At 45.6% G+C, this 57,671-nt stretch carries 51 protein-coding genes, 2 tRNA genes and 1 other RNA gene (2 of these 54 cut by a window edge); 24 read left to right on the plus strand and 30 right to left on the minus strand.

Annotated features, from left to right (window positions below; translation table 11 throughout):
• The 3 genes from A2621_03080 to A2621_03090 all read left to right on the plus strand — a co-directional run.
• Window positions 1-488, plus strand: the 3' portion of a protein-coding gene (locus A2621_03080) for a 3-oxoacyl-ACP synthase (GenBank protein OFW89851.1). It extends 472 nt beyond the left edge of the window; 488 of the gene's 960 nt are visible here — the last part of the coding sequence; its start codon lies beyond the left edge, outside the window; its stop codon occupies window positions 486-488.
• A gap of 87 nt (window positions 489-575) precedes the next feature.
• The gene (locus tag A2621_03085; protein ID OFW89852.1) at window positions 576-1,331 is read left to right on the plus strand and encodes a hypothetical protein; all 756 of its coding nucleotides are present in this window, start codon (window positions 576-578) and stop codon (window positions 1,329-1,331) included.
• A gap of 38 nt (window positions 1,332-1,369) precedes the next feature.
• A complete protein-coding gene (locus tag A2621_03090) occupies window positions 1,370-2,245 on the plus strand; it encodes a hypothetical protein (GenBank protein ID OFW89853.1) in 876 nt (291 codons plus the stop codon).
• Window positions 2,246-2,340: 95 nt separating this feature from the next.
• On the opposite strand, the gene A2621_03095 is transcribed toward A2621_03090, so the two are convergent.
• Complete coding sequence (locus A2621_03095; GenBank protein ID OFW89854.1) at window positions 2,341-2,754, minus strand: hypothetical protein; 414 nt, start codon at window positions 2,752-2,754, stop codon at window positions 2,341-2,343.
• 250 nt (window positions 2,755-3,004) lie between these two features.
• Complete coding sequence (locus tag A2621_03100) at window positions 3,005-6,655, minus strand: ribonucleoside-diphosphate reductase, adenosylcobalamin-dependent (protein ID OFW89855.1); 3,651 nt, start codon at window positions 6,653-6,655, stop codon at window positions 3,005-3,007.
• A 282-nt stretch (window positions 6,656-6,937) separates the two neighbouring features.
• Between A2621_03100 and A2621_03105 the strand changes: the two genes are divergently transcribed.
• The 4 genes from A2621_03105 (at window position 6,938) to A2621_03120 (ending at window position 10,632) form a co-directional block, all read left to right on the plus strand.
• Window positions 6,938-8,098: a hypothetical protein gene (locus tag A2621_03105; protein OFW89856.1), complete on the plus strand. Its 1,161-nt coding sequence runs from the start codon at window positions 6,938-6,940 to the stop codon at window positions 8,096-8,098.
• Between the two features lie 70 nt (window positions 8,099-8,168).
• Window positions 8,169-8,654 carry an outer membrane lipid asymmetry maintenance protein MlaD gene (locus A2621_03110; protein OFW89857.1) on the plus strand — a complete coding sequence of 162 codons (486 nt, stop codon included), beginning with the start codon at window positions 8,169-8,171 and terminating at the stop codon, window positions 8,652-8,654.
• A 125-nt stretch (window positions 8,655-8,779) separates the two neighbouring features.
• Complete coding sequence (locus A2621_03115; GenBank protein OFW89858.1) at window positions 8,780-10,009, plus strand: hypothetical protein; 1,230 nt, start codon at window positions 8,780-8,782, stop codon at window positions 10,007-10,009.
• Complete coding sequence (locus A2621_03120) at window positions 10,000-10,632, plus strand: ribonuclease HII (protein ID OFW89859.1); 633 nt, start codon at window positions 10,000-10,002, stop codon at window positions 10,630-10,632. The genes A2621_03115 and A2621_03120 overlap by 10 nt, the downstream gene beginning before the upstream one ends.
• On the opposite strand, the gene A2621_03125 is transcribed toward A2621_03120, so the two are convergent.
• Window positions 10,601-11,635, minus strand: coding sequence for an A/G-specific adenine glycosylase (locus A2621_03125; protein OFW89860.1), 1,035 nt, complete (start codon window positions 11,633-11,635; stop codon window positions 10,601-10,603). The two genes, A2621_03120 and A2621_03125, sit on opposite strands and share 32 nt — an antisense overlap.
• Before the next feature lie 106 nt (window positions 11,636-11,741).
• Between A2621_03125 and A2621_03130 the strand changes: the two genes are divergently transcribed.
• Window positions 11,742-11,832, plus strand: a tRNA-Ser gene (locus A2621_03130).
• Between the two features lie 351 nt (window positions 11,833-12,183).
• Window positions 12,184-12,498 (plus strand): hypothetical protein, encoded by a 315-nt coding sequence (locus A2621_03135; protein ID OFW89861.1) that lies wholly within the window; start codon window positions 12,184-12,186, stop codon window positions 12,496-12,498.
• A gap of 133 nt (window positions 12,499-12,631) precedes the next feature.
• On the opposite strand, the gene A2621_03140 is transcribed toward A2621_03135, so the two are convergent.
• From A2621_03140 to A2621_03180, 9 genes are all read right to left on the minus strand, one after another.
• Window positions 12,632-12,841, minus strand: a complete 210-nt coding sequence (locus A2621_03140; protein OFW89862.1) for a hypothetical protein — start codon at window positions 12,839-12,841, stop codon at window positions 12,632-12,634.
• A gap of 128 nt (window positions 12,842-12,969) precedes the next feature.
• Window positions 12,970-14,172 (minus strand): hypothetical protein, encoded by a 1,203-nt coding sequence (locus A2621_03145; protein OFW89863.1) that lies wholly within the window; start codon window positions 14,170-14,172, stop codon window positions 12,970-12,972.
• Window positions 14,169-15,542: an acetyl-CoA carboxylase biotin carboxylase subunit gene (locus A2621_03150; GenBank protein ID OFW89864.1), complete on the minus strand. Its 1,374-nt coding sequence runs from the start codon at window positions 15,540-15,542 to the stop codon at window positions 14,169-14,171. Before A2621_03150 ends, A2621_03145 begins: the two co-directional genes overlap by 4 nt.
• A 17-nt stretch (window positions 15,543-15,559) precedes the next feature.
• Window positions 15,560-16,009 (minus strand): acetyl-CoA carboxylase, biotin carboxyl carrier protein, encoded by a 450-nt coding sequence (locus A2621_03155; protein ID OFW90129.1) that lies wholly within the window; start codon window positions 16,007-16,009, stop codon window positions 15,560-15,562.
• Window positions 16,010-16,136: 127 nt separating this feature from the next.
• Entirely contained in the window at window positions 16,137-16,532 is a 396-nt protein-coding gene (locus tag A2621_03160) for a hypothetical protein (protein ID OFW89865.1), read from the minus strand.
• Between the two features lie 91 nt (window positions 16,533-16,623).
• The gene (locus A2621_03165) at window positions 16,624-17,634 is read right to left on the minus strand and encodes a hypothetical protein (protein OFW89866.1); all 1,011 of its coding nucleotides are present in this window, start codon (window positions 17,632-17,634) and stop codon (window positions 16,624-16,626) included.
• Window positions 17,627-18,412 (minus strand): 5'/3'-nucleotidase SurE, encoded by a 786-nt coding sequence (locus tag A2621_03170; GenBank protein ID OFW89867.1) that lies wholly within the window; start codon window positions 18,410-18,412, stop codon window positions 17,627-17,629. The genes A2621_03165 and A2621_03170 overlap by 8 nt, the downstream gene beginning before the upstream one ends.
• On the minus strand, window positions 18,409-19,680 hold the full coding sequence (locus A2621_03175; GenBank protein OFW89868.1) for a serine--tRNA ligase: 1,272 nt from the start codon (window positions 19,678-19,680) through the stop codon (window positions 18,409-18,411). The genes A2621_03170 and A2621_03175 overlap by 4 nt, the downstream gene beginning before the upstream one ends.
• A gap of 68 nt (window positions 19,681-19,748) precedes the next feature.
• On the minus strand, window positions 19,749-21,890 hold the full coding sequence (locus A2621_03180) for a hypothetical protein (GenBank protein OFW89869.1): 2,142 nt from the start codon (window positions 21,888-21,890) through the stop codon (window positions 19,749-19,751).
• Between the two features lie 145 nt (window positions 21,891-22,035).
• Here A2621_03180 and A2621_03185 point away from each other — a divergent pair, with 145 nt between their 5' ends.
• The 4 genes from A2621_03185 to A2621_03200 are packed head-to-tail and all read left to right on the plus strand — an operon-like array spanning window position 22,036 to window position 27,392.
• Complete coding sequence (locus A2621_03185) at window positions 22,036-22,857, plus strand: hypothetical protein (protein ID OFW90130.1); 822 nt, start codon at window positions 22,036-22,038, stop codon at window positions 22,855-22,857.
• A complete protein-coding gene (locus A2621_03190) occupies window positions 22,832-24,481 on the plus strand; it encodes a DNA repair protein RecN (protein ID OFW89870.1) in 1,650 nt (549 codons plus the stop codon). Before A2621_03185 ends, A2621_03190 begins: the two co-directional genes overlap by 26 nt.
• A complete protein-coding gene (locus tag A2621_03195) occupies window positions 24,478-26,580 on the plus strand; it encodes a DNA ligase (NAD(+)) LigA (GenBank protein ID OFW89871.1) in 2,103 nt (700 codons plus the stop codon). Before A2621_03190 ends, A2621_03195 begins: the two co-directional genes overlap by 4 nt.
• A complete protein-coding gene (locus A2621_03200; GenBank protein ID OFW89872.1) occupies window positions 26,547-27,392 on the plus strand; it encodes a hypothetical protein in 846 nt (281 codons plus the stop codon). The genes A2621_03195 and A2621_03200 overlap by 34 nt, the downstream gene beginning before the upstream one ends.
• A 17-nt stretch (window positions 27,393-27,409) precedes the next feature.
• On the opposite strand, the gene A2621_03205 is transcribed toward A2621_03200, so the two are convergent.
• The 5 genes from A2621_03205 to A2621_03225 are packed head-to-tail and all read right to left on the minus strand — an operon-like array spanning window position 27,410 to window position 32,763.
• Window positions 27,410-28,555 carry a hypothetical protein gene (locus tag A2621_03205; protein ID OFW90131.1) on the minus strand — a complete coding sequence of 382 codons (1,146 nt, stop codon included), beginning with the start codon at window positions 28,553-28,555 and terminating at the stop codon, window positions 27,410-27,412.
• Window positions 28,556-28,575: 20 nt separating this feature from the next.
• Window positions 28,576-29,703 (minus strand): hypothetical protein, encoded by a 1,128-nt coding sequence (locus A2621_03210; protein ID OFW89873.1) that lies wholly within the window; start codon window positions 29,701-29,703, stop codon window positions 28,576-28,578.
• A 22-nt stretch (window positions 29,704-29,725) separates the two neighbouring features.
• Window positions 29,726-30,553 carry a sugar ABC transporter permease gene (locus A2621_03215; GenBank protein ID OFW89874.1) on the minus strand — a complete coding sequence of 276 codons (828 nt, stop codon included), beginning with the start codon at window positions 30,551-30,553 and terminating at the stop codon, window positions 29,726-29,728.
• Complete coding sequence (locus A2621_03220) at window positions 30,553-31,461, minus strand: ABC transporter permease (GenBank protein ID OFW89875.1); 909 nt, start codon at window positions 31,459-31,461, stop codon at window positions 30,553-30,555. The genes A2621_03215 and A2621_03220 overlap by 1 nt, the downstream gene beginning before the upstream one ends.
• Before the next feature lie 18 nt (window positions 31,462-31,479).
• Window positions 31,480-32,763 (minus strand): hypothetical protein, encoded by a 1,284-nt coding sequence (locus A2621_03225; GenBank protein OFW90132.1) that lies wholly within the window; start codon window positions 32,761-32,763, stop codon window positions 31,480-31,482.
• A 144-nt stretch (window positions 32,764-32,907) separates the two neighbouring features.
• Here A2621_03225 and rnpB point away from each other — a divergent pair.
• Both rnpB and A2621_03235 read left to right on the plus strand, forming a co-directional pair.
• Window positions 32,908-33,259, plus strand: an RNA gene (gene rnpB, locus A2621_03230) — RNase P RNA component class A.
• Between the two features lie 29 nt (window positions 33,260-33,288).
• A complete protein-coding gene (locus tag A2621_03235) occupies window positions 33,289-33,912 on the plus strand; it encodes a hypothetical protein (protein OFW89876.1) in 624 nt (207 codons plus the stop codon).
• Window positions 33,913-33,915: 3 nt separating this feature from the next.
• Here the strand turns inward: A2621_03235 and A2621_03240 are convergent, their stop codons facing one another.
• The 4 genes from A2621_03240 to A2621_03255 all read right to left on the minus strand — a co-directional run bounded on the left by A2621_03240 (window position 33,916) and on the right by A2621_03255 (window position 37,936).
• Window positions 33,916-35,160, minus strand: coding sequence for a hypothetical protein (locus A2621_03240; GenBank protein OFW89877.1), 1,245 nt, complete (start codon window positions 35,158-35,160; stop codon window positions 33,916-33,918).
• A 126-nt stretch (window positions 35,161-35,286) separates the two neighbouring features.
• Window positions 35,287-35,763: a hypothetical protein gene (locus tag A2621_03245; GenBank protein ID OFW89878.1), complete on the minus strand. Its 477-nt coding sequence runs from the start codon at window positions 35,761-35,763 to the stop codon at window positions 35,287-35,289.
• The gene (locus A2621_03250) at window positions 35,744-36,400 is read right to left on the minus strand and encodes a hypothetical protein (GenBank protein ID OFW89879.1); all 657 of its coding nucleotides are present in this window, start codon (window positions 36,398-36,400) and stop codon (window positions 35,744-35,746) included. The genes A2621_03245 and A2621_03250 overlap by 20 nt, the downstream gene beginning before the upstream one ends.
• Window positions 36,401-36,601: 201 nt before the next feature.
• Window positions 36,602-37,936 (minus strand): sodium:proton antiporter, encoded by a 1,335-nt coding sequence (locus tag A2621_03255; GenBank protein ID OFW89880.1) that lies wholly within the window; start codon window positions 37,934-37,936, stop codon window positions 36,602-36,604.
• Between the two features lie 91 nt (window positions 37,937-38,027).
• Between A2621_03255 and A2621_03260 the strand changes: the two genes are divergently transcribed.
• Window positions 38,028-38,477, plus strand: a complete 450-nt coding sequence (locus A2621_03260) for a hypothetical protein (protein OFW89881.1) — start codon at window positions 38,028-38,030, stop codon at window positions 38,475-38,477.
• A gap of 41 nt (window positions 38,478-38,518) precedes the next feature.
• Here A2621_03260 and A2621_03265 read toward each other — a convergent pair whose 3' ends face one another.
• Entirely contained in the window at window positions 38,519-40,180 is a 1,662-nt protein-coding gene (locus A2621_03265) for a sodium-independent anion transporter (protein OFW89882.1), read from the minus strand.
• A gap of 187 nt (window positions 40,181-40,367) precedes the next feature.
• Between A2621_03265 and A2621_03270 the strand changes: the two genes are divergently transcribed.
• Window positions 40,368-41,687, plus strand: a complete 1,320-nt coding sequence (locus tag A2621_03270; protein ID OFW89883.1) for a hypothetical protein — start codon at window positions 40,368-40,370, stop codon at window positions 41,685-41,687.
• A 133-nt stretch (window positions 41,688-41,820) separates the two neighbouring features.
• On the plus strand, window positions 41,821-42,756 hold the full coding sequence (locus A2621_03275; GenBank protein ID OFW89884.1) for a thioredoxin-disulfide reductase: 936 nt from the start codon (window positions 41,821-41,823) through the stop codon (window positions 42,754-42,756).
• Here A2621_03275 and A2621_03280 read toward each other — a convergent pair whose 3' ends face one another.
• Complete coding sequence (locus A2621_03280; protein ID OFW89885.1) at window positions 42,757-44,169, minus strand: hypothetical protein; 1,413 nt, start codon at window positions 44,167-44,169, stop codon at window positions 42,757-42,759.
• Between the two features lie 52 nt (window positions 44,170-44,221).
• On the opposite strand from A2621_03280, the gene A2621_03285 reads away from it, so the two are divergent.
• The 3 genes from A2621_03285 to A2621_03295 all read left to right on the plus strand — a co-directional run bounded on the left by A2621_03285 (window position 44,222) and on the right by A2621_03295 (window position 48,950).
• Window positions 44,222-45,487 carry a nucleoside:proton symporter gene (locus A2621_03285; GenBank protein OFW89886.1) on the plus strand — a complete coding sequence of 422 codons (1,266 nt, stop codon included), beginning with the start codon at window positions 44,222-44,224 and terminating at the stop codon, window positions 45,485-45,487.
• 67 nt (window positions 45,488-45,554) lie between these two features.
• Window positions 45,555-47,528, plus strand: coding sequence for an excinuclease ABC subunit B (locus A2621_03290; GenBank protein ID OFW89887.1), 1,974 nt, complete (start codon window positions 45,555-45,557; stop codon window positions 47,526-47,528).
• Window positions 47,529-47,624: 96 nt separating this feature from the next.
• Window positions 47,625-48,950: a hypothetical protein gene (locus A2621_03295; protein ID OFW89888.1), complete on the plus strand. Its 1,326-nt coding sequence runs from the start codon at window positions 47,625-47,627 to the stop codon at window positions 48,948-48,950.
• A gap of 8 nt (window positions 48,951-48,958) precedes the next feature.
• Here the strand turns inward: A2621_03295 and A2621_03300 are convergent, their stop codons facing one another.
• Complete coding sequence (locus tag A2621_03300) at window positions 48,959-49,261, minus strand: hypothetical protein (protein OFW89889.1); 303 nt, start codon at window positions 49,259-49,261, stop codon at window positions 48,959-48,961.
• A gap of 213 nt (window positions 49,262-49,474) precedes the next feature.
• Here A2621_03300 and A2621_03305 point away from each other — a divergent pair.
• Window positions 49,475-49,561 (plus strand) — tRNA-Leu (locus tag A2621_03305).
• Between the two features lie 30 nt (window positions 49,562-49,591).
• Window positions 49,592-50,095: a hypothetical protein gene (locus A2621_03310; GenBank protein ID OFW89890.1), complete on the plus strand. Its 504-nt coding sequence runs from the start codon at window positions 49,592-49,594 to the stop codon at window positions 50,093-50,095.
• 156 nt (window positions 50,096-50,251) lie between these two features.
• Here the strand turns inward: A2621_03310 and A2621_03315 are convergent, their stop codons facing one another.
• The 5 genes from A2621_03315 to A2621_03335 form a co-directional block, all read right to left on the minus strand.
• Window positions 50,252-51,175, minus strand: a complete 924-nt coding sequence (locus A2621_03315) for a hypothetical protein (protein OFW89891.1) — start codon at window positions 51,173-51,175, stop codon at window positions 50,252-50,254.
• 78 nt (window positions 51,176-51,253) lie between these two features.
• Complete coding sequence (locus A2621_03320; protein ID OFW89892.1) at window positions 51,254-52,642, minus strand: phosphomannomutase; 1,389 nt, start codon at window positions 52,640-52,642, stop codon at window positions 51,254-51,256.
• On the minus strand, window positions 52,639-53,967 hold the full coding sequence (locus A2621_03325) for a UDP-glucose 6-dehydrogenase (GenBank protein ID OFW89893.1): 1,329 nt from the start codon (window positions 53,965-53,967) through the stop codon (window positions 52,639-52,641). The genes A2621_03320 and A2621_03325 overlap by 4 nt, the downstream gene beginning before the upstream one ends.
• Entirely contained in the window at window positions 53,964-54,857 is an 894-nt protein-coding gene (locus A2621_03330; GenBank protein ID OFW89894.1) for a UTP--glucose-1-phosphate uridylyltransferase, read from the minus strand. The genes A2621_03325 and A2621_03330 overlap by 4 nt, the downstream gene beginning before the upstream one ends.
• Window positions 54,858-54,930: 73 nt before the next feature.
• Window positions 54,931-56,253, minus strand: a complete 1,323-nt coding sequence (locus A2621_03335; GenBank protein ID OFW90133.1) for a hypothetical protein — start codon at window positions 56,251-56,253, stop codon at window positions 54,931-54,933.
• Between the two features lie 122 nt (window positions 56,254-56,375).
• Between A2621_03335 and A2621_03340 the strand changes: the two genes are divergently transcribed.
• Window positions 56,376-57,359 carry an ADP-glyceromanno-heptose 6-epimerase gene (locus tag A2621_03340; protein ID OFW89895.1) on the plus strand — a complete coding sequence of 328 codons (984 nt, stop codon included), beginning with the start codon at window positions 56,376-56,378 and terminating at the stop codon, window positions 57,357-57,359.
• 34 nt (window positions 57,360-57,393) lie between these two features.
• On the opposite strand, the gene A2621_03345 is transcribed toward A2621_03340, so the two are convergent.
• Window positions 57,394-57,671, minus strand: the end of a protein-coding gene (locus A2621_03345; protein OFW89896.1) for a hypothetical protein. It continues 1,036 nt past the right edge of the window; only the last 278 of its 1,314 coding nucleotides appear in the window; the start codon falls outside the window, past its right edge; the stop codon is at window positions 57,394-57,396.

Genomic DNA, 57,671 nt, shown 5'->3' on the forward strand with positions numbered 1-57,671 from the left:
TCGGTGATGGGGCAGGGGCCGTGGTGGTGGAACATACGGATGACCCGACGCGCGGCATTCTCAGTACTCATTTGCATTCGGATGGAAGCCTGTGCGACATTTTGTATACCGATGGGGGTGCGGCCACCTCTGATCAGGTGGGGAAGGTGCGCATGGTGGGGCGAGAAGTGTTCAAACATGCTGTCCTTAAATTAGTTCATGCTATGTCAGAGGCCTTGGAATCTAATCATTTATCCAGCTCGGATGTGGATTGGTTTGTGCCCCACCAAGCCAACGAACGCATTATCGATGCGGTGGCAGAGCGCTTGAATTTCCCCGAGAATAAGATCATCAAAACGGTGAGAGATCACGCAAACACGTCAGCTGCCTCCATTCCCTTAGCGCTCGACTGGGGCGTGCGGCAGGGGAAAATTAAAGAGGGCGATCTGGTTCTGACCGATGCGTTGGGGGCGGGGCTCAGCTGGGGTTCTGCTCTTATTCGGTGGTAGGTTTTTTTAGAAATGAACGCTAGATTCGCGACCGTTTTTCTTTTATGTTGGGGTGCCTTAACCTCTACCCACAGTGAGATCATCAGAATGAACAGCCCGCAGGAAATACAAAACCAGATCGAATCTCTTTTAGTCTCTCATCCAGCATCAGAGATGTGGGTTGTTTTTGATATTTATCACACCCTTGTGCATCCTCGGCACCCAGCGACTCATTTCCACAATATGAGAGAAAAATATAAAGATATTTTTAAATCAATTTTTAAGCCGCTGACGCTTCGTCAATCAGAAGTAGCCCTGAATATGGCCTTAGAACACGAAAAAGGGCTGATCCTCATCAACCCCGCGTTTCCTAAGTTGATCCATGTCCTTCAAGAAAAAAAGATTGTGACTTTCTGTCTCACCACGGCCTTCGCCCGTTCTATAAGCAAGATTCAGAACCCTAACCAATGGACGTACACCTATTTCAAAAACACCTTAAAAATGGACTTCAATAAGAGGCCCCCCTTTGCTGAAGATCAGAAAAAACTTGTCTTAGACTCCAAAGACCCCGTCTTTTATGATAGAGGCATTCTCTTTACTAATGGCGAGCATGGACTGACGAAGGGAGAAACCATTGTTTTGGCCCTAAAAGAATCTCCTTTCAAGCCAAAGGTTTTGGTGATGGTGGACGACACGGAAAAAAACCTTTTATCCATTCAAGAAGAACTTAAAAAGCATGATTCCACCCTTACATTTGTGGGCATTCTCTTTACAGGAGCCATTGAGGTCTCGTCCTCCTGCACAGAAACAGAGTTTAAAACATTTTGGCAGGGAAAAGTTGATCACTCCAAGATTTTTTCATAAAAAAATTAGTTCACAACAAATTTTTAACACGGGAGGTTATGATGCGTTTTTTTCTTTATCTTATTTTAGGGCTATCCATTGTATTTTGGGGTCAGGCAGCCGGCCGCGCCGCGTGTTTATTTCCTTCTTTTAGTGAAGAGGCTGGTCTTCTTTCTAAACGATTTTTTCCAGGGAGACATGCTTCATCCTCGAAAAAGGCTATCCCTTCTCCTGTTTGGAGAGAAACACAAACTCCTTTCTCTGGGTTACTTAAAACAGTAGAAAATAAGGAAAAACAAAGAACTACTGGAATAGGAGTTCTTATCAATTCCACGACTGTTTTAACAGCAAGTGGAGCTATTGTTGGGTGTACAGCAGGGGGGCAGATACCTGCGAGAACACTATTTTTCCCTGGGTCTCATCCTATAAATGGAGTAGAAGGGACACGATTTGTATGTGATCATCCAGAAAAGAGAAATACTGATTTGAGCAGAATTTCGAGTCAGAATCAACGCCCGAATGCCTCTGATTTTGGGGGTATGATTTTAGAAAACTCATATGGAAGTATTAAACGACCTTACTTTATCCCTATTCTTGATCCAAGCGAACTTCTTTTTTTGAACAAGCTTTGGTTAACCATCCATGATGGTGACATCTTGGTTGATCTTTCAGCAGAATTAATAAGAGCCAAAGGGCCATCTATTTGGTATCAAACGAATCGTGGAATCAACAGTACGTGGATCAGCACAGGGGCCCCTCTTTGGGGGCAGATTGATGAGAGTTCTGCTCCTTTGCTCGTAGGGTTTCATCGTCAATCTGAAAGTACCTATTGTCATGAAGGTATTAGTGCTATGGGAAAAAATGTTGTTTCCTTTATTCGACAAATGCTCTTTACTTTTCATTTGAAAAATTTACAAACAATGCCTTTGTCTTAAAGACAAAGCAAGAGGAGCGTTGTGTAAATTTTCTATGCAAGAAGAAGTCATGATGAAGCTATCATTTCTCTCCTAACTTAAGGAAAGAATACTTTTTAGACAAAATCTTCCCAATAATGTTTTTCTTCTCTTGCCTGACTAGAGGCAGAAAAAAGAGGGCCAGAAGCGAACATCATGTGCCCGTGAACCCCAAGATTATCAAAAGTCCCAGGATTTTTCCACCAGGTTTGTTGAAAGGCCATTTGATCCGCGTACCATCTTTTCTGTTCCTCGGGAGTCATTTTTTTGTCATCCCACGAGACAGCCTGGCTATTTTGGATAAGAACAGGGGTAGGAAGAGGAGTAGGAGGAAGGGAAAGTTTCTCTGATGGGTTAGAAATCATCATAAAAGTCGTTTGTTTTTCTAAAATAAAGTTTAGGTGTTCTTTCAACTCAAGGTTCTGTGTTTTTAGGAGGAGGGAAGTATCTGCCCTATTTTCTTTATTTTCTCTCTCCCCTGTATCTTCCATCATTGAAGCTAGAGTGTGAGAGCAGCGCAGAAAAGACGAAAAAGATAAAATAAAAACTCATGACAATCCCCTTTATTTAGGGAGAACGTAAAGTTTCTAGCTTCTTAAATACAGGTGAAAGATAAAAAAATTTCTCTTTATCTTATTTTCTTATTCAGACTTTCATTGGTTATATTGGATAAGTCTTGCTTCCTAGAAGGAGATGCACAACCTTAACCAGAAACAAAAAATTTTTGGTTCTTATTTAAAGTTAGGAACACCCGCTGGTGCTGCCACAGGTGTTGCATTTCATGCATGTCCCGTTTCGCACGAGGGTAAAGTTACCACACTCTTTGCAGGGATCTCCTTCAAAGCCCTTCATTTTGGCTTCCCGTGCTTTTTCTAAGCGCAGCGATCCAACCGAAGAATTCGTCGCCAGACCTGAAGAAGAACCATCCACTCCAATAGCCATGGAGACGGTCTCCAAAATGGATTCATCTTCCAGATTTTCTTCCAGAGATTGGCCGTTCAACACATAAATATTCTTGCGGATATATCCGTTACTGGCACTGCGTTGCAAGTGGTCTTTGGTGGCCTTTTTATCGCCTAACACAGATCCTGTGATGCCAAGGCTGCTGGGCATAAAGTCGTTGATGTCCACATGGGCCAGATCGGTACGGCCCAGATAAGAGATGGCCAGCTCGCGGAAGATATAGTCCGTAATGGATGTAGCCATTTTGATGGCCTCATTTCCAATGACGGTTCCAGCGGGCTCAAAGCGGGTGAAGGTGTAGGCCTCCACAAATTCTTCAAGGGGCACGCCATATTGCAGACCGAGCGAGATGGCAATGGCAAAGTTGTTCATGAGGCTGCGGAATCCTGCGCCCTCTTTATGCATATCGATGAAAATCTCCCCCAGCTTGCCATCCTCAAACTCGCCGGTACGCAAAAACACTTTGTGTCCCCCCACAGCCGCTTTTTGAGTGTATCCCTTACGGCGACCAGGAAGGCGCCGTCTTTCGGCTCTTTGAACGATTTTTTCCACAAGCCGCTCAACAATCTTCGTGGTTTGAAGAGCTTTGGGGAGAGACACAATTTCCTCCACCACTTCTTCCACATCCTCATCATCAGCCACAAAGCTAGTTGAATTCAGGGGTTGGGATAGTTTGGAGCCGTCTCGGTAAAGAGCGTTCGCTTTGAGCCCCAATTCCCAAGACAATAAGTACGCCTTTTTACAATCTTCTATGGTGGCATTGTTGGGCATATTGATGGTTTTTGAAATCGCCCCTGAAATAAAGGGCTGAGCTGCCGCCATCATCCGAATGTGGCTTTCGGCAGAGAGAAAACGTTTTCCAGTACGCCCACATGGATTAGCGCAATCAAACACAGACAAATGCTCGTCTTTAAGTCCGGGAGCCCCTTCGAGTGTCATGGTGCCGCAACAATAAGTGTTTGCCTGATCAATATGGCTCGCACTAAATCCTAAAGCGAGTAGCATGTTAAAGGTAGGATCATTCAACTGATCCACACTAAAGTTAAGAGTCTTAACGCAGAACTCCTCACCAAACGTCCATTTATTGAAGGCAAATTTAACATCAAAAGAACTTTTAAGCGCGCCCTCCAAAGCTTTGAGCTGAGGCTCCCTAAATCCCTTTTTTCTGAGCGCTTCAAAGGTTATGCCCTCTTCTTTTGGCAATGTGCCATACCCCGTGGCATAGTTGATCATTTCTGAGATTTCATCTTTAGAATACCCGAGGGTCGCGAGCGCTTTGGGCACCATCTGATTGATGATTCTAAAATATCCCCCTCCGGCTAGTTTTTTAAATTTTACCAAGGCAAAGTCTGGTTCTATCCCCGTTGTATCACAATCCATCACCAAGGCGATGGTACCCGTGGGGGCAATAGCCGTGGTCTGGGCATTCCGATACCCATATTTTTCTCCCAGCTTTAGGGCTGCATCCCACACGCCCTTAGCCTGTTCTGTCAGCTCGGGAAAAGGGCAATTCTTTTGATCAAGAGGTACGGGCAAAATTTCCAACCCTTCGTATCCTTTTTTCTCTCCATAGGCCGCCCGACGATGGTTGCGCATCACTTTTAGCATGGGGTCTTTATTATCTTCATATCCGGGGAAGGAGCCATGTTCTTTCGCCATTTCTGCAGAAGTCGCATACGCTATGCCGGCCATAATGGCCGACAAAGCGCCCGTTAAAGCACGTGCTTTATCACTGTCGTAGGGAATGCCATAGGCCATCAAAAGGCCGCCGATGTTTGAGTATCCCAATCCAAGAGTCCGATATTTATAGGTACCAAGCGCAATTTCTTTAGAGGGCAGCTGAGACATTTCCACGGCCAGATCCAAAGCAATGGTCCAAAGACGAAGAGCATGGATATACCCATCAAAGTCAAAATCAGACTTACCCTCTGTGGACTTGTAAAACTTCATCAGATTTAAGGAAGCTAGGTTACAGGCTGTGTCATCCAAGAACATATATTCCGAGCAGGGATTCGACGCATGGATGCGGCCGTGATTCGGGCAGGTATGCCAATCATTAATGGTGGTATCATACTGAAGTCCTGGGTCTGCCGACGCCCACGCGGCATAAGAAATCTTCTCCCAGAGGGCTCCCGCATTAATGGTTTTATGAACAGAACCATCTGTCCGACGAATAAGGTCCCACTCTTGATTTTTTAAAGCCTTATGGATGAACGCATTGGTCACACGCACCGAATTATTGGAATTTTGTCCCGACACTGTGGAATAAGCTTCCGAATCCCAATCTGTATCATACTCGGGGAAAGCAATGGTTTTCTCCCCCTGGTCTGCCAATTGTAAAATGCGCTGGATATAACTATCCGGTACTGCAGATTTTCGCGCTTCTTTAATGGCCTTCTTTAAGTCTGGATTTTTATGAGGATCTGTTTCGGCTTGATCTTCATCAAGAATGTAACAAGCGTTGAGAATAGCATTCAGATGTTTTTTCCCCAGTTTTGACCCGGCAACGAGTGCCACGACTTTCTGCTCTTCCACTACTTTCCAGTTGATGTAAGCTTCAATATCGGGGTGATCCACATTGACTGTCACCATTTTTGCCGCCCGACGGGTGGTGCCTCCTGACTTGATAGCGCCAGCTGCTCTGTCTCCGATACGCAAAAAGCTCATCATGCCAGAAGACTTGCCGCCGCCTGACAATGGCTCTCCATTACCACGCAGAGAGGAAAAATTCGAACCTGTTCCGGATCCATACTTAAAAAGGCGGGCTTCCCGAACCCATAAATCCATAATGCCGCCTTCGTTTACCAAGTCATCAGAAACACTTTGAATAAAGCAAGCATGCGGTTGAGGGCGCTCATAAGCGCTGGTTGAAAGCTTGACCTCCCCTGTGAGAGGATCTACGAAAGAATGGCCTTGGGCCGGTCCATTAATGCCATATGCCCAATGTAAACCCGTATTAAACCATTGAGGAGAGTTAGGCGCGGCAAATTGTTGGCACAACATATAACACATTTCATCATAGTAAGTGCGAGCGTCTTCTTCGCTTGAGAAATAGTTGCTTTTCCATCCCCAGTAAGTCCAGGTTCCAGCAAGCCTCTCAAAAACTTGGATCGCTGAGCTTTCAGGGCCATATCGCTTCTCTTTTGGCAATTTTGCCAGAGATTCTTCATCCGCCTCAGAGCGCAACAACCAAGAAGGGACACCTTTTTCTTTTACTTTTATTAAATGGGCGGGAACGCCTGCTTTTCTAAAATACTTTTGGGCCAAGACATCTGCGGCCACTTGAGACCAAGACTCTGGAACAGTTATGTCTGCGAGCTTAAAAACCACCGTTCCATCCGGGTTGCGGATCTCACACGAGGTTTTTTTAAAGGTAATATTTTCATAAGGGGATTTTCCTTGACTTGTAAACCTACGCTGTATTTTCATCGATGATCTCCGACCTACTAACCTACTATATGTTGTCTTTATGTTCTTATTTTTTATCTACATCTTGTATCAGCATACCGATTTCATTTTTCTCTATCAAGGAGTAATTCTTTAAAATTTATAGTTTTTTTTGTTGATTTTTTCAAAGCTATAGGAATGGTGCATTTCTTTGATAAATGCCTCTCTAAATTTATCAGAAGGAATTAATAATATTGAATTTAGGAGTCATAAATCCTATAATCCTACTGTATAAAATAATATGGTAAAAATATGGGGTTAAGTATGTCAAAATTTATTTTCTTTATCCTGTTAGGGTTCTTTGAAATATCCCATAGCTATGGGCCTTACTTTCAGTACGATTTTAACCATCTTGATCAGGCAAAAGAAAGAGTTTCCCAACTTAGAGAAACAGCTCAACAACACAGTAACCGGCAGCTTCGTGACTTATGTGATCACTTCTTGCGTCATTATGATTCTGCCAAACGACCTACTGTAAAAGCGGTTAGTGAAAATTTACCACTTTCCATCTACAAGAAACAATATCAAAAGCGATATGTGCGCGCTTGGGAGAAGAGTCCGAACTTTTCCTCAGTTGAAGCTATTATAGACCAAGTTCCTCCTGATAATAGAGAGAGTTTTAGGAAAGAAGCAGACACAGATATAGAGCGGGCCAAAAAACTACTCCCTCTTTACGGAGCCTATAGAGATTTTTATGGGCCATGGAGAGAGTATTTATTCAGAGATTTTATCCCCCTTTCTGATGATACTCCGAAAAATTTAGCAGACAAAAAAACCCTTTTTACTCACCTTATTAAGGCAGGATTTATTGTAAATTCTCAAGTAGATCTAGACCGAGGAATAAATTTACGTGATTTTAAACCCCTCCTTGAGGTGTTTTTAGCAGACCATCCTGAAATTAACACATTACGATTGGGAGATGAAAAAATGCTAAACCATAGGGTTTACGAACTTTTAGGTGTAACCCCTGATGGAATGTACGGCTATCGCCCTTTTACTAAAGATGATCTGAATCCTTTTAGTATGTATATTTCAAATCTTTTGGGTGAGAATAACGATATTGTGGCTGATGCGCATGATCCCCAATTTTGGAAAGATCTTCTTGAAATAAAAGGAGAAGGTTTTTTCGAGAGCATTCGAGATTTAAGTTGGTATATATTTCAGGCTCTTCCCCATCAGAAAGAAAGTAAAGAAGGGCAACAAGCTATGGCAACTTTGCGTTATATCTTTAGAGCACTGAAGCCGAAAGGAGAATTTTCTATTTGGAATACATCCTTTGAAATGCTCACCCCAGAAGGCGAACCAACAGGAAATCTCAAGAGAGATGATGAAATACGAGATCTCGTCAAGTGTATAAGAGACGTTGGTTTTAGATTTGATTCACAGAAAAGCCAGAAAGATACTTTGGTTTTTATTAAACCATAGAAAAACTGAGATCCCCTCTTGGAGCTTCCCTTAATTGTGTGTAGAATATAGGGTATTCGAAAGGGTATAAATGAGAATTAATATTGTAGAGACAATCACTGGCGGCATTGTTGTTGTTCTATCTGCAATTCTTTTGCTTTATGCTTATGTCTCAACCCAATACAAGGGCCAGGAAGGTTATAAAATAACAGCCCGCTTTAACAAGGCCGATGGTCTAGTGGATGGCAGCGACGTTAAAATTGGCGGTATCCGTGTGGGCACTGTTTCTAAAATGACCCTAGACCCCCTGACTTATGCGGCTATTATTGAGCTTGCGATTAACCCAAAAATTAAACTTCCAACAGACACCTCTGCTTCTGTTATTAGTGAGAACCTCCTTGGTGGAAAATATCTTGACCTTCAACCAGGTGGGGATGAAACGATGATGAAAGAGGGCGATGAAATTCAGCAAACTCAATCTTCTGTGATCCTTGAATCTCTCATCGGTCAGTTCATTTTTGGTAACAAAGATAAAGATAAAAACAAAGACGACGAGAAATCTAGCTCTCAGAAATAAAATCTCTTTTACGTTTGGCTCCTGGTCATTTATCGGTCCTGAGTATTTTTATTTTTTTTCTACGCCCTTGAATATTAAGAAAGTTTTTTTTATAGTCGGACTACTTTTGGAGAATAATAGAGTCAATGCATATCACCGTCCCCTTAACTGAAATCGCTCTTGTTATCGTAAGCGCTTTGGTGTGTGGACTTATCTTTATGCGATTAAAACAGCCTGCCATCTTGGGATATATGTTTGCCGGCCTTGTCATTGCACCCTATATGGTGATTGATTCTGATATGGAACACATCATCAAATCGTTATCAGAACTTGGTGTTTTTATGCTGTTGTTCATTCTAGGAATGGAAATGAATCTGCGGTTTTTTCGAGAAAACTGGCTCACAACCTTGGGGTGCGTCCTTGCCCAATTCATCATTAGCTTAGGGGCAGCGTATGTCATCTCTTTATTCTTTAATTGGTCTTTTGGCCTAACCTTCGTTTTAGGATGTATTATTACCCTCAGTAGCACGGCTGTTGCTATCAAAATGCTGGATAGCATGGGGAAATTGAAGACAGACACAGGGCATCTCACCATCGGTATTCTGATTGCGCAAGACCTTGCCTTCGTTCCCATGATTTTAGCTGTCCAAGGGTTTGGTGGAGAGGCTTTTGAGATAGGCATTATTGCCGCCAAAGTGTTGGGATCTATGGGATTGCTTGCCCTCCTAGTCTGGACACTCAGTAGAGCTGAGCGTCTTCATATTCCGTACTTGGAAGATATTTCGAGGGATGGAGAACTACTTCCCCTCCTTGCCCTTACTTTTTGTTTTGGTCTCGCGTCTTTAACAGGCACCATGGGTTTGTCCGCGGCTTATGGAGCCTTCTTGGCAGGGCTTATTCTGGGGAACACAGCTGAACGCCACCAGGTTTTGGAGGTAACCCATCCTCTCCAAAGCTTACTGCTTATGGTTTTCTTTTTATCTGTTGGACTTCTCGTGGATATAGATTTCCTTGTAGAACATATTGTGAAGATTTCCATTCTGCTGTTTGTGGTTCTCTTTGGAAAAACCATTCTCAATACCACCATCCTCCACATGTTTAAGCAACCCTGGCGCATCTCCTTTGTGAGTAGTCTTGTATTGGCCCAACTGGGAGAATTTGCGTTTGTTTTGTCCGATATGGCCGCTAGCAAGGGATTACTAAAGCCAGATGAACAAAAATTGGTTATCTCTTTGACCATCATGTCGCTTGCCGTCAGCCCTCTTTGGTTAACATTGGCCAAAAAATTTCAAACAGAAGATGGATCTTTTTCCTTAGAACATTTAAAGTCAAACTCCTTTTGGTCTAAGATCAAGTATCAACGCCCATGGAAATAAATCTTCTTCACCCAAGTTTCGAAATTGAAAATTTGTTTGAGGGGATTGTGGCTGGGGTAGATGAGGTAGGATATGGCTCTTGGGCTGGGCCCGTTATGGCTGCTGCTGTGGTGTTACCGAGAGATTGCCCCCTTTCTCTTTTAGACTTACTGGACGATTCAAAAAAATTATCTCTTCTACAAAGAGAAAAAATTTATACTCTTTTATTAGATACCCCAGAGGTTTGTGTTGGGATTGGAGAGTCGTCTGTTGAGGAAATAGATCAAATGAATATTCGCCAAGCCACTTTATTGGCCATGACCCGGGCTCTTGAAACTCTTCATCTTCCTTTAAATGCTGTGATTATTGATGGAACAGCTCGACCTCAGTGCCTTTATCCTTGTTATGCTTATGTGAAGGGAGATCAAAGAAGCTATTCCATTGCGGCAGCTTCCATTATCGCAAAAGTCACCCGGGACCGTCTGATGCAGCAACTCTCCCTTGACTATCCTCATTTTGGATGGGAAAAGAATGTGGGATATGGCACAAAAACTCATTCTGAGGTCCTTCTAAAACATGGCCCCACTCTTTGGCACCGCAAGAGCTATCGGCCTATTGCGGCTCTTCTAGAACCAACTGTTTAACTTTTTTCATCAACGTTGGCAGAGCATATAGCCCGAGATCTGAGGGCTGCACCCAAATACCTGGCCTCTCCGAAGTCTCTGCCTTTGCTTTCACAATCGTGCCAATCAGATGGAAATGTGTAAAGGTATGCTTCACCTTCTTCCTGAGCGGAAGAAGGGAGAGAAAGGAGGGAGGAAGGGGCTGATCTTTCTCGACTTTCCATTCTGATGTGGGAAACCCCATTAAACTTGCTAGTAATCCTTTGTCAGGGCGTTTTTCTAATAAGACTTCCCCTTTGTTATTTTCGACCCAGAAAAATGTTCCATATCGGGTGGGTTTTTCTGTTTTAGGAAGACGTTTGGGAAAGTCTTCCGGATTTTGTCCAAAGGATTGGCAAAAAGAAGCGAGCGGGCAAAGGCTGCACTTAGGATTTTTTGGGGTACAGAGAGAGGACCCTAAGTCCATCAAGGCTTGAGCATAGTCTCCTGGTCGTTCTTTAGAGATTAACGGGCGCGCTTTTCCGTGGATTTCTTTTTTGACAGCAGGAAGAGGGGTTTCCAGGCGAAAAAGACGGGTTATAATGCGCTCTATGTTCCCATCTACCACGGTGGACGGTTTATCAAAGGCAATGGATAAAAGAGCCGCCGCGGTATAGGGCCCTATACCAGGCAATGTCAAAAGTATTTTTTCATCAGATGGAAACTTTCCTCCATGCTGCTGTTGTACCACCTGGGCACATCTATGCAAATTTCTGGCTCGGCTGTAGTATCCCAATCCTTGCCACACATGTAAGACATCGTCCAAGGAGGCCTCGGCCAAATCTTTTACTCTCGGCCATTTCTCTAAAAACTGCACATAATACTCTTTGACGGTAGGAACAGTGGTTTGCTGCAACATAATTTCACTGATCCATACGGCATAAGGATCAGGCCGCTGTCCGGCAAGAGAACGCCAAGGAAGCTGGCGCCGGTAAACGTCATACCATCTTAATAAAGAGCGATGATAGTGAGGAATAGAAATCATTTTTCTACTCTATAAGGAAATATCGTCGATGGCGAAAGAATTTTTTTAAAAATTCTAATAGAGAATGGTTGTTATTTTTGAGTCGATACAGTAGGTTCACCATGTTGGAGAGGTGCCAGAGTGGTTGAACGGGGCGGTCTCGAAAACCGTTGTACGTGTTTTGCGTACCGTGGGTTCGAATCCCACCTTCTCCGCCACATTCTCAATCAAGGAGATACCATGATTAACCATATTATATTATTTAAGTTCAAGAGATCTTTAACAAAACAAGAAATTGCTGAGTTGTTAAATCAAATCCGCACCTTGAGTGAATATTTTCCAGGAATCCAGAATTTTTCTTGGGGGCCCCGTAATAGTTCGGAAAAGGATGCACATGGATTTGAATATGGATTACTGCTTCAGTTTGATTCTGAAGAAACACGCAAACAGTATTTTGTCCACCCTTTAAGCGCCGAGATATCCAAGAATTTTGCACCGGCCCTAGAGGGAGGCGAGAAGGGGGCTCTTTCGTTCGATTATGAAGTTTAAGTATAGGAAGGTGACATACAATGATTAATCACATAGTTTTATTTAAATTTAAAGAATCTTTATCCCTTCAGGATATTGACCATTTATTTACACAAATCCGGAAACTGAGCGAATTCTTTCCCGGTATTCAGAACTTTTCTTGGGGACCCAATAATAGCTCTTACGGATTAAACCGTGGGTTTGAATATGCGCTCTTTTTACAATTTGATTCGGAAGAAACCCGGAAACAGTATGGAGCTCATCCTCTCAACGAAGAAATATCAGAAAAAATTGTGAGGCCTGCTTTGGAAAATGGCCTCGAGTCCAGCTTAGTGGTTGATTTTGAGACAGTATAGCTGATTCCTGCTTCCCCTGCCTTATGTGAAGGGGCACGAAGGAAAGTACAGTGTTCGTATAGGAACGTGACCAACTAGATATAAAAAACCCAGTCTTTATACTGGGTTTTTTTGTAATTATAAAGGTAAAGTTCTACTCTTTTTTACTGCACGTTAAGCAGACAAACCCAACATAAAGAGCACTTAATCCCACCAAGCCATAAACAGCGCGGGCCGGTGTGGACATATCGCCCAAAAGCATGGCCACCACGTTGTAATTGAAAAGACCCACAAGGCCCCAGTTGATTCCTCCAACAACGGTTATAAGGGTCGCAATTTTCTTAAGTAAGCATGAATGCATCATATTTTTTCTCCTATTTGTTAAACTTGGCTTCCATTGTAAGGGGATTTATTCTCCCAAGGCAAGTAGAAAAAATAGGGGAAGAAATATCTCACGCGGCCTTGACTCTTAGCCAAAAAATATCAAAAAATTTATCTTTTTTCTCTTAAGATGCATCCAAAGATACCATAGACCACAACAGATAGAAGAAAGAAATAAATGGGCATGGGGAAGGGAGTACCATTATGAAGAGCCCCCATAGCAAAAGTGACGAGAGATACAATGCTATAGTAAAAAAATCCAAAGAAAGAAGATGCTGTTCCCGTGGCATGTTCATATTTCTCTAGAGCAATGGACAAAGTGCTCGGCACGACGACGGAGGCACTAAACGTTAGAATCATCATACTTCCCACCGTTAATACTACAAACCAACGGTTAGGGGCACATAACAAGGTGAACAGCAAGATTCCCCCCAACAACAAAGACGTGCCCATCATAAATATTGTCAATCCACGTTCCATAATACGAAAAGTACTCAATGAATTATGTAACCTCCTGGCCCATAAAGCCCCGAGACTTCCTGACAAAGCTAAGAAAATAAAGGTCGTTCCGTATATCTTTGGAGAAAGGCCCAAAATATCGATGAGGTAAAAAGAGCCTTCTGAATAGTAAGAGAACATAATTCCAATGATCCCTCCCACAAATAAAGCACACGCCACTACTTTTTTATCCTTTAGCAGAGCGAAAAAAGTTCCCACCATGGAGACTGATTTTAACTGAGGTGAAGAAACTCTTGTCTCTGGCAAATTTTTATAAGAAAGAAAAAAAACCAAAGCACCAAATAAAGCCAACAAAAGAAAAATGAAAGCCCATCCGAAAGTTTCATCGATAACACCTCCTAAGACGGGACCAATGGCGGGTGCAAAAGAAAGTGCACTCCCCACCAGAGAAAATACTTTTCCTCTTTCCTTACCTTTAAAAGCATCTCGAGCAATGGCTTGTCCTAAGACACTCCCAGTGCTGCCTCCCACCGCTTGAATAAATCGAGAAACCATTAAGATTTCAATTGTAGTGGAATGAAAACATCCAATACACCCCACAATAAAGATAAAAACTCCGTAGAGGAGGCAAGGTCGTCGCCCAACGAAATCCGATAGCCTTCCCCAAAGAAGTGTCCCCACAGCAATACCAAAAAGGTAGATGGATAACGTGTATTCAACCACTGATTCTTTAACATTTAAATAACGGGCAATGTCAGGAAGAGCGGGAGCATAAACGGTTTCAGAGAATTGGGGAAGAATAGCAATAAAAACCAAAAGCCAAACCGCAGGTTGGAGGGGTTGACTCACTTTCATTTATCTACTTCATCTGTTTTTTCATCCTTTTTCTTGCCAAAGAAGACTTTTTCTAACCAGTGGATGGTATAATCCCCTTTTTTCATGTCTTTGTTTACCACTAGCTTACGATGAAGAGGCAAGGTAGTCTCAATCCCCCCAATCACGAATTCTGACAAAGCGCCCTTCAAACGGCTGAGGCAATCTTCCCGATCTTTGCCATGAACGATGAGTTTAGCCGCTAAACTGTCATAGTAAGGCGGGATTTTATACCCCCCATACAAAGCACTATCCACCCGCACCCCAAAGCCTCCGGGCACATGGTAATGGGTGACGGTTCCAGGAGAAGGCATAAATGTTTCTGGATTTTCTGCGTTCACACGGCATTCAATGGCGTGTCCCCTCAGTTTCACATCTTCTTGGGTAAATCCTAAGGGTTCGCCCGCGGCAACTCGAATTTGGTTTTGTACCAAATCGAGCCCCGTAATCATTTCTGTGACGGGATGCTCCACTTGAACCCGCGTGTTCATCTCAATGAAATAAAATTGGCTATTCTCATACAGGAATTCTACGGTGCCTAACCCTTGGTACCCCAGTTTTTTCATGGCGGCTACGACAGTTTCTCCAATAGCTGCTCGCTCAGCAGGGGTGATAGCAGGAGAGGGGGCTTCTTCCCATAATTTCTGGTGTCGGCGTTGGATGGAACAATCCCGTTCGCCCAGATGCACCACGTTGCCGTAATGATCCGCTAGAATCTGAATTTCAATGTGACGGGGTTTTTCCAAATATTTTTCAATGAAAACCTGATCGTCCCCAAAATTTGCTTTGGCCTCAAGGCGCGCGAGCCGATGGCCTTCCACCAATTGGATATCATCATAGGCAATCTGCATGCCCTTCCCGCCACCACCGGAGGTTGCTTTAATTAAAACAGGGTACCCCATACTGTGTGCGATTTCTAAAGCTTGTTCTTCCGTATCCACCGCCCCATCAGATCCTGGCACAACGGGAATCCCCAGCTCTTGCACCGTGCGTTTACCCATGATTTTGTCGCCCATGAGCATAATGTGTTCGGGAGAGGGACCAATGAATGTCATCCCATGTTCACGCACCATACGGGCAAAGACGGCATTTTCAGAAAAGAATCCGTAGCCTGGATGAATGGCGTCTGCCCCTGTTATTTCTGCTGCCGCCAAAAGGCGAGACATGTTCAGGTAGCTATCCTTGCTGGGAGCAGATCCAATACATACCCTCTCGTCCGCCAACCGCACATATTTGGCCTCCGTATCTGCTTTGGAATGGACCACCACCGTTTTAATACCCATTTCGCGACAGGCACGCAAAATGCGCAAGGCGATTTCTCCCCGATTAGCAATCAAAACTTTTTTAAACATGGCCAAACTCTTGTTTGTTATTCAATGATCAGCAAGGGTTCATCGAACTCGACGGGGTGAGTGTCTTCCACCAAAATATGGGTTATTTTGCCAGATTTGGGAGCCTTTAAGGGATTCATCACCTTCATGGCCTCAATAATCATAATGGTCTGACCCGCTGTAACTGTGGCACCCACCGTAACAAAGGGAGGATCTCCGGGCTTGGGGGATAAGTAAACTGTTCCCACCATGGGAGATTTCATCGTGCCAGGGTGAGCATCAAGATTCGCCGAAGCAACCGCCGCTGGCTCAGCAGAGGCTTGTGAAGCGCTCCCAACCATATGAGATAGGGGATGATGGTATCCAACCGGGCCTTGATGGCGTGCCACCCGAATACGACAGCCTTCAGATTCATATTCAATTTCGGAAAGATCTGTGTCTTTAAGTAAGTCAGACAGCTGGCGCACAGCCGCAGAGTCTATCTTCATTTTAGGAGAGTTTTGTTTTGGTTTTTGAGTCTTTTTCGACGCCATATATTCATCACTTTCTTTATACCAACACCACTCATTTTATAGCGAATAGAATGAAAAAAAGCAATGAATTTCTACACATGAACTAAACCAACTCTGAACCAGAAGATGGAGTTTCTGGCGAATAAACATCTTCGGGATAGTCAAAGGCAGGAGACGCTAAACTAGAAAAACGCACCACATTTCCAACAGACTTTATATTATGGATCACACCCGGCACGATGGTGATACTCTCAAGAGGGCCCAACAGAAGAGGCTCTTTTTCAGTGGTCAGAACTTCAAGATACCCTTCTAAAACAGTAATTAAATGACTTTGAATCTTATGATAGTGAGGAGTCATAGGCCCAGACAAATCAAAAATCTCTAATTTGAAAGGCTGCCCAGCACTCACCGGGACAACTTCATAAATACTCAAACCAGGGCGACTTATTTTTGGGAAATTCCCAGACAGTGGTTTCAAAGAAATGATTGTTGCTTCCATTTGGCCTCTCCCTTTTATTTTTCATAAACATGCTACAGTGTTTCTTTCTATCTTTTCGAGTCCGTTATGTTAATACAGTTTTCTACCCTAATCACACTAACTGAGACAAAGGATCCACCGGTTTACCTTTTTTCCTCAGCTCAAAGTGCAATTGGGGATGTGTGACCAACCCCGACATACCCACGTGTCCGATCACCTCGTGTCTTTTCACCACTTGTCCTTTTTGAATCACGGCTTTGTCCAAATGGGCGTACGCCGACATCCATCCGCCGCCGTGTTTTACCAGAATCAAATTGCCATAGCTTTTGATATCATTCCCAGAATAAACCACCATTCCATTTTCGGCTGCCCGCACCTTTGTGCCCTCTGTCGTGGCGATGTTAATGCCATCATTGTAAAGGCCCTGTCCTTTGGACCCGAACTTTGAAATCAACTGCCCCTTCACCGGCCACTCAAATTTAGATCCCGATCGACGCGGCGTTTGGCTTAGAAGAAGAGGATGTTTTTCGGACGATAACTTCCGACGAAGTGGGGGCAAAAAACCCTCTTCCTTTGGAGATGAAAGAGAGGAGGGGGGCGTCAAATTTTGGGAGGCTGGCAGAATCAGCGGTTGGCCGGGTTGTAGCGGCTGATCGCCCAGCAATTTATTTTGACGCCCTAATGTGCTGAGGCTCACCTGATGCAACTGGGCAATTTTGTGGAGATCTTCCCCTTTTTGGGCAATATGCACCTGAGGCCCCACCAAAATAAGGGTCTGTCCTGGGCGAATGGCAAAGGGAGGTTTTATTTTGTTCTTCTCAATGATCAGCGGTAAAGGAACAGCATACTTTTGGGAAATAGTAAAAAGAGAGTCTCCTTTTTGAACCACCACCTCCTGCGGCATGCCCCCACTAAATTTTAAGGTTTTGGCATTCCAGACGGAGGGATGAACCGTCTTTGTTCCATGGGTACTATAGACAATCATCACAGGCAGTTCAATGGGCGCCGACGTTACCTTTTTAATCACATAAGGTGCCATGGTTGGCTTAGACCGCTCTTTTGTGAGACAGCCAGCTAAAAGAAAGAGACCAAAAAGTAAACTCGCCCTCAGAGGCTTAACCATTAAACTTTTTAACAAGCCGCGCATACGTCGCATCATGGGTTAAATCGAGATGAAGTGGAGTGATGGAAATCTTCTTTTTATTAATGGTGGAAAGATCGCTATCATCATCAATATCTATCACCTCAGGCACAGGCCCAACCCAGTAATAGGGAGGGAGGCCGCGCGGATCTTTGACTTTCAAAAGGGTTTTATAATCAGGGCGAGCCCCTTGCCGGGCTACTTCAATACCCCGAATGCTCTCGGGAGGCACATCTGGAAAATTCACGTTGATCAAAACACCTTCAGGCCATCCTTCTTCTAACAAAAGCTGAATAACTTTCAATCCATGGTCTTCACAGGTCTCCCACTTAATGGGACTCCCCAGAGACCCTGCCTGACTAAGGGCGATGGCTGGCACTCCTAAAAGAGTCGCTTCCATGGCAGCCGCCACCGTTCCAGAATACGTTACATCATCTGCCAAGTTGGCCCCCGCGTTAATACCTGATAACAAAAGGTCCGGCTCCTTGCCCTTCATAATTTCTTTAATGGCCATCAATACACAGTCTGTAGGGGTCCCATCCACCGCATATTTCTTTTCCCCAATTTGTTTGGGACGTAAAGGGCGGCTAATGGTTAAGGAATGGGCAGAGGCACTCTGCTCTACAGCGGGTGCAATGATCCAAACGTCATCACTAATCTCGCGCGCCAGTTTTTCTAAAATTTTAATACCGGGTGCGTAGACGCTGTCATCATTGGAAATTAAAATTCTTAAATTCTTTTTTTTCAGTTTGTCTTTCATAAGCCAACCTCCGTCTTTCCATTCATGTAAGGTATTAGGACTTTAGGAATCTTGATACTTCCTGTTTCTGTTTGATAGTTTTCTAGAACGGCAATGAGGGCGCGCCCTACAGCAATTCCAGACCCGTTAAGCGTATGGATAAAATCTACTTTTTTAGTCTCCGCTTTTCTGTACCGGGCTTTCATGCGTCGGGCTTGAAAATCACCACAAAGAGAACAACTTGAAATTTCGCGATAGCAATTTTGCCCCGGCAACCACACTTCAAGGTCGTATGTTTTTTTAGAACTAAACCCAATGTCGGCCGAACAAAGATTCATCACGCGATAGGGGAGTTTAAGTCGTTTTAAAATTTCCTCTGCCGCCCCAACCATGCGATAAAATTCATCGGCGGATTGTTCAGGACTTGTGAGACTCACCAATTCCACTTTATAGAATTGATGCTGGCGCAACATGCCCCGTGTATCTCGCCCGGCGGAGCCAGCCTCTGATCGGAAACAAGGAGTGTGCGCTGTGTATCTGAGAGGGAGCGTTTTTTCTTCTAGAATTTGGTTGGCCGCCAAACAGGTGAGGGATACCTCAGAGGTGGGAATAAGCCAATGACCATTGGTGGTTTGGAACGCATCTTCTGCAAGTTTGGGCAGTTGCCCCGTTCCATACATGGACTCACTTTTCACCAGCAAGGGAGGGGACACCAACTCATACCCAAATTCTTGCGTATGCACATCGATCATAAACGTGGCGAGTGCTCGTTCAAGCAAGGCCAGTTCTTTTTTCAAAATCACATAACGGCTTCCTGCGATCTGAGCAGCCTGATTAAAGTCCATCATCCCTAGTGCTTCACCCAGCTCGAAATGCTCTTTGGGTGTAAAGGAAAGTTGGGGAATCTTTCCCACGGTTCGAACCAGTTCATTGTCCTCCTCTGATGTTCCGAGCGGCGTATCTATCCCGATGGTATTTGGAACCACCGCCATCAAGGTATGGAGCTGTTCTTTGACAAGACGCTCTTCTTCCTCTACCTGGGGTAACATCTCTTTGATGCGGGTGCCTTCTGCCACAAGCTCGGTCACATCCCCGCCGGAGCGTTTCACGTGCCCCATCTGCTCAGCCACCGCATTTTTCTGCTCTTGCAGCGTTTGCAACCGATGAATAATGTGGCGATGCCGTTCATCAAGCTCTAAAATCTCCGCAGAGAGAGGTGCCAGTCCTCGAGCTTGGAGACCACGATCAAAGGTCTCTGGATTTTCTCTAATTTGTTTTATATCGTGCATGATTATCTATTCTTTAAAATCATTCTACTATAATGAGCATTCCGTTTTTTTGAAAGAGTTTTTAAGGGTTACCGAAGCTGAATAAAGCTCTCCAATACTTTCTTCACCCCCGCATGGTCAAAGTCAATCACCAGCCGATCATGATCCACTTGCTGGATGGTGCCATACCCAAACTTCAGATGAAACACGCGGTCACCCTGTTTGTATTTGCCTTTCGGAGCAAAAGGAATGGCGTCCGTTGTTCTAATGGGTGCCTGTATGGGCCTGATTTTATGGCTGATAACAGATGTATCCAGGAAACAAATATGCTCAGGGGGCAGCTCTTTGATAAATCGAGAGGGAAGATTATGCTGCCATTGACCATGCACCCGACGATTGGACGCAAAGGTTACATACACATTTTTTTTGGCTCGGGTCAGTGCCACATAGGCGAGGCGACGCTCTTCCTCGATTTCTTTGTCGGAGCCTTCGAGCAACGTTCGTTGCGACGGAAAGATGCCTTCTTCCCACCCCGTGAGGAAAACAACAGAGAACTCCAGCCCCTTGGCGGCATGCATGGTCATGAGTGTCACAGAATTTTCCGACGCATTGGACGTATTTTCCATCACCAAACTCACATGCTCTAGAAACTCTGCGAGACTGGGAAATTCCGCAATGGCGGTCACCAACTCTTTCAAGTTTTCTAAGCGACCCTCAGCGTCAGCAGACTTTTCTTGCTTCCACATCCACGTATAACCCGATTCATCCAAAATGATTTTGGTCAACTCTTCTTGGGGAGTTGTGAAAACCAATTGATGCCAACGCTCAATGTCCTGAATAAATTTTCGGAGAGCTGTCCGGGTTTTGTCCCGCACTTCATCCGTTTCCACCAGACTTTTCGTAACCTCAAACAAAGATTGACGACTTGAGCGCGCCACAAGATGCATTTTCTGTACCGTTGCTTTGCCAATCCCTCGGCGGGGCATATTAATCACGCGCTCGAAAGCCAGATCATCCTTGGGTTGTGCAGCCAATCGCAGGTACGCCAGTGCATCTCTTATTTCTTGACGCTCGTAAAACCGCAAGCCCCCTACGATGCGATAGGGAATGGCCATGGACATGAACGTTTCTTCAAACTCACGCGTTTGGAATCCCGCTCGCACCAAAATAGCCATTTCGGAAAGGACAGTTCCCTTGCGTTGGAAATTTTCTATTTCCCCACCTGTCCAACGAGCTTCTTCCAAACTATCCCATACACTTTTTATAAAGACAGGATCACCTCTATCCCGCTCTGTCCACAATGTTTTCCCTAAACGCGATTTATTATGGGAAATAAGCTCTGAGGCTGCTGCTAAAATAGCCGGTGTCGAGCGATAATTCTGTTCCAAACGCACAATTTTTGCGCCTGGAAAATCCTTTTCAAACCGCAGAATATTACCCACTTCCGCGCCGCGCCATCCGTAGATAGATTGATCATCATCCCCCACACAGCAAATATTCTGCGAGCTTTGGGCCAAAAGGCGCAACCATAAGTACTGCGCCACATTTGTATCTTGGTACTCATCCACCAAAATATATTTAAATCGCTCGGTATAACTTTGCAGGATATCGGGGTACTTGGTAAACAGGGTCAAACAATGCAGCAGCAAATCACCAAAGTCCATGGCATTGATCAGCTGCAACCTCTCTTGATAAAGCTTGTAGAGGTGTAAAGCTTGGTGAGATTTATCCCAGGTTAAATAGTCCCCCGTCACCTTTTCGGGGATCAAACCTCGATCTTTCCATCCGCCAATGATGTTGGCAAAAACCTTCGCCGTTTGTTTTTTATCATCAATTCCTTCTAGCTGAAGCAATTGCTTGATCACCCGTTCCTGATCGTCTGAATCCAGGATGGTAAAATTAGGGGTAAACCCCAAAACCTCTGCATGTCGCCTCAGGATTCGAGCCCCAATGGAATGAAAAGTCCCGAGCCATAGTCCGTCTAAACTTCGTCCCAATAAAACGGCTGTGCGCTCTTTCATTTCCAAGGCCGCTTTGTTGGTAAACGTTACCGCTAAAATTTGGGAGGGATACGCTTTATTTTGCACGAGAATATTGACGAGTCGAGCAATCAGCACACGTGTTTTTCCGGTACCGGCACCAGCCAACACCAGAAGGGGACCTTCTGTATTTTCAACAGCCTTTAATTGCTCGGCATTTAAAGCCGCCAGATGGTTAAATGTCTCTGTCATCTCTTGATCGGTTTGTTCGTAAAACGAGGTTCTTTTAAATTTTATACATGAACAATGCTTGATTGAACCTATACGAATAAGGTATACATCAAGAGTCTATCCTTAGAAATAGGAAAATAGCTTCGTGACTCATTATAAAAAAAATATTTTTGTTCTTTTTTCCCTTTTTTCTATTCTTTTTTTAACCTCTTGTACAAACGACAAAGAGGATAAATACGAAGAAAAACCGGTGACTGAACTTTATTCAAAAGCAATTAAAGAATTGGAAGACAGCAGCTTTAAAGCCTCCGCCAAAAACTTTGAAGAAGTGATTCGCCAACATCCGTATTCCAATTACGCCACCCGCGCACAAATTATGGCAGCGTATGCCCATTATCGTGCCCAGCAATACGAAGATGCGGTAGCCAGTGTGAATGCCTTTGTTCAGCTCTACCCCACCCACAAAGATGTACCATACGCTCTTTATTTAAAGGCTCTCTGCTATTACAACCAAATCTCTAGCGTTGAACGCGATCAAAAGATAACCCAAACAGCAGAGACTGCTTTCCAAGAGCTTGTCCATCGGTTTCCCTATAGTGTGTATGCGAAGGATGCCAAATTTAAACTCGACCTCACGCGTGAGCATATTGCCGGCGGACATATGGATATAGGGCGCTTCTATGAAAGCCAATACCTCCCCATTGCTGCCTTGGGTCGTTTCCGCACGGTGGTGCAAAAATATGACCGTTCTACCCACACGCCAGAAGCCTTATATCGCTTAGTTGAAATTTATCTCCAACTGGGTATTCTTAACGAGGCTCAAGCGTCAGCTGCCGTGCTTGGACATAACTTTCCTCAAAGTGATTGGTACAAAAAAGCCTACAACCTTTTGGAAAAAACAGGACAATTGCCTGATAAAAATGATAAAACAAAACTAGCTAAAACCTGGGAAAACAGCGCTCGTGCTTCAGAGCATAACCATTCGTAACATTGCAGTTATTGAAAAACTGCACATAGAATTTGAAAAAGGATTCTCTGTTCTCACAGGTGAAACAGGGGCTGGGAAGTCCATTCTTTTGGATTCCTTAGGGTTTGTTTTGGGTAACCGGCAGCCTATGAAACTCATTCGAGAAGGGGAAGCACAAGCATCCGTGACTCTTGTCCTCGATTCCATTCCTTCCGGTGTCGAGTCTCTTCTTGAAAACCAGGGGTTTGAAATAGATGTTCCCTTGATGGTACGCCGCACCGTTTCAAGTGACGGGAAAAGCAAAGCCTTCCTGAATGACCAACCCATTGGGGTGACTCTTTTGAATCAAATCGCTCCCCATCTTGCGGAAATTCACGGGCAATTTGATCAACTCTTAAAGGCAGACCAACAACTCGACGCCCTCGACCGCTATATCAACCATTCAAGCACGGATCTGGAACAGGCCTATCATCACTGGAAAAAGGCGGAAACAATACTGAAAACATCGTTCCACCGTTTTTCTGATCGGATCAACAAACTGGAAGAGCTTGCCTTCCTCATCCAAGAACTTGAACACCTTGCCCCAGGTGCAACGGAAGAAGAAGACCTTCTGACACTTAAGAAAACAGAAAAGAGCATGGAGCAGATCCAAACCGTTTTGCGTCTCATTGATGAACTGTCGGAAGAACCGTTACAGCTAGAAAATCGCATTCTCACTCTTCAACGACATCTTGAAAAATTAGACCTTACCTCTTTATCTTTCTGCAAACAATCGGTTGAAACCATCCTTCTTTCCTTTAGGGACATCCGCGCCACCTCCCACGACATATCTTTAACGTTGCGAGACTCTGTGCTTTCCCTCGATCAGATCGAAGGGCGACTTTATCTCCTGCGCCAAATGGCCCGCAAGCATCAGGTGTTGACGGAAGAATTGCCATCCATCCTCAAAAAATTACGGGAGGAACACAGCGAGCTTCTCAGCAGCGACTCTTCCTTAGAACAATTGCAGCAAAAAACACTCACCGCAAAAAGAGCTTATCAGGTAGCAGCTGCTCATCTCTATACTTTGCGTCAAGAAGGGGGTGCCTCTCTTGCCCAGGAAATAAAAAAAGCGCTCGAGCCTTTAAAACTACCCCACGCAGTATTTCTCGTCTCTTTTGAAGAGTTACCCGAACCCCAATGGTCTGAGAAGGGCATGCATCGCATAGAGTTTTTCATCTCCACCAATCCAGGATTATCTCCCGGGCCCCTAGCCAAAGTGGCCTCAGGAGGAGAATTGTCAAGAGTGATGCTGGCGCTTAAATCCATCCTTAAAGAAAAAGCCAATATTCCCACTCTTATTTTCGACGAGATTGATATGGGGTTAGGCGGAGCGGTAGCAGCCGCCATGGGCGAACAGTTGTCGCGACTCTCAACTGACACTCAAATTCTGGCCATCACCCATTCTCCTCAACTCGCTGGACACGCTGACCATCACTTCGGGGTGGAAAAATCTGTGGCAGAGGGGAAAACCACAACCGCCATCCATCTTCTCTCCCTCCCAGAACGAGTGGAAGAACTCTCCCGCATGTTGTCCGGTAAGACCATTACCGAGCATACGCGCGCCGCCGCCCAAGAACTTTTAAAAGACAAGGTCTCCTTATGAACCCTATTCGTTCCATTTTTGTTCACTCTTTAACAGAAGATCAGGCTAAAGTAGAACTCGCTGCCTTGGCCCAAGAATTGGCTCATCATGATCAATTATACTTTCAGAAAGATGCGCCTGAAATCAGTGATGCAGAGTATGATGCCTTGGCCCGACGAAATGAAGAGATTGAAATTAGATTTCCCCATTTAAAACGCCCAGACAGTCGTACCCATCGGGTAGGAACTACGCCTGGAAGTCGATTCAAAAAAGTAAACCATCTTAGCCCTATGCTCTCCCTTGATAACGCTTTCCACGCTGAAGACGTCATTGATTTTGTGACGCGGTGTAAAAAGGGGCTACACCTCTCTGACAAAGACGCGCTCTCCTTTCTAGCAGAACCTAAAATTGATGGACTGTCCTGCTCTTTGCGTTATGAAAATGGATCTCTCGTCCAAGCCAGCACCCGAGGGGATGGCGTCACAGGGGAGGACATCACCCAAAATGTGAAAACAATCCGCAATATCCCGACTCAGCTCAAGGGATATTATCCCTCCTTGATTGAAGTCCGAGGGGAAATCTACTTAGAAAAAGCAGATTTCCAAACCCTCAATGACCAGCGCCAGGAAGAGGGGGATCCTCTCTTTGCTAATCCCAGAAATGCGGCTGCAGGATCGGTACGTCAACTTGATGTTGCTATCACCGCCAGCCGTCCTTTAAAGTTCTTTTCTTATGGAGTAGGACGAGACGATTTAAAGGACATCCTTACCCAAAACGATCTCTTATCTCGCCTGAAGGCATGGGGCCTTCCAATCAATCCACTCTGCCAGCTCTGTCCCACGGTGGATGACCTTCTTAATTTTTATCAGACCCTCAGCCACATTCGATTTAAGATCCCCTACGAAATTGATGGGGTTGTTTATAAGGTAAACGATTTTGCCCATCAGAAAACTTTAGGGTTTGTATCTCGCGCCCCGCGCTGGGCCATTGCCCATAAGTTTGCGGCTGAGAAAGCCGAGACTCTCTTGAAAAAAATCATTATCCAGGTAGGTCGCACCGGAGTACTCACCCCCGTGGCTGAACTGGAGCCCATTGGGGTGGGGGGCGTTATGGTCTCACGAGCCACGCTGCATAACCAGGATGAAATACACCGCAAAGATATTCGGGAAGGAGATCGTGTGATTATTCAGAGGGCAGGGGATGTGATCCCCCAAGTCCTCCAATCTCTTGGGTCTCTAGGACACGAACGCGGACCTGTCTTCCAATTTCCCAAGACCTGTCCCGTTTGTGGTAGCCATATTGTGAAGGAACAAGACGAAGTGGCCTTAAGGTGCAGCGGAGGCCTCACGTGTCATGCCCAGCTTTTGGAAAGTCTTAAACACTTTGTTTCAAAACATGCCTTTAACATCGAAGGCCTGGCCGGTAAACGCATTGATTATTTATGGGAGCAGGGGCTTTTGAAAAGTGCTGCTGATATTTTTACCCTGGAAGAGCGAGATAAATCCTCTGCCCACCCCCTGAAAACCCACGAAGGATGGGGAGAGTTATCTACTCGGAACCTCTTTGATTCCATTCGCAACCGTCAGGCTCTCTCTTTGGATCGGTTTATTTACGCCCTGGGAATCCGCCATATTGGACGTGTAACAGCGCATCTTTTAGCGGAGAGATATGGTACTTTTGACGCCTGGTGGGGTGCTATGAAAGAAGCTTGTTGCAAAGACTCTTCCGCCTACACTCAGCTTGTGGCGATAGAGGGCATTGGAGAAATTGTGGCCACCTCCCTCACTAATTTTGTGGGAGAGCCAAAAAATGATGTGCAAGTGGAAGCTCTCATCCCACATCTCACCCTCCGTCCCGTCCGGAAAACCACTATGAAGTCTCACCCCTTCTCAGGAAAAACCATGGTGTTTACCGGAACACTCTCTCACATGACGCGTGAGGAAGCTCAGAAAAAAGTCCGTGCTCTCGGGGCAAAGGTCACCAACTCTGTTTCATCTAGCACCGATTATGTGGTGTATGGAACAGATCCAGGCAGTAAGCTGAAAAAAGCCAAAGAACTTGGGGTGAAGGTACTAACGGAGGAAGAATGGGTCCATCTCCTGCGGCAACCATCTCAGTAAAGAAAAAGATGACAGAAGAGACACTCCTGAAAGATTTAACTCAACACTCCCATGTTCAGGTTCCGTTTCCCATTCCGTGCACCCAGATAAAAGAAGCTGTTCAATCTTTCTTGCGTTTCGTTGAACTTCCCGATGAAATTAAAAACCACATTGATACCAAAATTGCCACCCGCCATCGCCGAGGGGATATTGGCCTCAAGCAGCGCAGCCCAGAAGATGGCCCATACCGAGACAGTAAGGAATTTTTCCATTTCCATCCCCTTGTTTTTCAGCAATATGCCGCATTCATAAACGCCCATCCTGAGGTACAAGATTTCCTGATGAAAGCGCAACCCCTTTGGGAGGCGACGTACAAAGTAGTGCATCAGATTATCAGCTCTCTGGAAGAGCAATTTCCCGGCATAACAGCTAAAGTATTTGATACAGACGAACCCCATGTCATGATCCGGTTTCTTCGATATCATTGGGCCTCATCTGGAAAATATTTGGCCAAACCTCACTTTGATTCTGGATCTTTCACCTTGGCCATTGCGGAAAGCTGCCCCGGCCTTCGAATGGGGCGTGGACCAGACGATTTAGAACTCATCCATCACCAAGAAGGGCATGCTCTCTTTTTCTTTTCCAGTAACTTTAAGAAAATTTTAAATACAGATATGTTTTCTGCAGGCTGGCATGACGTGATTCAGCTGGACGACACCCAGATCGGAAAACCCTTTGCCCGCTGGGCCGTGGTGGCCTTCATCGATGGCATAGATGTTGAGGCTCTGTCTCGATCTGAGACGCATAAATGGTGCCTAGCAGACCTTGCCTAACTTTAACAGTTCCGAAATTATTTCCTTTTGACCCCCACACGTGGTTCCAGAACCTCATAAACCGCCACTGTTTCTTTTATAATTTTCTCTGATGAAAAATTTTTCTCAACAGAAGTGCGGGCATTATGGCCCAGTTTTTTCCTGAGAGGGGCATCCGTCAACAGCCGACCAAGCGCTTCGGTGAGGGGACCAACGGTCCGCACAGGCACCAGCAGGCCTGTTTTTCCATCCTCAACAATTTCCCGACACCCAGGCACATCGGTTGTAACGATGGGCAAGCCACAAGCTGCTGCCTCCAACAACGACTTGGGCAGCCCTTCGCGGTAAGACGGCAACACAGCAATGTCGCACGCTTGATACAGCTTAGCCACATCGTCCACTTTCCCCATCCAAGTGCAGAGACCTTGTTGTTGCCACTGTTCCACGATATGTCGCGGGATACCGCTGGGATTTTGGAGGTCCAATCCGCCCGCCAGGATAAACTCAAAGGAGAATCCTTTTTCTTTTAACAATCTCACCACCTCAATAGCCTCTCGAATGCCCTTGTCCCACAACAGACGTGCCACGAGCACAACCTTCAGCCGTTTATGGTCCTTCTTTTTAGGGGGAGGGGAGAAGTGTTTAATATCCACCCCAGACCCACGAATCAAAGCCAAATTCTGGGGTGGCACAGTTTTCGAAAACAGCTGAAAATCATCTTTATTTTGTAGAATCAGCACACACTTCGGTCCTTTAAATAAAAACCGAAAGGACGTCCAAACCCAAAATCTGAGAAACTTTGCCTTCACGGAAGGAGAGATAAAAAGATACCCGAGCCCTGTAAGCGCATTCACCACGCATTTTACCCCCGCCAAACGGGCGGCAAGGGTGCCGTACAACACTGGCTTCATGGCCACGTGATGCACCATATCAGGCTTTTCTGTTCGGTAAATTTTATAGATCTCAAGAAAGCTCAAAAATTGTTTGAGAGGATGAAGACCCGCGCGTGTCATCTTTGTGAGAGGATAAAGGCGAAACCCCTCATCTAGTAACCGCTGGCGATGGGTCCCGGGCACGGTGGCCACGCTCACCTCATACCCTTGCTGTTGAGCCGCCTTTGCCAGCGCATATCGATGGGAAAAAAAATAGTCAGCTTCTGTTACCAAATAAAGAAGCTTGGTCATGGGACGTATATTTCCAGATCTCATGCCCCGGCTACGCTGAAAGAAGAAAATCTTTCAAACGACATACCTGAATCCAAATGGAACAGATGGCAATCTTCCGGCTGTACTTTCAGAAAGAGGGTGTCACCGATTTTAAACATCTTGTCGCCTGTCGCCCGCATCAAAATAGTTTGGGCTTCCCCGATCTTCACATACACATAAATCTCACTGCCCAAATTTTCGATGGTCTGAACGGTTCCCGTGAACAAGGCAGACGCGGAATCACATTCTACCAAGCGTTCTGGACGAACCCCCAATTCAGCCTCGCTTCCAGGCCCCGTATCTTTCATGTCTTGCGTTAAAATAACCGGCATCTGCATGGATTTTCCGTGTGGCAAACTAAAGGTCACCACATCATTCTTCAGAGTGGTGAGCTTCACCTTGATAAAGTTCATTTTGGGAGACCCAATAAATCCTGCCACAAATTTATTACAGGGATGATGATACAACTCGAGTGGTGTTCCCACTTGTTCTATATTGCCCGCATTCAACACGACGATCTTATCCGCCAACGTCATGGCCTCTACCTGATCATGGGTCACATAGATCATGGTGGTATGAAGTTTTTCTTTCAACTTTGCAATACGCATGCGCATTTGTACGCGCAAGGAGGCATCCAGGTTCGAAAGAGGCTCATCGAAAAGAAAGACCCGAGGATCACGAATAATGGCCCGACCAATGGCTACCCGTTGACGTTGACCCCCAGAGAGCTGCTTAGGTTGTCGATCGAGCAAATGGGTGACTTGTAAGACTTCTGCAGCATCCATCACCCGACGATGAATTTCCGCCTTAGGATACTTAGTTCGACGCAAAGCAAAGGACATGTTTTCATAAACCGTCATGTGAGGATAGAGGGCATAGCTCTGAAATACCATGGCTACTCCTCGCTTCGCCGGACGCCACAGGGTGACATCCTGGTCATCAATCATGATTTGGCCTTCGGTCGCATCTTCCAATCCGGCAATCAGCCGGAGAAGTGTAGATTTTCCACACCCGGATGGCCCCACAAAAACGGTAAATTCATTCTTTTTGATATCCAAGTTGATGTTGTGAAGCACCTCAACTTTGCCAAAAGTTTTTTTAAGATTTGATAAAACAACTCTACCCATTCTAGTCCTTTTCTATGTTGTATTAGCCTTTAACGGCGCCTGCAGTCAGCCCTGACACAATGCGCCGCTGGAAAATCATCACCAATAAGATAAGCGGCAGAGTGACCACAACGGAAGCCGCCATGATTTTTCCCCAAGGAAGTTCGTACTCTGACGCCCCCGTCATCAAGGCGATGGCCACGGGCACCGTCCGAGACTGACTTTCTACCGTAAAGGTGAGAGCAAACAAAAACTCGTTCCATGCCGCGATAAATGCCAACAACCCTGTGGTCACCAAAGCTGGCCACAAAAGGGGCAGAAAAATCCGAAAGCAGATAGTCCATGTACTCGCCCCATCCAAAATAGCCGCTTCTTCGATTTCACGGGGCAATTGCTTCATGAAGGTGGTTAAAATCCAAACCGTGAAAGGCAGGGTGAACACCAGGTACGAGAAAATAAGACCACATAAATTATTGTAAAGATTCAAAGTGCGGATGAGTTCAAACATGCCTGATAAGACCGCCACCTGAGGGAACATGGAGACCGATAGGATGGTCAGCAGCAACGCTGACCGCCCTTTAAACTTCACACGGCCAAGCGCATAAGAGGCACTCACCGCCAAAATCAAACAAATGGTCACCGTCCCAAACGCCACCACCACAGAGTTCAGAATATTATGCCCAAAAGGTTGTTCTTTAAAAATTTCCACATAGTTGTGCCACGCATAAGCGGGAGGTAAAAGATCTGTTTTGAAAAGATCAGACCCCGATTTGAGGGAGGACACTACCGCCCAATAGAAAGGAAAGAGCGCAATGATCATAATCAGCACAGAGCTCGTATAGAGAAAGAATTTTTGCTTTTTGGTCTGCATTAAATATCCTCCTGCATCTTAGATTTTCCGCGGCCAATTTTCAAAAAGACGAGGGTAATCAGACCAATTAAAAGGAACAAAAGGGTGGAAGCGGCAGAACCTAACCCCACACTCTGGAAATCAAACAGTTGCTGACGGGCAAAGACCGACATGGACATGGTATCTGTACTACCACTGGTAAGAATATAAAACAGGTCAAACACCCGCAAGGCATCCAGCATGCGAAAAATAACTGCCACCACAATGGTGGGCTTCAAAAGGGGTAGGGTTACCCGCCAAAAAACGCGCAACGGATGAATGCCATCAACCTTTGCCGCTTCAAAACATTCTTGAGGCAACATCTGCAACCCTGCCAGAATGAGTAAGGCCATGAAAGGAGTGGTTTTCCACACATCTACGATAATAACGGCGACCATAGAAAGATCAGGATCTGCCGTCCAGGCCAAAGGTTTCAGAATAAACCCAAATTTGACAAGAATAGCATTCACCACGCCATAAATGTCGTTAAACATCCATCGCCACATCTTGGCTGAGACAATGGTGGGGATGGCCCACGGAATCAACACAGCCGTACGCACCCAGGGTCGCCCTTTGAAATTAGCATGGAGCACCAGAGCAATGCCAAGACCGAATAACGTTTCCAGCGCAACGGAAGAGGTTGCAAAAACGAGAGTATTCCGCACGGATTGCCACCAGCCCTCATCCTGTAGCAGGAATTGAAAGTTTTCCAATCCCACAAATTCCTTTTCGCTCATGGCCGAAAGGGTAGCATCTGTGAAAGAAAACCAGATGGTACGGAAAAGCGGCCATCCGGCAGCGAGACACAAAACCAACAGCGTGGGCACCACAAAGAACCACGCACTCCTGACTCTGTACTTTGTTAACTGTGAGGGTCTACCTTTAGACATTGAGACTTCCCGGGCCTTTTATGATTTCTTGATCCATCTTGTACCATTTTTACTGATAAAATTCAGTTTTTTTTCTGCCGTTGCTAAATTTTTCTTAGCCGTTCCTTTATGAGCTAATGTCTGATAAATCGTATTCCAAAAGATAGCACTCACTTGGCTATATTTGGCCCCTGTTTGTCCTGCTGGACGGGGCACTGCCCGTTTCACCACACCAAGCATAATCCCTGCAATAGGACTGAGAGTACGAATTTTTTCTTCTTTATAGAGGGATTCCATAGCTGGATAAAACTCATGTTCGAGGGCTCGGCGCCGCAATTCATCTTCACTGGTTAAAAAGGACACCAAATCCACAGCATCTTTTTGCCGTTTTGAATACTTAGACACCGCCAAGTGCCACCCCCCCAAAACGCTTGAGGAATGGCCCTTAGGCCCCCCCTTGGGGAGAACAGCAATCCCCACTTTGCCTGCCATGGGGCTTTCTGGGTTGTTCAATACAGCCCAAGCATAGATCCAATTGCGCATAAAGATAGCTTTCCCTAATTGGAAAATACCGCGGCAATCTTCTTGCTCATAATTCAAAACACCAGGAGGAGATAAAACACCAATCCAGCTGGCCACCTTCTGCACAATATAAATGGCATCTGGGTTATTAATACTCACTCGGCCATCAAGTTCAACAATACTGCCTCCATTAGGATAAGACGCGATCCATTCAATGGCATTACACGTGAGGCCCTCGTAAGCTTTTCCTTGGAAAACATATCCCCACAATCCGTCATTCCCGCGCTTCTTTTCTTCCTGCATGATGTAGTGAGCTTCTTTTTCTAACTCTTCCCATGTGGTGGGTACCGAAAGCCCATATTTATTGAGTAGGTCTTTACGATAATACAGAAAGCCCACATTTAAAAACCAAGGAATAGCCACCAATCGACCAGCCACCGTATTGTTTTTCAGCAGTCTCGGCAAATATTGATCTTTTCTTTCTTTGGACAGAAAGGGATTCAAATCGATGAGGTGTCTCGCCAACAATCCCGGCCAAGTCACATCCACCTGATAAATATCAATGTCAGGGGATCCCGCCGCTAAATGTTGTTGAAAAAGAGTAAGTCGTTCATTCGAGCCATTGGGGGCAGGAACCACATGGGCCTTTTTACCCGTTTTCTGCATCCAGCGCGAGACGCCTTTTTTACAGGCCTCGTATTCACTGGCCACCATGCCGCACGTAATAACCACTGCGTCATCACTGGAAGGAGAGAGGGGGTCGTCCTTTTTACATCCAAAGAGTAAAAAAAAGCAGGTCAAAAAAACCACGCCTTTCCCAAAGAAGCCCAAGCCTGTTAATGCTATCCTCATCTTTTTGCTTGTACTGGAATTTAATATTGAATGCAATAGTTTTCCAAAACATTTCTTGCCAAAAAGGGGAGCTTAGTGCAAAGATAATCTATATCAGATGGTTGGAGCACCGCTTTGTTCTTCGGAATAAAGAGGAAAGTCCGGGCTCCTTAAAGGAAGGATGCTGGCTAACGGCCAGCGGGGGCGACCCTAGGGAAAGTGCCACAGAAAATATACCGCCGTAAGGTAAGGGTGAAATGGTGCGGTAAGAGCGCACCGCATTCTTGGTGACAAGAATGGCAGGGCAAACCCCATCCGGAGCAAGACCAAATAGGAACAGCGTATAGCCCGCCTTGAGGTTGTTGTTCGGGTAGGTTGCACGAGCTAAACAGTAATGTTTGGCCTAGATGAATGGTGCTCACTCTAGTAATAGAGACAGAACCCGGCTTATAGACCATCTGATATCTTGGGGAGGTAAAAACGTCTATGTCAAACATGTCAAAAAAATTTGTTCTTCTGATAGTGATGCTCGTCACCTTATTTGTTTCAGTTCCCTCACATACAAATTGGCTTGACAGTGCCAAAAATGCGCTTAAAGGCTTGGGATCTGGGCTTAAAGACCTTGGTTCTGGGATTCTTCATGGAGCAGCCGGCCAACTTGGAGGAGGTGCTGCCCAACTTTCCTATTGTCGCAACATGGCCTCTGTTCCGGGAGGGATGATGAGTGCAGAATACCAGACCCAATGTAGTAATATGGCTTTTGTCTGCCAACAACTCATGGCAACAACCCCCAGCATAGCCATGGATCCTTACTGTGCGACGGTTTCTGGAAGAGGTCAAATGATGGGGCCGTGGGGCGGCAGCATGGGTTCTTTCCTTCCAGGCGTGAATACGGGGGGAACCCCCGCCAACGCAGACCCCAATAAAGTAGGGTGGAGCGTTCCACCCCCTCCTCCTTATGGATTCATGATGGGGGGAGGGGCGTATGGTGTCACCCCCGGAGGAGCGGCAGGCATTGGAGCTTTGCTCGGCGCTGGTGTTATTAATCGATTCTTTGGTGGTGGTGGATATGGTGGTAGTGGCGGAGGGTATGGTGGAGGATATGACGAGATTGATTAAGGATTAATAAAACTTGGCTTTCTTAATCCGCAAAGAAAGGGTGATAAAACAGATTGTTGCCACTGTCATCAAAACAAACGCGGGAGCATAAAGATTTTCTGATCGAACCGTAATAGCTTTCATTAGAATCGGTCCAATCCCCCCACCAATCGCCATCCCCACACTATAATTAAAAGAGATACCGCTGTATCGATCTTCCACGGGGAATAAGGTTTGTACAAAGGCATGCTGAGGACCCGCAATACTGCCCACCATACACGCGAGCAGAATCTGGGAGAAGATCAACAAAGAAGGATCCCGAGTCTGAAATAAATAATAGAGAGGAATGGACATGGCAAAGACAAAGACACACGCTATTAACATCATTTTTTTGCTGCCCACTTTATCAAGAACAAACCCCATAAAGGGTGCCACAAAGATATAAGTTAGAACTCCCACCAACGTATATTCCAATGTTTTCACCGTCCCAATGTTGAGAAATTCTGACAGATAAATATCAACAAATTTAAAGAGGGTGTACGACAAAAATCCATTTAAAGTGCCAATAATAACGGTGGTGCCTGAAGACGCCCAATCCCGGGTAATGGCCTTGACCAAAGGTGCTTTCTGGGGAGTTTGGGATTTTTTCATTTTTTGGAATTCGGGGCTTTCTTTTGTATACAACCGAATATAAAGACCCACCAAACTCACTACCCCTCCAAAACAGAAAGCCACGCGCCAACTCCAACTCGGCATCCAGGGTTGATTACACAAAATGCCTACGCTGGTAGCCATAAAGGCACCAATCACACTCGCCCCAGTGACCAATCCCCCCACAAATCCTGGGAACCGTTTACCCACATGCTCGAGGGCAAAGATGGCCGACCCATTATATTCTCCCCCTGTACACAGCCCTTGCAAAAGGCGACAGCTAACAAGAACGAAGGATGCATAAAGGCCCCAACTCATATAACTAGGCAAAATACCAATGAGACACGTGGGGATTCCCATCAAAGAAATGGAAAGAATCAGCGCCTTGCGACGGCCCCAACGATCTCCGATGTACCCAAAAACACTGGCCCCAAAGGGGCGCATAATGAATGCCGCCAAAAACCCAACATACCCAAAAATTTGATTTGTTTCATGATCACTTCCCGGAAAGTATTCCTTTCCAATCACTTCCAAAAACACTGCATAGAGCATGAAGTCGTAAAATTCAAGGGCCGTGCCCACTATGCTCGCTAAAAGAGTTCGGGTTCTGCTGATCATTAGATAACCTCTCCTTCAATGAGGGGGACGATGACGGTTAGAGACCCCCTAAATTAAGACTGCAGTCTAGTTTTTAAAAGAAAAACTGTCCAGAAAAAATTCCCACAGGAGATTTAAGTCGTGGAATTAAGCCTCTGGCTGATATAACGCCAAACAGTCCAGAGCCCCCTGCAGAATATAAGACGCTGCGACTCTATCGATTACTTTTCCTCTCTTTTTACGCGAGAGATCCCCCTCCAACATACTGGCCTCCGCGGCTTTGGTGGAAAGACGCTCGTCCCACGTTACAATAGGGCAATCATAAAGCTCTAAGAAACTATAAATAAAGTTCCTTGTTTTCTGGCACCGCTCTCCCTCAGTGCCGTTCATATGGTAAGGCATGCCCACCACCAAAGCCCCCACGTCGAATTCTTCGATCAAATTAATGATCTCATTGGCATCCACTTTCAGGCCTTTAGAGTACAACGTTTTGAACGGAGAAGCGATCATCCGGCGCGTATCCGACAGGGCAATACCGATCATTTTATCCCCAAAATCAATCCCGATTATTCTTTGAGTGTGTTTTAAAAGGGGGGTGAGATTTTCAATTTTTACAATAGCCATCTATAGATCCTTCCATGATGCGTTGAAATACAAAAGGTACCGTCTTCAAAAGAACCTGATCCACCGTCTCTAATGAGACATTGACACCCAAGTCCTTTAAAGAGGTAACGCCATAATCCTGAATACCGCAAGGAATAATCTCGGTATACGGCGTAAGGTCAGGGGATACATTCAGCGACAACCCATGAGACGTCACCCCTTTGTGGAGACGCACCCCCAAGGCCGCTATCTTTTTCTCACCTGCCTGCGTCTCCACCCAAACCCCTGTACGATTCTGCGCTCGCTTTCCGGTCACCCCGAACTCAGCCAGTGTCTCAATGACCCACTCTTCTAGGAAAGAAACAAAGAGCTTCACGTCTTTTCCATAGAGCGCTAAATCAAGCATCACGTATAGAACCCGCTGGCCTGGCCCATGATAGGTGGTTTTTCCTCCTCGATTTGATCCAAACACGGGAAAAGAAAGGGAGGACAACGTCTCCTTCGAGCTGCGACCTTGGGTAAAAAGGGGAGGATACTCTAAAAACCAAAGAAGAGGCAGCGCCTCTCCTTTAAGAATACGCTGCACACGCTCTTCCATAAAGGCTAAAGAAGAGGGATAATCTTGAAGATCTGCCGAGGTTTTTAACTCAAATTTCATGAATTTCTTATACAACAAAACAGTACCAAAAAAAAGATCCGAGGGCGATGATCGCCCTCGGATTAAGTTATGGAGGTATAACATGAAGTCCAGACATTGCGTCCGGACACCACTGATATAGGTATCCTAAAGGGAGAATTCAAGTATTTCAACAAAAAAACAAATAATTATTTTTCTATATTTGTTTTTATATACTTATCATTATAAATAAATACATACGGAGATCAGGAAAATCGGTAGCAAAATGAGACAAGCAATGCCCGTATATACAAGGAAACTAGGCATTTTGATGCCGTAATGAGACACGATGGACCTTACCATAAAATTGGGCGCATTCCCAATATACGTAAGCGCCCCAAAATAGACAGATCCCAAAGAAATGGCTGCCAGTGTCTTGGAAAGCGTGGTGGTTAAGGTGCCCGCATCCCCGCCCGCCGTAAAGAAAAACACCAAATAGGTGGGGGCATTATCCAGAAAACTCGAAAAAAGACCACTGAGCCAGAAATAGGCCGCATTATAGGGTACTCCATTGTGATTCACGGCCGACACAATCGCCTTGAAAGCCCCTTGTTCTCCAGCCCTTAGCATGGCCAACACCGGCAACACGGTTATAAAAATGCCAAAAAAGACTTTGGCAACCTCGCGCAAAGGCTCCCACGTGAAATGATTATCCTCCCGCACTTTTTTTCGCGTTAACTTAAGAGAGAGAACAGAAATCAACAGCAAAAATCCATCTCTGAGACAGTTCTCTAAGGTTAGGGGAACACCACATACCTGGAAAACGACACCGGTTTTAAGTGACCCACTTCCCCAAACAGAGAACACAATGAGCCCCAAAAACAAGAAATTTATTTTGCCATTCAGCTTCAATAACGGCACAGGACTGAGGGAGGGGGGCGACAGATCTTCTTTTTTAAAGAAAATCATGTCAATAATGAAAAAAATTAGCAGTACAGCTGACACCACAAAAAGAGTCGGGCCCATCAAATTTTGAAGCGGCCAAAAGAAGGGAACCCCTTCTAAAAACCCAATAAAAAGGGGGGGGTCCCCTAGCGGCGAGAGCGCACCCCCAATGTTCGCCACCAGGAAGATGAAAAAGATAAACACATGGGCTTGAGAACGCCGCCAAGCATTAGCTCGAATGAGGGGGTGCACTAACAGCATGCTAGCCCCCGTGGTACCAATCCAGCTAGAGAGAAGGGTGCCTAAGAATAGTACACCCACGTTGCTCAGGGGGTTCCCCGCCCATCTGGCTTGGATACGAATGCCGCTGGTCACCACAAACAACGCGCCGATGAGCAAGACAAAGGGGATGTATTCTGTCCCTAAGATATGGGTGACCGAAGAAAGAGTCTCAGAAAGATTCAAGAGAGAGGAGGGGATCAGAAAAAGACTGGACCAGGCCAAAATAATTTTCCCATAATGGCGATGCCAAAAGGCAGGTGCTACCAAAGGAAAAAAAGCAAGCGACAGCAAAACCCCAAGAAAAGGGATCGCCCAATACAAACTGAGGTGTGCTCCGTTTAATTCTGTCATCTCAGTATAAGGTTTAGCACAGATCACCCCCTTTTTCCATTGACATCATTTTCCAGTCCATGTAACCGTAGATCTACATTTTAGGTAGATCATGTTAAGAGATTTTTTTGCACCCCTTTTTATTTTGCTTCTTTTGACTACTTGCACACCCACGCAGCACATTCGTGGTAATTTTGTGGAAGATGAGCAACTGAAAAAACTAAAAGTGGGGGAGTCAACCGCCCAGCAGGTTCGTGAAATCATTGGCCCCCCGTCCAGCCAAGAACTCTTTGTGGGCAAAGACTGGTATTATATGGGAGAGAAAACGGAAACCGTTGCCTTTCTTAAGCCAAAAACCATCAAGCGTCATTTTTATATCTTAGAGTTTGACGATAAGGGGGTTTTGGCCTCCCTCAAGAAGTTTGACGAAAAGGGAATCGAAATTTCACCCGATGGGTCAAAAACACCCACTCATGGACGCGACCCTTCTTTGCTCGCAGAGTTCATCAATAACATTGGCCGATATGAAGATCCCGGATCTGGGCGTCGTCGTAAAAGTTAAGTACTTTAGAAACTATAGCAAGACTGGGGTATATCGCTTTGTCAATTCTGCTCGCGCTTCAGCTCGGGTAAATTTTCCCTAAAAACGTCTTCTAGGGATTTAAAAATGCAGTTTTTCTCAAGAAACGGAAAAAGATTAATTCGTTCTAATTTTTTTTCAACGCGTACATTTGCTTCTACAAGATAAATTTTAACATTCTGATGGTGATAGTGTTGGAGAAGGCTTTTAAATGTCTCGAGTCCAGTCATGTCTATAAAAGGGACATCTTTTAATTGGAAGATTATGGTTTTTGTCTGTGTGCCAGTAGAAAGGAGGATACTTTCTATTTTTTGGGTAACTCCAAAAAAAATAGGGCCATGAATAGCATATATCTGGGTACTCTTTGGAAGAAGGGGAATAGGAAGATTTGGATATTCTGCTTTTAGTTTTTCTAAAGATTTCTTTTCAATCTCAACAGAGAGATGCATTTTTTGAATGAAAAATAGCATTGCGAAAATTACTCCAATGTTGACAGCAATAACAAGATCCGTAAAGACAGTGAGAAAAAAGGTTGTAAGCAGTATGAACGTATCATACCATGGGGCTTGTTTCATTATCCTCACAAAATGGGGGATATCGCTCATATTATATGCAACAACGCAAAGAATAGCTGCTAGTGCACAAAGAGGTACTGAGCTTATGATAGGTGCAAGAACAAGAATGATAAAAATGAGCGTAATGGCATGAACGATAGAAGAAAGAGAAGAATTTCCCCCACTTTTAATATTGGCTGTTGTACGAGCAATGGCGCCTGTTGCAGCAAATCCCCCAAAAAGAGGTGCTAGGATATTTGCAAGACCTTGACCAATGAGTTCTTGGTTTGAATTATGGCGTGTCTTTATAAGCGTATCAGCAGCAGCTGCGGAAAGTAGGGACTCAATGGCTCCTAAAAGCGCGATAGTAAAGGCAGGTCCAATCAAATTTAAAATTTGATTGATGTTTGTGAACGTGGGAATTTTGAATTTTGGAAGGCTTTGGGGAATTTCTCCAAAGGTATTTCCGAGCGTGGCAACATTTTCAAACTGGAATATATTTTGCAATAATGTTGTTCCAATAAGGGCAATTAAAAATCCTGGAATATGTTTTGAAATTTTAGGCGTTATAAAAATAAGAAACAAGCTTGTAAAAGCAAGGAAAGTCGTTGAAACATTTAGAGAAGGAAATGAAGATACCAGAATAAGAAGCTTTTGATGGAAAGGTGTGTTGAGAGGAATAAGAATGGATAATCCTAAAAAATCTTTCCATGCATTGATAAAAATTATCACTCCAATACCACTTGTAAATCCAACAATAACAGAAGTTGGAATGAATTTAATAACACTTCCAAGACGAATTACTCCCATGAGCAGAAGAATAAAGCCGGCAAGAAGTGTAGACATTTGAAGCCCTTCAATGCCATATTGTGCTGTAATACTTGCAAGAATAACAACAAAAGCCCCGGTTGGTCCTGCAATCTGAACCTGGCTCCCTCCAAAAATCCCGACAATAAAGCCTGCAACAATGGCAGTATAAAGCCCATCCTCTGGTTTTACTCCAATGGCCATAGCAAAGGCCATGGCTAAGGGTAAAGCGACCACACCAACAATAAGCCCCGCAATCACATTGCGTGCCCAATTTTTTGGGTTTAAGAGACCCGTACGATAAGCTTCTCTAATCGCAATCATGAAATATGATCCTCTTTTTTAAATATAACGCATTATAGTCCTGGTGTGTAGAGGTAGGTCTCATGTAAATTGTATCAACAAAATTATTCATGTGTAGGCCCTGCGATCACACCCCATTTAAATTCAACTATTTTTTTCTTGACACTTTTTTGTTAAGATTAGAAGCTAAGGGAAACGGGGGCTTTTTATGCGTAAATTTTTCACAAAAATAAATCTTACTAAGTCCTTATTGAGAGGCATTTTTTTCATCACTTCTCTCATCCTCTTTTCTTTCTCTACAGAGGCGCGCCTTACCTTAGAGGATGTAAGGCACACTATGAGTCAACCCCACGATTCTGGTTTGATCGCCCAGAACTTGCGTGCTCAGTTAGGGCGTGAAAACATTTCACGTCAAGAAGCAACAGCGGTTGTTATCGCATTCAAAAACAACCGGCCTTGGGAAAATTTGATCCCAGCAGGTCTTGTTAAAGGTATTAAGCCCCCCGTTAGCCCGAAGCCTCCTGCATTTACATATAGGCCTCTCAATCCCTCAGAACAATGGATTAAAAGAACGTTAAAGAAAAAACGAGAGTATAAAAAATCAGCAACGGAAGAGTACGAAAAAGCTGAAAAAGACTTCTTTCCTAATACCCAAAACACAGGAATCAGAGGAGATCTCACAGTTGAAAAACTCAGAGAATGGTTAGAAAGATCGGGACTCATCAATCGCACATTTTTTGACCATCCCAATTGTTTAACAATTAAGGAAGGTGGGCATCCTGGTGCCTCAACACAAAAACTTTTCTTAGTAAGGAATAACCCCCTCTGTCCACAAGCTGGCCCTCAGAAACTTGTCTTTATTATTAAAGAGCTTTCATCAGATCCTGAAAAAGCTGGGACTGAAATGAGTAATCTTTCTATTTTACAAAAAAGTCCAGCTCTTAGAGAACTTGGAAAGTTTAAAGATCCTTCTCTCCCTCAATTAACATTTACAGAAGATTTTTATTGGTATGAGAATTGGAAAGGAGAATCCAGCTATTTAACTCTAATCCACGCCGCAAGAGGAACGTCACTTATTGATCTATATGAGGAAGACCCCCAAGGACCAAAAACCCTTAAAGCCTTTGAAAAGCTAGGAGAAGTTCTGGCTAATTTCCACAAAAGATTTCTAACAGGAAAAAATTGTTTGCTGAAAGGGGGGCAAGACATTAACCAATGTTTCACAGTCAGCCATGGAGATCTCCACCCCGTCAATGTTTTTTTTGACGGAAAATTTATTTATTTTATTGACACAGAAACCATGAATCATTCGTTAGAAGCAAGAACCCCTCTCTTAAAGGATGCGGCATATCTCTTTTTGTTACCCACTTACTATTGGGGGAAAGGAAACAAATACAAGCCCGCCTATAGGGTTTTTATGAACAGTTATATAAATCATTTAACTGATAATCCTGTTTTTAGGGAAAAAATTCAAGCTGCCCTTGCGGACAAGGTCAATCAAGAGAAGACAAGATATACAAAAACATGAGAGATAACTAGACGGACTGACGCTGAGGATGCTCTGAAAGAATTTCAAGGAGCTCACCCTAAATTTTTTTCTTAAACTTTTCTGCTGAGTTCGCTATTCTGTGTCCTCAACCTTATTTTTAGAAAAGACACCTATGACCCTCAAAAAATCTAAAGTACTTATCATCGGCAGTGGTCCTGCTGGCTATACTGCAGCAATTTATGCCGCGCGCGCCGCGTTGAAACCTGTGTTGGTGCAAGGCTATGAACCGGGAGGGCAACTCACTGTTACCACGGACGTGGAGAACTGGCCAGGGTTCGAAGACGTAATCCAAGGCCCTTGGCTGATGGAGCAAATGCAAAAGCAGGCCAAGAAAGTAGGCACCGAGATTATCGCAGACTATATCAATCAGGTGGATTTTTCTAAACGCCCCTTTACCGCGACAGGCGACAGCGGTACCACCTATAAAGCCGACGCTGTGATTATTGCCACCGGCGCCCAAGCCAAATGGCTGGGACTTGAGAGCGAAACCAAATTCCGCGGCTATGGTGTCTCTGGCTGTGCCACGTGTGATGGATTTTTCTATAAGGGCAAAGACGTGGCCGTCATCGGGGGAGGCAATACTGCCGTAGAGGAAGCCCTCTACCTCACCATACATGCCAAAAAAGTGACCCTCATCCATCGGCGTGACAAATTTCGGTGCGAAAAAGTATTGGAAGAAAAGGTCCTCGCCCATCCCCAAATCACCGTCCTATGGGATACAATCTTAGACGAAATTGTGGGCACAGACACCCCCAAATCAGTCACTGGCCTTAAACTACAGAATGTGAAAACAGGTGCGCGCTCTAGCCTTTCCATAGACGGCGTCTTTATCGCCATTGGGCATAAGCCCCAAACAGAGATCTTCAAAGGTCAGCTGGATATGGATGACGAAGGATACCTGAAAGCCATCCCCGGCACCACACGCACCAATATTGAAGGCGTTTTTGCTGCCGGCGACGTGCAAGATAAAATCTATCGCCAGGCCGTCACCGCCGCGGGCCAAGGGTGTATGGCTGCCCTGGATGTGGTGAAGTTTTTAGAAGATTAGTTAGGAAATACTCTCCAAAACCCGTGGCTGCTTCTCGATGGGCTCGGCTGATTCTATGTCAGTTTTTTGGGCCGCAGCACCCAGCTCTTTGAATTTTCGGGCACTTACCATCACTCGGCGCTCTAGCGTGCCCAGAGTTTGGTTATAGGCCTCCACCGCACCGCCCAGATTTTTGCCTACACGCGCAAAATGCCCCACCATATCGGAAATGCGTTTGTGCATCTCTTGCCCCAGCTCACTAATCTCTTGGGCATTTTTGGCCAATGCCTCTTGCCGCCACCCATACGACACCGCACGAAGCAAGGCGATCAGCGTGGTGGGGGTGGCGAGAATCACTTTTTGTTCGGCCCCCAATTCAATGAGCGACGGATCTTGCTCCAAGGCTGCGCTGAAAAACGTTTCCCCGGGTAAAAACAGTACCACAAATTCGGGGGTAGGGGTGAACCGATCCCAATAACTCTTGGCCGACAACTTGCCAACATGCTGACGCACCTGCCTGGCATGGGCCTTGAGCTTTAACAGCCGCACCTCAGGATCCATCGTTTCGAGGGCTTCCAAATAAGCATGCAACGGTGCCTTGGCATCCACAATAATATTCTTACCACCCGGCAATTGAATCACCATGTCGGGGCGCAGTTTTTCTTCTTCCGGATTGGTACTGTGTGCCTGCTCCACAAAATCACAGTGGGACACCATGCCCGCCATCTCCACCACCCGGCGCAATTGAATCTCACCCCAACGCCCTCGCACATTGGGGGCTCTAAGGGCTTGCACTAGGTTCGTGGTTTCTGTCTTGAGTTCTTTTTGACTGGCTACCAAATCCGAGATTTGATGACGCAAGGTTTCGTACGCTCCAACGCGGGCCTTTTCCAATTCATGAACCTTTTGATCCACCCCCACCAAGGCTTCTTTCACTGGTTTAAGCAAATTCTCGATGGCCTTTTGACGGCCCTCCAAATCGCCCTTGGCGTGCTCTTGAAATTTTCCCAAAGCCGCTTCTGCTAGCTTTAAAAACGAAGAGTTATTGACATTCAAGGCTTCGGCCGACAGGGCCTTAAAGGTATTCCGCAGCTTTTCTTCGGCTTTCTCGAGCAGGGCTTCTTTTTCGTGAAAAGATTTCCTATTTTGTTCTATTAATGTTCGAAGTGCCGCGTTCTCTAATCCCAATTCTTCCACTTTTTTTTGAGAGAGCTGGTATTGGGACGTTACCTCACTCATATGTCTCATTTTTTCTTCTGCAATGGCTTGTTTGGTAAGGCTTTCTTTTGTCTCCTCCTCCCTCTGCTGGCGCAAAGAAAAGTTCTGCCTTAATAACCAAAACAGAAGAAGAAACGACGTAAAACAAATACCCCCAAAAATAATTGAGGTAAACCAAGGATCCATTTTTTTTCCTAACCTTTTTAGTTGTACTATACCGAAAAAATGGATACTCTGTCACAAATTATTATAACGAAACGGAGGAAATATGCCCGAAATCATGACACAGTCTATCTTACAAGCACTCTTTGGAATTCTTATTTTTGTGTCATTCTGCTGGTTCATCAGCGAGAACAAAAAACAAGTCAATTATAAGCGCACCTTTGTGGGGCTTTTAATCCAAACGGCTGTTGCTGCTGTCATCTTACATGTCCCCTTTGCGCGTCTCTTTGTCGGATACATCACCGATGGGATTGTCGCGCTCAAGAATGCCACCCTTGAAGGCACCAGCTTTGTCTTTGGGTTTTTGGGAGGAGGGGTAGCCCCCTTCGATGTCAAAGGCAGTACCTTTGTTTTTGCCTTTCAAACTCTCCCCATGGTGATTGTGATTAGTGCTTTGTCCATGCTGTTGTTCCACTGGAAGATTCTGCCGTGGATCGTGAAGGGTATTTCTTGGATGATGAAAAAATCCATGGGTATTGGGGGTGCTTTGGGTGTATGTAGTGCCGCCAAGATGTTTCTAGACCAAACAACAGCGCCTCTTCTCATCCGACCCTATCTCAAAAATATGTCGCGGAGTGAAATCTTTACCATCATGTGTATGGGGTTTGCTACCACGTCAGCCCTTATTATTGGGCTCTATGCCATGATCCTTGAGACCATTGTGCCACACGCCATGGTTCATTTGGTGACAGCGTCCATCATCAGTGTACCAGCAGCCATCACCTTATCACGTATCGTTGTCCCCAGCTCTGTATCCACAGAGGGCTCGCTCGTCGTTCCCTACGAGTTTTCTGGCTCCATGGATGCTGTGTCAAAAGGCACCGCCGACGGTGTGCGTCTTTTCATCAACATTATTGCCATGTTGATTGTATTCGTAGCCTTAGTGTCTCTCTGTAATAGAATCTTTGGGCTTTTCCCAGATTTCATGGGCGAACCCATCACCCTGCAACGTCTCTTAGGGGTGGTCATGTCACCTGTGGCTTGGCTCATGGGCATCTCATGGAAAGAAGCCACCGTTGCTGGAAGTTTGCTCGGGATCAAAACCATTTTGAATGAGTTCTATGCCTTTACCCAATTCGCCAAAATCGGGACAGAAGAGTTGAGCGTTCACACCCGAACGGTGATGGCCTATGCCCTCTGTGGGTTTGCCAATATCAGCAGCATTGGGATTATGATCGGTGGCTTGGGCAGTATCGTGCCAGAAAAGCGCCAAGACATTTTGTCGCTCAGTTTCAAGGCCCTGATTGTGGGAACGCTGTCGTCTTGCCTCAGCGGTACCATCGTAGGCATCCTGATGTGGCCTTATCTTTAAGAGCTGATTATAACCCCTTCGGCAATCCGCCCTTGTCCTCAGCGGGCAACTCAGAGTATAAATTCTCATGGATTTTAAACTAACCTCTGATTTTACGCCCGCGGGTGATCAACCCGCTGCCATTCAAAAGATTCTCTCGAATCTCGCGGAGGGGCAGCGAGATCAAGTGCTGCTGGGCGTCACGGGATCGGGCAAAACCTTTACCATGGCCCATGTGATTCAACAGACTCAAAAGCCAACCCTCATTCTCGCCCCCAACAAGACTCTCGCTGCCCAATTATACGGCGAGATGAAAGAATTCTTCCCCGAAAATGCGGTGGAATACTTCGTCTCCTATTACGACTATTACCAACCCGAAGCTTATGTGCCTCGTCGCGATTTGTACATCGAGAAAGAAGCCACCATTAACGAGCAGATCGATCGCATGCGCCACAGTGCCACGCGCTCCTTACTCGAACGCAAAGATGTGATTATTGTGGCCAGTGTCTCGTGCATCTATGGATTAGGCGATGTGGAAGCATATCTTCAAATGTCCTTTAGTGTGAAACCAGGGGATGTGATCAACCGGCAAGATCTTTTCCGCTGTTTTACCGAGCTGCAATACAACAGAAATGATATTGATTTCCATCGCGGTACTTTTCGGGTGAGGGGGGATACCATCGAGATCTTCCCCGCCCACTATGAAGACCGAGCCTGGCGTCTTTCCTTCTTTGACGACACTCTGGAAGCTATCCATGAAACAGATCCTTTGACGGGCGAAAAGCTTTCGTCGTTAGATACGGTGCGCCTCTTTCCCAACAGCCACTACGTGACGCCCAAACCAACTATCCGCCAAGCGATCAAACAAATCCAAGCCGATCTGCAGATGCGCCTAGAGCAGTTTGAAGCAGAAGGCAAACTCCTGGAGGCCCAACGCCTCCGCGAACGCGTGACCTTTGATATCGAATTGTTACAAGCCACCGGTATGTGCCCTGGCATTGAAAATTATTCACGCTATTTAACAGGTCGATTGCCTGGCCAGCCTCCCCCCACCTTATTCGAATATTTGCCCAATGATGCCCTCTTGGTGGTGGATGAAAGTCATATCAGCGTGCCCCAATTAACGGGCATGTATCGCGGAGATCGGGTGCGTAAATCCAATCTGGCAGAGTATGGGTTCCGCCTGCCGGCCTGCATGGATAACCGACCCCTGAAGTTTGAGGAATGGGACGAGATTCGCCCCCAAACCGTCTTTGTATCAGCCACCCCCGGCCCGTGGGAGCTGGAACAAACAAAGGGCACTTTTGTAGAACAAATCATTCGTCCCACCGGCCTTCTCGACCCTGTGTGCCTTGTGCGCCCCACCGAGAACCAAGTGGATGACCTCATCGCCGAATGTTTGGCACTCTCTAAAAAGAACCAGCGCGTGTTGGTGACCACACTCACCAAAAAGATGGCCGAGGCTCTCACCACTTATTTGTCCGAAGTGGGTCTGAAGGTACGCTATATCCATTCGGACGTGGATACTCTCGAACGCATCGAAATTATCCGTGATTTGCGTCTCGGGATTTTCGATGTGTTGGTGGGGATCAACCTCCTCCGTGAAGGACTCGACATTCCCGAATGCGCCCTGGTGGCCATTCTGGATGCGGATCGGGAAGGGTACCTGCGCTCAAAAACATCGCTGATCCAAACCATCGGCCGCGCAGCCCGTAATGTGGAGGGAAGGGCGATTTTATATGCCGACCGGATGACGGGCTCAATGACCTCGGCCATTGACGAGAACAACCGCCGTCGCGAGAAACAAGCTCTCTATAATGCGGCCCACGGCATCACCCCCGAAAGCATTAAAAAGAACATCACCAACATCATGGCCAGTGTGTATGAACGAGATCATGTCACCGTGGACGTGGATGAGACGTTGCTGCTGACGGGAAAAGCTCTGCAATCCCATATCAAAAAACTAGAGAAACAGATGCTAGAAGCGGCGTCTGACCTGGACTTTGAAATCGCTACCAAACTGCGGGACGAGATTCATCGATTAGAGAAGAGGGCGTTATAAAAGTCATCTTTTGTGAGGTTGATTTTATTCGATTTTTAAACTGGATTTATATTTTTAATCAATCAAACTGATAAGTACTTATGGGAGAAAAATTGAATGAAATCACTTATTTATGGCGCTGTGTTTTTTGTTTTGAGTGGATGGGGAGCAGGAGCTGACTTAGGGCCAGACATAGTTTCTGCACCGTCAAGCTCTAGCCTAAAAAGTCGCTCGCCTTACGTGATGAAAGTTGAGGCAGATCCTTTGGCTCTCGCTCGGGTTTTATGTTTGGATGGGGGTGGCCTGAGAGGCGTTTATGCCGCAGAAATCTTGTCCAGTCTAGAAACCGAGCTAAAAGAGGGGAAAAGAATCTGCGACTTTTTCCAAGGAGGCATCACGGGAACCTCCACAGGATCTTTGATTGCCTTGGCTCTTGTCGCCCCCAACCATTTCAACAAACGTACCAAAAAGATGGAGCCCGGTCCGTATTCTGCCAGTGACATTGTTTCATTTTATGAAGAGATGGCGGATGAAGTTTTTAAATGTTGGACACCCTCTCATTGCTGGACCAATGCAACCCATGGATATGATGAGGGCTGCCTCTCCAGCTTGAAGAAAACTCTCTGGAGTATAATGACTTGTTTTGGATGCTGTGCCTGTTGTAAAAATTGTGACGGATTTTGTGGGCCTAAATATGGTAACCATGCCCTGAAAATACTCCTTGAACGGTATTTTGGAGGTCTCACCCTGAAAGAGGCCTTAGTCCCCGTTCAAATTGTTTCATATGATGTTCTATTGAACCAACCAGTCTACTTTGATAGCTATAGACATACTAACATACGCTTTGTGGATGCAGCTCTTTGTTCTTCTGCAGCCCCCACTTATTTGCCAGGAGTTTCCATTGGTGATGGAAATGGAAGCCCTTTATACCAGTGCATAGATGGCGGTATTTTTGACAACAGTGCCTGTTTAGCAGCCTTGAGGTTTGGTCTTTTCCATACGCAAAAAACATTACAAGATTCTGGCTTTAGCCTTCATCTGACTGATTTTGTTTTGTTATCCATTGGAACAGGTCAAAGAATTATTGGATCTCGTTATAAAAAGTTGAAACATGCCAGCAAATTGACCTGGGCGTCTGAAGCCATTGAAATCAGCATCAATGGAACTTCTCAAGCAACCCACGCAAATCTAAGCGCCATTTATGAGGCAGCAGAATTGGAAGAGGAACCGCGTCAATATTTTAGAATTCAACCTATTTTGCCGGATACAGAAACCCAAATGGATGATTCTTCCATTATTCCACACTTAAGAGCTAGAGCAAGAGCAGATACGACAGGAGATTACTGCAATGCAGCTTTTAAAGAGTTTGTGAAGGAGCACGCAAGGCCCAGAAAGCCAAACGAGAGTACCAAGAAGGATATAGTAAGTTTCAGCGTAGTCTGAATTATAAATCAATCCCTACAGAAATGGCGCTGTTCTAGCCTAAGAATCTGGCTATAAAGAACTGGAATAGTTCCCATTGCCTCCAACTCGAAGTTTCTTTTAGCGTAGAGCTCCAACCTCTCTTGTCTATGTCTTAAGAGCTTAATTACTTTCCTTACTATGTCAGGACTTTTTACCAAGTCAGCGTCTAAATCTTCCCTCTCCAAAAGACGTGCAGTGTATCTCTGCTGCAACTCCTCGTCACTCCCCGCTGCATGCAAGGACAAACAGGTTATCAAGGCGGTTGCGCATATCCATGGAACGGCTTTCATGATGAATCTCCTTAAAAATTATAACCTCGTAATAATCTTCTGACACCATACGCCTTTTTCATCAAGGCGAAAATAGAAAAAAATTAAACGATTTTCGCTCTCTTAGCTCGTTCTTCCCCCTGATTCCACCCACCTAACCCGTTCTTTTTCTCCGAAGATCCACAAATTTATTGACGGGCGACTCGGGAACTGTAATATGGAGCCCATATTAAAGCCCCTGTGGTGGAACTGGTAGACGCGGTAGACTCAAAATCTACTATCCGCGAGGATGTGGGAGTTCGACTCTCCCCGGGGGCACCACCGAAAAGATGAATGAGTAAGGGATGAATAATGCCACCTCCTAAAACCTCTGCTGATCGCCATGTTTCTTATCATGTGGGGTTAAAAATTCTCCTCCGACGGCAAGATGAGTTTCTGTTTCTAAAATCCCCCTTTAGTGCCTGCTTTGATCTGCCCGGCGGCCGCATTGGGACAGAAGAAAAAATCACCCCCCTCAAAGATATTCTTCAGCGAGAAGTAAAAGAAGAGTTAGGGGGTACTCTCCACTATCAACTGGGCAAACCAGCCTTTCTCTTCAGGCGCTATTTCCCCACCCTTAAATTGAATGTTTTCTTGAGTGTCTATGAGGCTACCTATATTTCTGGCAACCTGCAACTCTCGTCAGAGCACACCAGCTATCATTGGATTAACCCCATCGAGTTTTTGTTGAAGGAAAACCATTTTCTCAGTAAAGAAGAATACTTGGGTTTTAAAACTTATTTTCAGCAAACTCTGAAAGACAAAGAGCCCCCTAAGACATCCTCAATGCTTCCGCAAACTGGTTTGGTGTCCTAATTATTTCTCCTTATCGTCACTCTCGAGAAAATTCCTTCAAAGGGTTCGCCTGGGTCTCAAACGAGAGAAGATTCCACGGTCCTGTCGAGCCTCTGAATGACGAGAAGAAGGGTTATTCCTCTGAATGATGAACGAAAGGGAAAATATCCTTTTCCTCTATTCTTCTCCTGATTCTTCTGACTCACTCCATTTGTCTTCTTCGGGGGGGCGTCCTGAGGCTCCAGAAAATGTTAAGGTTTTGAACTTCTCTTGTAGGGCTGCCGCAATCGAGCCTTTATCAGCAGTGGGTTTCTGTTGCTGAATGGGCTCACCTTTTTCATCAAAAGCTGAACCAGACCGCCGTCTTTCTAGTCGTCTTACTAGCTCTTCTTGGACACCTCCCGGTTGGCTGGCTGGGCGTCGTTGAGGAGGAAGAGTCCTTCTGGCAGAAGCAGCGCTAGTAGGCGCTGTAGCGGCAGCAGGGCGGCGACCTTCCAAAAATCCAGGCATGGGTGGTGGCGGAGGCGGGGGTGCTAAAGGTCTTAGAAGTCTTGGGGCTGCCGCTTCTGCGCGGGGACTTTCGGCGCGGCGAGCAGGTGAAGAGGGAGAAGGACGACGAGCCGTCCTTGCCGGTGGACTTTCCGCGCGGGCAGACGAAGAGGATTCAGAAGAGTCAGACGAGGAAGATCTTCTGTGATGCTTCTTTCTCTGATGAGTTAAGTAAGGCGTTAATTCTTCCTCCTCATCAGAGGATAAGTGACTGGTCTCTTTCAGATGTTGTGTCAAAGAACTGAGCCGAGACGTACGTTTTGAAAAGGCACGAAAGCCGGGATTACGTTTTTCTTCATCCAATCTTTCTTGTTGACGGACAAGACGGCGCGCTTTTCTGGCCAATCTTCTTTGTTTGTCACGGTATTCCCTATTTTCAGCATAAAGGGCTCTTTGTGCCCGAGCGTCCTCCTCTTCCATTTTTCCGATATTTTCAGGAGATACGTTCTCAAAATCTCCTTCTGAAGAAGATCTTTCTGCAGGAGCACCGGATGAAAAGACAGGGCTCCAAAGACCCAGAAGACAGATAAAAATTTTGATTTGGTTTTTCATTGAACTGAACCCCTGTTTATACCTCAAAGTATTCGAGAATTTCTCCTCTTTGTAAAGACAAAAGTGGCAGGGCAACCCCTAAACCCGAACGCCTGACACCCTCAGCTGTTCGCGTAACATATCAACAAGGGCCGGTAAATCCTCCTCTTTTCGCGCTTCACAGCGACACACCAACCTATCTTCCGTATTGGAGGCTCGGACCAACCACCAGCCTTTTGGGGATCTGACCCTCACACCATCCAAGTCCGACACGTCGAGGAAGGACTCTTCGGCAATTTCAGCTAAGCGTTCTTTGATCTCGTTGACCACGTCGAACTTTCGGTCATCAGCGCAGGGGATCCGCATTTCTGGCGTTGCCGCATAAGAGGGGAGGGGAATCATGGCCAAAGCCAGAGAGTAATCAAAGGCTTCAACCATATTTAACAAACGAATGGCGGCATAAAGTGCATCATCAAATCCATAATAATGGTCGGCAAAAAAGAAATGGCCGCTCATTTCCCCCGCGAGCAAAGCACCTGTTTCTTTCATTTTTTGTTTGATTAAAGAGTGCCCTGTTTTACATAGAAGAGGCTTCCCCCCCTGCGCGCGGATATCCTCGAACACGGCGTCACTGGTTTGCACACCAGAAATAATAGTCGCCCCAAAGTGGGTTTTCAATAAATCTCGGGCAAAAAGCATCAGGAGAGCCTCTGGCCCCACAATATCACCCTGATTGTCAATGACACCTAACCGATCCCCATCTCCATCAAAGGCAATCCCTAGATCCGCTTTTTGTTCCAATAATGTTCTCTTTATGTCTCTTAATGTATACTCATCTGCGGGATTGGGATGATGGTGGGGAAAGGTACCATCAATGGTGCCGTAAAGCACCGTATGCTGGCCAGGGAGTTTCTTAACCAATCTCTCTAAAATTTCCCCGGTGGCGCCATTTCCAGCATCCCACACCACTTTCAATGGCTTTTTAGGCTTATAATCTTCTAAGAGTCGCTGAATATACGCTTCTATTAAATCCACGTCTTTCACTGCCCCTGGCGAGGCACTGGGCTGAATAAGCTGCGTTAAGTTTTGAAAGCTTCGAATCTCATGCCCAAAAACAGGTCGATCCCGAAGCGTCATTTTAAACCCATTATACCAAGCCGGATTATGGGAGCCTGTAATCATAATCCCCCCATCCGCTTGGAGAGCCTGAATTGCATAATAAAGAAGAGGGGTAGGACCCACACCAATGCGAATCACATTGACCCCAGCTTCTTGAAGCCCCTGAACCAAAAAAGATTCTAAAACGGGAGAACTTAATCGCCCATCCCGGCACACCACCACGGTTTTATCATATTTCGACCCCAAAAAATGGGAAAAACACTGACCAATCGCCCAGGCATCCTCATTGCGCAACACCTCTTCATAATGGCCACGAATATCGTATTCTCTGAGGAGGGAGGGGTGAAAGTGATGCGTAGAGAGACTCATGATTTTTCAACTGGCACCACAGCTTGGCGACCAATGGAGTGATAGACAAATCCTGCTTTTTCGATGTCATCGGGGCGATAAATATTTCGCAAATCCACAATCAAGGGCACCCGCATTCTTTTTTTAACCTCTTCCAAATTCAGATACCGGAACTCATTCCATTCCGTCAGCACCACTAAAATATGGGCGTCGTTCAACGTTTCGTACGCATTAACCTTCCACTTTACATGAGAGAGCATATCTGCTGCATTCTTCATACCTGCGGGGTCATAAGCCGCAATACTCGCCCCCATCTTTTGGAGAGCTGGGATAATGGTTAGACTCGGACTGTCGCGCATGTCATCCGTATCCGGTTTGAAGGTCACCCCTAAAATGGCAATCTTCTTGTTCTTTAAGCTCCCCCCAACCGCTTCTTTTATCTTTTCAGCCATGGACTGTTTGCGCTCTTCATTCGCTTTGATTACCGTCTCAATGATGGTGAGGGGGGCTCCATACTCCCGTGCTGTCCATGCCATAGCAAGAGTATCTTTGGGAAAACAAGACCCTCCATATCCAGGGCCAGGGTTCAGGAATCTTTTCCCAATACGTTGATCAAGCCCAATCCCTTTGGCCACATCATAAATATCAGCACCACACGCTTCGCACAAATCCGCCACCTGATTGATGAAGGTTATTTTGGTCGCAAGGAAACTATTGGCGGCATATTTAATCAGCTCGGAGGATTCGGGCGATGTAAAAATAAGAGGAGTCCCCAGGAGGAAAAAAGGATTATAAAGCTTGCGCATCACTGTTTCCGCCCGCAAGGTCCGAGCGCCCACCACCACCCGATCCGGATTCATGAAATCCTCGATAGCCGAACCTTCCCGTAAAAATTCAGGGTTAGACACCACATCGAAATCAGCTTGAGGATTGATTTTTTTAATATGATCTTGCAGCTTCTTTGCCGTATCCACCGGCACGGTGGATTTGGTCACCACTACCGTGTAATCCTTCATGGTCAAAGCAATATCTTTGGCTGCGTCAAACACATACTTCAGATCAGCCTGTCCATCCGTTTCAGAAGGGGGGGTTCCCACCGCGATAAAGACCACACTACAATGGGGAACGATTTCTTTGATGTTAGAAGAAAACTTAAGACGGCCTGCCTTTGTGTTTTTTTTAACCAGATCTTCAAGGCCTGGCTCATAAATTGGGATGATTCCCTTTTCCAAGGCTTCTATTTTAGACCGGTCAATATCCACACAAGTCACGTCAAACCCTAGCTCTGCAAAACAGGTGCCCGTGACTAGCCCCACATACCCCGTTCCAATCATACAAATTTTCATGAACGCGCCATTAATTCCTGCAACATTTTTAATGTACTCTCCCGCATATCTTTTCTATTGAGTGCAAAGGCAATGTTCGCTTCAAGCAATCCTGTTTTTGATCCGCAGTCAAACCGACTTCCTTCAAATTTTAACCCAAAGAAGGATTGAGTTTTCAATAGGTTTGAAAGAGCATCCGTTAATTGGATTTCCCCATTTTTGCCTGTTTTTACAGATTCAAGCTCTTGGAAAATTTCTGGATGCAACAGATAGCGCCCAATCACTGCAAGGTTAGAGGGAGAGTGGGCAGGCTCCGGCTTTTCCACAAACCCATTGATAGTTAAAAGATTTCCCGTGGTGCTTGCCACTTTAACCATGCCATAATGAACACACTCTTCAGGATCAACTTCCATGAGAGCGACCATATTCGAGGGACTTTTGTCATAAACCTCGAGCATTTGTTTCAAGCAGGGTTTTTTAGAAAGAAACAAGTCATCCGCCAATAAAATAGCAAAAGGTTCATCTTTAATAAGGTTTCGCGCACACCAAACGGCATGTCCCAACCCCAGCGGATCTTGCTGCCGCGTATAGACCACCTTTCCAGGATCAAGCACCACGCTATTGACCACTTCTAAATCCCCCTTATTTCCTCGTTTCATGAGGGTTGCATTGAGTTCATAGGAGTAATCAAAGAAATCTTCCAGAGCACTTTTGCCGCGTCCCGTCACGAAAATAAATTCCTCAATCCCCGCGGCTTTCGCTTCTTCCACGGCATATTGAATCACGGGTCGATCTATGACCGTCAGCATTTCTTTGGGAATAGATTTCGTCGCGGGCAGGAAGCGGGTTCCGAGTCCGGCGGCTGGAAAGACAGCCTTACGAATTTTAGGGCGAATTTTTTGTACAGTCATTGTGTCATCATCCTTGCGTACCCCTATCCTACACAAAAGAGAGCAGAGAGGAAAGCCGAAGTGAGGCCTTGATTTAAAAAATCAAAAAGGCAGCCGAGATCACAACCCCTGACACCAACAGCATAATCACGCAATACCCCATGATATCCCGCAGCTTTAGGCCAGCAATAGCCAGAACGGGCAGAGCCCAAAAGGGTTGGATCATGTGGGTCCAAGCGTCTCCCCACGCCACCGCCATACAAGCCTTTGGAATGCTGGTGCCCAAGGCTTTGGCCGCTTCAATCACAATGGGTGCTTCGATGACCCACAATCCCCCTCCAGAGGGCACAAAGAGGGTGAGAAATCCCGCCACATAAAAGCTGATGATATCAAACGTTTCCGGCGTTGCCGCTTTGGCAAAAAACTGCGCAATCACACTCGCCAGGTTAGACCCCTTTAAAATACCCGTAATCCCCGCATAAAAGGGAAATTGAAGCAAAATAGGACCGACGCGTTTCGCCGCATCGTTCACCGCCCCCAAAAAGACACGGATATTTTTGTGCAAAAAGAGCGCCAAGAACAAAAGAAGGAAACAGACATTATTCAGCTCGAGCGAAAAGGTCCCATGGGCAATCTTAATCCCCACATAGAGAAGACCAATACCTCCCGCAATCAAGCCGATGGAACGACTTAATTCTAATTTTTCCGCCGGACCTCGATGCTCGATCTCGTCAGGATCGGCAATAAAATCTTCCTCGTCTGTGATTTTATACTTGGTTTTTTGCATCCCTTCCGATCGGCTGACATACCAATTTACCGTGGGCATCAAGATTAATAAAGTCCAGGATAAAAAGAGATTCAAAGGCGACAAAAGTGTGTCTTGAATGGGGATCAATCCCCCGATTAAGGCCTCACTAAAGTTTCCCGGAGTCGCCACGATCAGAGGAATGGAGGCCGAGAGTCCACCGTGAAACAACAAAAACCCTCCGTACGCACTGGCCACCATGAGCCGAAAGTTGGCCTGAGGTACCACCTTAATGATTTCCCGGCAGAGTAAACTCGCAATCACGAGACCGAATCCCCAATTAACAAGACATCCCGCACAAGAAATGAGGGAGACCACAAAGACAGCCTGGTGAGGAGAAGAGATTTTTTTGGCCACTTTTTTCAACAGGGAGCTCACAATGGGGGTGGTAGCCAGAATGTACCCTCCCACAAAAACCATGGCCATCTGCATGGTAAAGGGCATCAAGGACCAAAACCCATCCCCCCAGTAAACTAGCATATTCCCCATAGAACTGGGGGTTAAAGTGTATCCTAAACCAAAGACGACCGCCGAGAGAAACAAGGCCAAGATAAAAGGGTCTGGCGTATATTTCCTCATAAGATTATCAAAAAAAGAAGCAACGGTTTTAATCATGAAAGTCCCTCAATAAATTATTTTGAGCATCCTGGCATAAATATTTTTAAAATTCAATCTCCTCTCGAAATCAAGAATATGATACAACCGTAAAAGATAAACTTTGGAAAGTTGACAGCATGCATATAGTCACAGGCGGTGCCGGTTTTATTGGCTCGAATATCCTGAAAGCATTGGAAGACAAAGGATGCAAAGATACCGTTGTCTGTGATGTCTTGGGAACAGATAATAAGTGGCGCAATATTTCTAAAAGAGAACTCGGCACCATTATCCTGCCCCACGAACTTTTTCCTTTTCTGGCTCAAAACGCTAGCCGAATTGACACCATTTTCCATATGGGTGCCCTCTCCACCACCACAGAAAAAGATGCTGACGCCATTATTGCCAACAATCTCCGGCTGTCCCAATCCTTATGGTCGTGGTGTGGAACCCATAAAAAAAGATTGATCTACGCCTCCTCGGCGGCCACGTACGGGGCGGGGGAGGCCGGCTTTGTGGATGGAGAAACTCCCGCATTTCTAGCCAAGCTGCACCCCATGAATGCGTATGGGTGGAGCAAAGACTTGTTTGATCGATGGATGGCACGTCTTTCCACCTCAGAGGTTGAGAAACCCAAGCAATGTGTGGGCCTCAAGTTTTTTAACGTTTATGGACCCAATGAATATCACAAAGGAGGTCAAAGAAGTGTGGTCTCCCAAGCTTTTGACACCATTCAAAAAGGAGACCCTGTCAAACTTTTTAAGTCAAATTCCCCCAAATATAAAGATGGAGGCCAATTGCGCGACTTTATTTATGTGAAAGACTGTGTGAATGCCATGATGTGGTTTTACGAAAATCCGCAGTTAAATGGGCTCTATAATATAGGTACGGGCAAGGCGCGCTCCTTTGATGATCTGGTGAAAGCGGTTTATGCGGCGCTCACCAAAAAGCCCAAGATTGAGTATGTAGAGATGCCCGATGCATTGAAAAAGACGTATCAGAACTTTACGGAATCAGACCAAACCAAGTTATCAGCGGCGGGCTTTACGCCGTCATACAGTTTGGAAGAGGGGGTTAAAGACTACGTGCAGTCTTTCCTCATGAAAGAAGACCCGTATCTTTAAGGAATACGAGTCTTCTATAAGTAAGTTTCCTTGTTTATCTTTTTTGAAAAATTAACTTTGCGGTATTCTCGTTCATTGGAACAATCTCATGCAAAGTATACCCTTTGTCATAGAAAGCAGAACCTACAAAACCTGTTTCTGTAGGATCCCTAGGTTCTGTTAGGATTTCAACCAATCCACCCGGGATCAAATGTGTGTCCACATTATCTACAAAGGCTCTGATTCGGTCTTCTGGAAGTCTGATTTCATTGTTATCAAACGTTCGTGTGTGCTCTTTAATGACATGAAACTGGTGACCTCCAAGGCCCGCCC

It is taken from the genome of Alphaproteobacteria bacterium RIFCSPHIGHO2_01_FULL_41_14 (assembly GCA_001767855.1).
In the GTDB taxonomy this organism is placed as follows: domain Bacteria; phylum Pseudomonadota; class Alphaproteobacteria; order UBA7879; family UBA5542; genus 2-01-FULL-41-14.

Coding starts and splice junctions, on each gene's coding strand:
- A2621_03085 (OFW89852.1), top strand. CDS start 576: ATGAACAGCCCGCAGGAAATACAAAACCAGATCGAATCTCTTTTAGTC.
- A2621_03090 (OFW89853.1), top strand. CDS start 1,370: ATGATGCGTTTTTTTCTTTATCTTATTTTAGGGCTATCCATTGTATTT.
- A2621_03095 (OFW89854.1), bottom strand. CDS start 2,754: ATGGAAGATACAGGGGAGAGAGAAAATAAAGAAAATAGGGCAGATACT.
- A2621_03100 (OFW89855.1), bottom strand. CDS start 6,655: ATGAAAATACAGCGTAGGTTTACAAGTCAAGGAAAATCCCCTTATGAA.
- A2621_03105 (OFW89856.1), top strand. CDS start 6,938: ATGTCAAAATTTATTTTCTTTATCCTGTTAGGGTTCTTTGAAATATCC.
- A2621_03110 (OFW89857.1), top strand. CDS start 8,169: ATGAGAATTAATATTGTAGAGACAATCACTGGCGGCATTGTTGTTGTT.
- A2621_03115 (OFW89858.1), top strand. CDS start 8,780: ATGCATATCACCGTCCCCTTAACTGAAATCGCTCTTGTTATCGTAAGC.
- A2621_03120 (OFW89859.1), top strand. CDS start 10,000: ATGGAAATAAATCTTCTTCACCCAAGTTTCGAAATTGAAAATTTGTTT.
- A2621_03125 (OFW89860.1), bottom strand. CDS start 11,635: ATGATTTCTATTCCTCACTATCATCGCTCTTTATTAAGATGGTATGAC.
- A2621_03135 (OFW89861.1), top strand. CDS start 12,184: ATGATTAATCACATAGTTTTATTTAAATTTAAAGAATCTTTATCCCTT.
- A2621_03140 (OFW89862.1), bottom strand. CDS start 12,841: ATGATGCATTCATGCTTACTTAAGAAAATTGCGACCCTTATAACCGTT.
- A2621_03145 (OFW89863.1), bottom strand. CDS start 14,172: ATGAAAGTGAGTCAACCCCTCCAACCTGCGGTTTGGCTTTTGGTTTTT.
- A2621_03150 (OFW89864.1), bottom strand. CDS start 15,542: ATGTTTAAAAAAGTTTTGATTGCTAATCGGGGAGAAATCGCCTTGCGC.
- A2621_03155 (OFW90129.1), bottom strand. CDS start 16,009: ATGAAGATAGACTCTGCGGCTGTGCGCCAGCTGTCTGACTTACTTAAA.
- A2621_03160 (OFW89865.1), bottom strand. CDS start 16,532: ATGGAAGCAACAATCATTTCTTTGAAACCACTGTCTGGGAATTTCCCA.
- A2621_03165 (OFW89866.1), bottom strand. CDS start 17,634: ATGGTTAAGCCTCTGAGGGCGAGTTTACTTTTTGGTCTCTTTCTTTTA.
- A2621_03170 (OFW89867.1), bottom strand. CDS start 18,412: ATGAAAGACAAACTGAAAAAAAAGAATTTAAGAATTTTAATTTCCAAT.
- A2621_03175 (OFW89868.1), bottom strand. CDS start 19,680: ATGCACGATATAAAACAAATTAGAGAAAATCCAGAGACCTTTGATCGT.
- A2621_03180 (OFW89869.1), bottom strand. CDS start 21,890: ATGACAGAGACATTTAACCATCTGGCGGCTTTAAATGCCGAGCAATTA.
- A2621_03195 (OFW89871.1), top strand. CDS start 24,478: ATGAACCCTATTCGTTCCATTTTTGTTCACTCTTTAACAGAAGATCAG.
- A2621_03200 (OFW89872.1), top strand. CDS start 26,547: ATGGGTCCATCTCCTGCGGCAACCATCTCAGTAAAGAAAAAGATGACA.
- A2621_03205 (OFW90131.1), bottom strand. CDS start 28,555: ATGACCAAGCTTCTTTATTTGGTAACAGAAGCTGACTATTTTTTTTCC.
- A2621_03210 (OFW89873.1), bottom strand. CDS start 29,703: ATGGGTAGAGTTGTTTTATCAAATCTTAAAAAAACTTTTGGCAAAGTT.
- A2621_03215 (OFW89874.1), bottom strand. CDS start 30,553: ATGCAGACCAAAAAGCAAAAATTCTTTCTCTATACGAGCTCTGTGCTG.
- A2621_03220 (OFW89875.1), bottom strand. CDS start 31,461: ATGTCTAAAGGTAGACCCTCACAGTTAACAAAGTACAGAGTCAGGAGT.
- A2621_03235 (OFW89876.1), top strand. CDS start 33,289: ATGTCAAAAAAATTTGTTCTTCTGATAGTGATGCTCGTCACCTTATTT.
- A2621_03240 (OFW89877.1), bottom strand. CDS start 35,160: ATGATCAGCAGAACCCGAACTCTTTTAGCGAGCATAGTGGGCACGGCC.
- A2621_03245 (OFW89878.1), bottom strand. CDS start 35,763: ATGGCTATTGTAAAAATTGAAAATCTCACCCCCCTTTTAAAACACACT.
- A2621_03250 (OFW89879.1), bottom strand. CDS start 36,400: ATGAAATTTGAGTTAAAAACCTCGGCAGATCTTCAAGATTATCCCTCT.
- A2621_03255 (OFW89880.1), bottom strand. CDS start 37,936: ATGACAGAATTAAACGGAGCACACCTCAGTTTGTATTGGGCGATCCCT.
- A2621_03260 (OFW89881.1), top strand. CDS start 38,028: ATGTTAAGAGATTTTTTTGCACCCCTTTTTATTTTGCTTCTTTTGACT.
- A2621_03265 (OFW89882.1), bottom strand. CDS start 40,180: ATGATTGCGATTAGAGAAGCTTATCGTACGGGTCTCTTAAACCCAAAA.
- A2621_03270 (OFW89883.1), top strand. CDS start 40,368: ATGCGTAAATTTTTCACAAAAATAAATCTTACTAAGTCCTTATTGAGA.
- A2621_03275 (OFW89884.1), top strand. CDS start 41,821: ATGACCCTCAAAAAATCTAAAGTACTTATCATCGGCAGTGGTCCTGCT.
- A2621_03285 (OFW89886.1), top strand. CDS start 44,222: ATGCCCGAAATCATGACACAGTCTATCTTACAAGCACTCTTTGGAATT.
- A2621_03290 (OFW89887.1), top strand. CDS start 45,555: ATGGATTTTAAACTAACCTCTGATTTTACGCCCGCGGGTGATCAACCC.
- A2621_03295 (OFW89888.1), top strand. CDS start 47,625: ATGAAATCACTTATTTATGGCGCTGTGTTTTTTGTTTTGAGTGGATGG.
- A2621_03300 (OFW89889.1), bottom strand. CDS start 49,261: ATGAAAGCCGTTCCATGGATATGCGCAACCGCCTTGATAACCTGTTTG.
- A2621_03310 (OFW89890.1), top strand. CDS start 49,592: ATGCCACCTCCTAAAACCTCTGCTGATCGCCATGTTTCTTATCATGTG.
- A2621_03315 (OFW89891.1), bottom strand. CDS start 51,175: ATGAAAAACCAAATCAAAATTTTTATCTGTCTTCTGGGTCTTTGGAGC.
- A2621_03320 (OFW89892.1), bottom strand. CDS start 52,642: ATGAGTCTCTCTACGCATCACTTTCACCCCTCCCTCCTCAGAGAATAC.
- A2621_03325 (OFW89893.1), bottom strand. CDS start 53,967: ATGAAAATTTGTATGATTGGAACGGGGTATGTGGGGCTAGTCACGGGC.
- A2621_03330 (OFW89894.1), bottom strand. CDS start 54,857: ATGACTGTACAAAAAATTCGCCCTAAAATTCGTAAGGCTGTCTTTCCA.
- A2621_03340 (OFW89895.1), top strand. CDS start 56,376: ATGCATATAGTCACAGGCGGTGCCGGTTTTATTGGCTCGAATATCCTG.